Below are 47,698 nucleotides of genomic sequence, written 5' to 3' on the forward strand. Positions count from 1 at the left end.
CGTGACATCCGGGTGGTAGAGCACGTGCTGGTAGCGGTCGGTCACCATGGCGCCCCGCTTGTTCCAGCGCTTACGGCCGATGATATGTACCGTGTGGGCGCCGAACGCGTTGGCGCTGCGCACGATCGACCCGATGTTCATGTCGTGCTGCCAGTTCTCGATCGCCACTTGGAACGGATGCCGCGACTCGTCGAGATCCGCAACGATCGCCTCCATCCGCCAGTAGCGATAGCGGTCGACGACGTTGCGCGAGTCACCGTTCGCGAGAAGCTCGGGGTCGTAGCGCAGGTCGTCGGGATGGTCGCCCCGCCACGGGCCGACGCCGTTGGTCGTGAGCTCGACGCTGGGATTGGCGGTCTCGCCACGCTTGTCGGTGGGGTCTTCTGGCACGATCTCGAGGGTAGCCGCTCTGCTGGGCGGGTAGCCTGCCGGACGGGTGGGTCGCCGCGCGAGGGTATCGGGATTCGCCGTCCCTTGCCCGTTCTTCTCCTTCCCAGTTTCGCATAAGCATTCCTGCTCACGTGTTCTCTGGTTCCCGGCTGAATCGGCGCGGAATGTCGGTGGTGTGGTGTGGGATTCGGTTATGGAAACCACCGCGACGACCGCCTCCGGGCTGGATCGCGGGCCGGGTTCCCTGCTGCTGAACGCGTCCTCGGTGCTCCCAGCTTCTGTTGCACTCCCGGCGTCTGTTGCACTTCCAGCGTCTGTTGCACTCCCTGCTGCTCTAGCGGCCAGTTTTCTCGACACGATGGGCGAGTTGATCGACGATGTGGTCGAGGCCGACCGGGTGATCGCGCGGGCCGCGGCCACGCGGGCCGCGCTCATCGACCAGGCCCGCAGTTGGAGTGAGGCCACCGCCTCCCTGATGGCTGCGGACACGTCCCTGGTTCGCCGGTGGTCTGCCGCCCATGTGGCCCGGCGGTCTTTGGTGAGCGAGCTTGCTGCGGCTCTGCGCCTGCCGGAGCGCAGCACCGAGACTCTCATCGAAGAGAGCCGGTCGCTGCTGCGGGAGTTGCCCGCGACCATGGCCGCCCTCACCGGGGGACAGATCAGTTACCGCCACGCGCAAGTGATGATCGACCACGCCAACTCCCTTCCTGCCGAGTCCCGCCGGGCCTTCGAGGAGTCCGCGCTCCCGTTCGCTCTGAAACTCACCGTGAGCCGGTTCGAACACCGGGCTCGCATGGTGCGGGAGCGGGTCCATCCGGAGTCCATCGAGGTGCGGCACAGCAACTGCCGGGACAAGCGTGAGCTGAGGTTGGATCCGACCCGGGATGGCATGGCCTGGCTCACCGCCTACCTTCCCGCGGTCAACGCCCACGCCATCTACACCCGCATGACGGACATCGCAGCCGACCTCCAAGGCCCGGACGAGGGACGCACCCTCACCCAGTTGCGGGCCGATATCTTCTGCGACCTGCTCATCGACAGCCAAACCGATACCGCACCCGATGCTGCGCCGGATGCCGCGTCGGATGCTAACTCCGGTACTGCAGCCGGTGCCGCGCACTCCTCCCGGCGGGGTCTCGGGCGGGGCATCCGTGCTCGTGTGCTGATCACCGTGCCAGTGCTCACCCTCCTCGGCCGTGGCACGGAGCCGGCGGTCCTGGAGGGTTACGGTCCGATCGACCTTGATACCGCCCGGAACCTTGCCGCTGATGCCCCCGGTTTCGTGAGAATTCTCACCCACCCCGAGACCGGCGCGGTGCTCTCCCTCGGCCGTGACCGGTACACGATCCCACCGGACCTGCGGGCCTGGCTACGGATGCGGGACGAAACCTGCCGGGCGCCCGGATGTGGTGCCCCGGCCCGGCGTTGCGACCTGGACCATACGAAAGATTGGCAGTATCACGGGCCCTCGAACCACAACAATCTTGCCCACCTCTGCCCGAAACACCACGACCAGAAACACCACACCCGGTGGACGGTCGAACACCTCGGCGACGGCGACCTCGAATGGACCTCCCCCACCAGACACCGATACATCACCGAACCAGCAACCCGCATCGCCGCGGCACCCTGACCGAACCGCGCAGACCAAACCGCCAGATCGAACCCTGCAGACCGAACCCTGCCGACCGAACCGTCGCAGCTTGAGCCCGCGCAGCTCGAACCCTGCAGACCGAACCCTCGCAGCTCGAACCCTCGCAGCTCGAACCCTCGGTGAACGAGAAGACACGCAGCGATACAGCCGAGATCGTGCCCGCACTATCCCAGCAGCGCCGCCACCACCATCAGCACCGGAATCGACCCGATCGTCGTGATGAGCACCGTGTCGCGGGCGATGATCTCCCCACGACTGTAGCGCTGCGCATAGTTGAACACGTTCTGGGCCGCCGGCAAAGCGGCGAGCGCCACGACCACGAACAGCGGATGCCCCTGAAGCCCGAGCACAAAACGTCCGACTAGCCACGCGACCAATGGCATCCCGACCAGCTTGATCGCGGACGCGACGAGCACATCCCGCCGCCCGCTGCCCGCTTGCAGCAGTTTCTGGCCGTGGAGTGACATTCCGAATGCCAGCAAGACCACCGGCACCGCCGCCCCTCCCAGCAGTTCGAACGGTTTCAGGACCGCGGCCGGCGGATGCCACCCCGTCACCGCCAGGATCACGCCGAGCGCAGACCCGATGATGAGCGGATTAGTGAGTGGCTTCAGCAGTATCCGCCCGATCGACGCGCGTCCTGTGGTGGTCACATCAAGGATCGTGAGCGCGACCGGAGCGAAGACGAGCAACTGCAGAAGTACGACCGGGGCAGAGTAGGCGGCGCTCCCGAGCACATATACCGCCACCGGAATGCCGATGTTGTTCGCATTCACGTACCCGGCACCGAGCGCTCCCACCACGATCTCCGGCACCCCACGGTGCCAGACGAACCGGGCCACGGCCAGGTACACGGCAAAAGCGGTGAGAGCCGTGACAAGTGACACCGCCATGAGAGAAGAGAACAATACCGAGACCGTCGCCGATTCGAGCACGGTGAAGAGCAGGCAGGGCGACAGCACGAAGAACGCGACCCGGTTGAGCACGAATCCGGCGCTGGGTCCGAGGATGCCGAGGCGGCCGGCGAGATACCCCACGGCGATGATGAATCCGATGATCGCGAAGCCGACGAGCACCTCGGTCATGCGCCACCCCCGATATCCCCGCGCCCTTCGCGAACGGGACTATTCACTTTCAGGATAGGCGCGCTCGGTACTATGGGCGCATGATCGATCGCGGCGAAATCGAGTGCTGGCTCACCGACATGGACGGGGTGCTCGTTCATGAGAACCATCCTGTGCCGGGAGCATCCGCCCTGTTGCAGCAGTGGCGCGACCAGGGCAAGCCCTACCTCGTGCTCACCAATAACTCCATTTTCACGCCGCGTGATCTGAGCGCTCGACTCAAGGCATCCGGACTTGACGTGCCAGAGGACCGCATTTGGACCTCCGCTCTCGCCACCGCCGACTTTCTCGCCTCGCAAATGCCCGGTGGCTCGGCCTTCGTGATCGGCGAGGCTGGCATCACCACTGCCCTGCACGAGGCCGGTTTCATCATGACCGAGACGTCCCCCGACTACGTGGTGATCGGAGAGACCCGCAACTACTCCTTCGAAGCGATCACCAAGGCCATCCGACTCATCGTGGCCGGGTCGCGCTTCATCGTGACGAATCCGGATGCTACGGGGCCGAGCGCCGACGGACCGCTTCCCGCCACCGGGGCCGTCGCAGCCCTCATCACCAAGGCCACGGGCAGGGAGCCGTACGTGGTGGGCAAGCCGAACCCGATGATGTTCCGCTCGGCCATGAACAAGATCGGTGCGCACTCGGAAAACACGGGCATGATCGGTGACCGCATGGACACCGACATCATCGCCGGCATCGAGGCTGGTCTGCACACGATTCTCGTGCTCACCGGGATCAGCGACCAGGCCGAGATCGACAAGTATCCGTTCCGCCCCGATGAGATCCTGGACAGTGTCGCGGACCTGCTCGAGTCCGAGCCGATCGAGTCCGACGAAATCTGAGCATTCCACGCCCGCTGTAGCCACGCGAGCTGACGCCTCCGTTCGCTCCGTTCTCACCGTTCTCCCCGTTCGCTCCGTTCTCTCCGTTCGAAATGCAGGACGCAACGTGACAGGTGTTGCAGGTGAGGCGCACCCGCCTCTTGCGTCACCTGTCGTCCTGCATTTCGAACGAGGATGATCCCGGGGGAACGCGGGGTCCGTAGAGACCAGTCCGCTCTATTTCGCTGGGGTTCCCGCCACAGTGCCGGTGATCGGCTGGCCACCCGAGCGGTTCACGAAGCAGAAGTAGTCGTGCTGGCCTTTCGTCCATTCCTCGGTCGTCGCCGCAAAGGACGCCTGGAACTGGATGTCGCTGTAGGTACCCGCCGTGGCAAGGTCGATGACCCTGGGTGCGGTGCACAGCAGATTGATCTGCGACTGGAGCGCATCGAGCCCTGGATAGGCCGCCGCGGCTTCGCCGGGAAAGGTGCTGCGGAAGACCATCTGGGCTGAATGCGGCGCAGCACAATCCACGACGGTGTAGTTGAGCTGGAACGGGTTCGTGTAGGGGTCGATGCACTCGCCCCCGCGCAGCGCACTCCACAGGTGCACTCCCGCCGCGGCCTGCCCGGACGGAGCAGAAGACGGCGTCGGTGAAGGGGTAACTTTTGGCGTGGCACTCTTCGTGGCAGCGACCGGTGCCGGAGCCGCCGAAATCTTCGTCCCGAGAGCAAACATGACCGCACACACGAGCAGCGCAATCACACCGCCTGCCACCCAGAATGGGACTTTCTGATTCTTCGAGAATTGGGGCAGGGGAGCACGAGGTGGCGCAGCAGTCGGGGTTTCTAACGGATGCGCGGACGCCGGGTCGATCGCTCGCGCTGCCCCCGTACTCGCGGTCGCGAATGGGTTAAGCCCGGTGGGAACCGGTCCGACCAGCGGCTCACCCTCGTATTCCTTGAACTGGGTCTCGCCAAAAAGCGCGTCAATGGGAGAGGCCGGGTCGGCATCCGAGTCCGAGGTGAAATAGGGTTCGGGGCGGCGCTCGGCGATCGGCGACCCGAAGGACAGCGCGGATTCGGGCGGGACGGACGAAATCAACGCAGGAGGCACGGGTGGCAGGGGTGGCGCGGATGGCGCGGCAGGTGCAGGCGCGCTCGCGCTGCCGATCCCCCAGTTGAACGGTGAGGTGATCGGGTGAGGTCCGGCGTTCTTGCCGGTGCCCTCATCGGTATCGTCGCCAGAGGCCATGGTGAGATTCGCTACTTCGAGAGTCCGAGGTCGGCGAGACCGATGGCGGCAAAGTACGGGTAGCCCGCGGCTTCAATGACCTCGCGCGCACCGGTGTCACGATCGACCACCACGGCGACTCCGGCGATTTCCGCGCCAACCTTCTTGAGCGCTTCGATCGCGGCGAGCGGGGATCCTCCTGTGGTCGACGTGTCTTCCAGGACGATCACGCGCTTGCCGGCGAGATCCGGTCCCTCGACTTGGCGACCGCGACCGTGATCCTTCGGCTCTTTGCGTATGACGAAGGCGTCATAGGAGAGCCCGCGCGCGGCTCCCTGGTGAAGCACGGCAGCGGCGATCGGATCGGCTCCCATGGTCATCCCGCCGACGGCCGAGACATCCGCGACATCCGCGATCAGATCCAGCATCACCTGGCCGATGAGCGGAGCGACGCGGTGGTCGAGGCTCACCTTGCGCAGGTCCACGTAGTAGCTGGCTTTCTTGCCGCTCGTGAGGGTGAAGTCGCCGTGGAACACCGCTCCCTCGGAAATGTAGTCGATGAGCTGCTGTCTGGCGTCGGTCACGGGCCCGATTCTACTGGGGATGATGCTGACAGCCGATCTCTGCACGGAGAAGAGAGCCCAGGCGCCGTCGATTAAAGTGAGGGCATGCGTGTTGCCACCTGGAACGTAAACTCCATCCGAACGCGGGCTGCTCGCGTAGTTGACTGGCTCAGCCGGGAAGACATCGACGTGCTCGGTATGCAGGAAATCAAGTGCACAGAGAGCCAGTTTCCCTTCGAACCCTTCGAGGAGGCGGGCTATGAGGTGCAGTTACATGGCCTCAACCAGTGGAACGGCGTGGCTTTCGCCAGCCGGTTACCCATGGAAGACGTGCAGATCGGATTTCCGTCGGCCCCGGGATTCAGCAAGACCGCGGTCGAGGGCGGCCCGCCACTTGAGGCCAGGGCAATCGCAGTAACGGTCGAGGGGCTGCGGCTGTGGAGCCTCTACGTGCCGAACGGGCGCGGCCTCGACGACCCACACCTCGCCTACAAGATCGACTGGCTTGGCACGCTCGCCTCCGACACGAAGGCCTGGATGTCCGAGCATCCCGACACGCCGCTCGCGCTGATGGGCGATTGGAACATCGCTCCGCTCGATACCGATGTCTGGCCGACCTGGGACTTCGAGAACAACACCCACACCTCTGCTCCGGAGCGTGCGGCGTTCGCCGAGTTCGAGCTGATCGGCCTCACGGATGTCGTGCGCGATCGCGTGCCGGAGGGGTTCACGTTCTGGGACTACCAACAACTTCGCTTCCCCCGTAATGAGGGAATGCGCATCGACTTCATCATGGGCTCCCCCGCCTTCGCCGACCTCGTAACGGCCGCGAGCATCCACCGCAACGAACGCAAAGGAGACGGGCCGAGCGACCACGTGCCCGTCGTAGTGGATGTGGCCGTCGACGAACCCGAAGACGTCGATCGCCCGATGATCTTCTAGCAACCGGGCTTCTTCCTCGCCAGCTTGCCCACAACGGTCGGGTTGCGCCCTTTACGGTGCGAAGCCCCGGGTAGGGTCGAGAGGTGAGCGACGTCCGAGCGAATGGCACCGGTACTGCTGATAGTGCTGTGACGGAGTCCTTCGCCTCCAGTCCGGTTGTCAACTTGGTCTTCGACCGCGTGCTGTCCGCGGTGCACGAGGGTCGCCTGCTGCCTGGCCAGCGCATCAGCGATTCCGAGCTCGCCGAGCAACTCGGCGTCTCCCGAACGCCGGTGCGAGAGGCACTCCAACGCCTGCGGGAGATCGGCATCATCGAGGCATCCGCGAGCCGGTTCACCCGCGTCGCACTCGTCAATCCGAAGCAGACCGCGGATGCAATGGTCGTCTGGGTCGCTCTGTACAGCGCACTCGTCAACGAGGTCATTCCGCTGGTCACTCCGGAGCTCGTGGACGCGATGCGCGCCGACCACGCGCTATTCCTTGAGCACGTGAGCTGGGCCCTCGATGCGACCAGGATGGCAGAAATGCGCGCCAATCCCGAGCTCGTGCGGGAGCACGTCACCGCTCTCGTGCCGCAGAAGATCGCCATGGCCAATGCCAATTTCTTCAACCATCTGGTGAGGTTGTCACAGAACCCCTCTCTCGTGCGTGGCATCAACTCCGTGGTGCACCTCATCCAGCTCGGCAGCCTCTACCTGCCCGACTATCTGGACTTCCGCGCGTTAAGCGAGTCCCAGCTGCTTCTGATCGCCGCCGCCCGCGATCATGACCGCGCGGCGGCCCAGGGCGCCCTGCGGATGCTCGGTCTGATCAGCGTGCCGACGGCTGCCCTCGAAGCCGAGGCCGACGAGGCCGACGAGGCGCAGTGAGCCGGCCCCGAACGGGGGGTCATGTCCTCCTTTTGGAGGACCAATATACTGCTAGCGTGAATCTACGCATGAAAGTGCGGACACGGTTTCGCCGTCTGGAATACCCCTCGATGATTACCCGAATCGAGTCCGGACGACGTATCCCGAGCCACGTCGCCCCTTACCCGGGCGATCCAGCGGACTGGCCGCCCGAACGTCCAGTCCGCTGATCTGCCTCTGCGCGTCTTTCCGAGTGACGCACCGGGCAACGCGCAATTCTCGTGCGCATCCCCAGCCCTGTTGCGCAACTTTCCCGCGCCAGTGACAACCAAACGGCGCGATTGCGCAGATACCCTCGAGGGAGACGCATTTCGCGTTGTTCGTCGTTTCTTTTCGGGATCGGAGGTCGAACCATGTCACACGCAGTTTCAGCAGCACAGAGTGCAATCGTCGGGGAGCCTGAGGTGCTCGAAGACGATGTTATTTTTCCGCTCGTGAGTTTGGCTCATGCGGCCGAGTCCTCCGCGGCCTGGCTCGCACTCAAGGCCGCCGTCTCGGCGCTCCGTCCGTTACAGGTGCAGGACGGCAGTATCCCGAACACCGAGCACCATGCGGATGCCCGTGCCCTGGTCTCCGCCATCGCCGAGAACCTCCGCACCTTCGTGCCGGTCTTCCCGCACGATGAGGCATACCTGCGCGCCGCGGCAGTGGACTTCGAGCACTGGAGCACCCGCGCTTTTCCCGTGCCCGACTTCTTCGACTCCCTGGCCGCCTTCCAGCCCCAGCTCCATCGCATCGACGGTCTTCGCCACCTGGTCGTGTTTCCCATGTACACGCAGAACGGCAGCACCGATCGCCTGGTCGAAGCGGTGATCGTGGAAGTGATCTGGCCAGAGTTCGTCGCCGCCCTCGAGGCGGGAGATTACTCCAACAAATTGTTCGTGCCCATCCGCTTTGTCGATTTCACCGACGGGTACGACACCAACTCGGCAGTACTGTTCCCCGAGACGATCGCCATGCGCGCCGTACCGACCTTCACCTGGGGAGCGATCTTCGCCGACCGGGAGGCGGCCCGATTCCGGCGGGTTGTGCGGGAGGCATCCGCCATTACGAAGCTCGAACTGCCGGCGGATGCGGTGCGGCTGCTCGACGACCAGCACCTGGCCGAAGAGACCTTCGTGATGTGGGACCTCATCCACGACCGCACCCACATGCGCGGTGACCTGCCGTTCGATCCGTTCATGATCAAGCAGCGGATGCCGTACTTCCTGTATTCGCTCGAGGAACTGCGCTGTGACCTTACGGCGTATCGCGAGGCAGTTCGGCTCGAGCGCGCCGAGGACACCGATGAGGTGACACGCGACCATGCGAAACTCGTGCAGTACACGGTGCTTTTCGACCGGATATTCCGGTTTGCAATCACCGGCAACCGGGTGCGCAACTACGACGGCGTCGGCGGCCAACTGCTGTTCGCGTGGCTGCACCAGCACCACGTGCTGCACTGGACCGACACTCGCCTCACAATCGATTGGGCGGATGTGCCAGAGGTCGTGATCGCTCTCGGTCACGAGATCGAGGAGCTGTACTGGCGCTCGATCGACCGGCCGAAGACCGCACACTGGCTCGCGGCCTACGAGTTGGTGTCGGCGACACTCACGCCGCATCCGGCCTCGAACTGGGCTCGGGTTGTCGATAGTCGCCGCGACCTTCCGTTGGACGGCCCGCCCAAGGGATTCACGGATGCCGTGCTTCCGGACGAGTTCCCGCTCTCGATGTTCTACGAGGCCCTCGGCAAGAAAATGGCCGACGTGATCGAGTCGACGGCGGGTCTGACCGGGCGCGACTAGCGACCCCGGGTCTCACTCCCACCCGCGAAGTCTCCGCGCCTGCGAGTGACACGTGCGCCCAAACGTTCCGGCGCACGTGTCACTCGCGGGTGCGGAGGTGGCGCACCGAGGTCTAACGCGTCACCACCGCGAATTCGCCAGGCTGCAGCACGACCGTCGTGATTCCCGTGAACGTACGGGACTGCACCAGCCTGCCGGCCGCGTCGTAGTTGTGCACCGTCGCCGTCTCGCCGGCTGTGCGCACAGTGGTCCGCAGGTAACGCGCGGATGTCGAATGCACCAGTTCTGTGGACGCAGAAGCACCCTCCGCGAAAATGCCCTGCTCGCCAGTCTCCTGCCCTCGAAGTACGACCGCCGCCGCACGAACCGCGACCCGCCCGCCGCTCGGGCCTGGCGCTTCACGGCAAGACGTCCACGGCAAGAGGTCCACGGCACGAACGACCACGCGCGTCAGGTGCCACCTCACAAGCCGCTCGCCAGCTCCGCCCCTCGCCGGCTCCGCCCCTCGCCGGCTCCGCCGCTCGCCAGCTCCGTCGCTCGGGGGATTCTCTGCACGGCAACGCGGACTAACGTTAATGGGTGACCGAACCGTCGACCGCCCGCCGCGTGCGCGGAACCATCGGTGCGGTAACTGGCGGGGTAGCTCGTGAGGTCGATCGCGACTGGGTTCGACCCGAGCCTGACCGTCGGGAGTACTTCCGGGATGTCGCGCTGGCGGCGGTCCTGCTTGCTGCGACAGCCCTGAGCGTGCTGCTGTCGCAGAGCTCGGGACTCTACAAGAATCCGGCACCGATCTGGGTCAGTGTCCTTTATGTGCTCGTGTGCACGGCACCGCTGGCGCTGCGGCGACGCTGGCCAGAGGCGGTCGCGATCGTGGTCGCCATCACCTTCGCGCTCGCCCAGATCCTCTCCGTCCCAGAGGCGCTCTTCGCGAATATCTCCCTGTTCATCGCCCTGTACTCGGTCGGAGCCTGGGGCCGTCACCGGGTGCGTGCCACCGTCGTGCGCGTGGTGATCGTGATCGGAATGTTTGTCTGGCTCTTCTTCGCCCTCGTCGCCCACTCCGCCGCCCCCGGTTCTCTCGCGAACCTCCCTCGTACCAGCGCCATATCGCCGATCGTGGCGATCGGCCTGCTGCAGATTGTGACCAATCTGCTCTATTTCGGTGGCGCGTTCTACTTCGGCGACCGGGCCTGGGCCGCCGCCCGCGAGCGCTCAGCACTCGTCAACAGCACGGCCGAGCTCGCCGCGGAACGGGAGATCAACGCGCAGCGAGCGGTGTCGATCGAGCGCGTACGGATCGCCCGTGAACTGCACGACATCGTCGCCCACCACGTTTCCGTGATGGGGGTGCAGGCTGGTGCCGCCCGGCGGGTCGTGACTTCCGATCCTGCAGGGGCTGCGGCATCCCTTCGCTCCATCGAGTCGAGCGCCCGCACTGCGGTCGCCGAGCTACACCGCATGCTCACGACCCTGCGTGACGATGGGGGGCCAGCCGCCGACGGACCGAGCACGCGCGGCATCGACCAGATCTCAACCCTCGCCGCTGATACTCGTGACGCGGGCTTCACGGTGCACTCACGGACGGTTGGCAGAACGCGACCGGTACCGCCGACCGTCGGGGCTACGCTCTTCCGGATCGCACAGGAGGCCATCACGAACACGCTCAAGCACGCGGGACCCGGCGCTGAGATCGACCTTCGGCTGCGTTACTTGGACGACTCCGTCGAGCTAGAGGTCGGGGACTCCGGCACGGGCCCCGGTTCCGCAACGCCCGGCGCCGGACTCGGGCAGGTCGGAATGCGCGAGCGGGTCGATGCCGTTGGCGGCACCATCCAAATCGGCCCGCGCGCTCGCGGCGGGTACCTCGTTCGCGCGCGAATCCCCACCGGAGAATTGGCCTGATGGATGCGTTGCGCGTGCTCATCGTCGACGACCAGGATCTTGTGCGCGCGGGATTCTCGGTGATCCTGCAGAGCGAACCGGGCATCACTGTCGTCGGCGAGGCCAGGAACGGCGCAGAGGCAGTGGCCCGCGTTCTTGATCTGCGCCCTGACGTGGTCTGTATGGACGTGCAGATGCCCGTCATGGACGGTCTCGAAGCCGCCCGCCGTATTTGCGCGCAGGCCCCGGGCACCGGCGTTCTCATTCTCACGACCTTCGATCGGGACGACTACCTTTTCGACGCGTTGACGGCCGGGGCGAGTGGATTCCTGCTGAAGAACTCGACGCCGGAGAAGCTCATCGAGGCGGTTCAGATTATCGGCCGCGGTGATGCTCTCCTGTCCCCGGATGTCACGCGCCGGGTGATCGAGCGCTGCGCCGGACGGTCCACCACGGCGAAGGCGGTGACCACGGCCCTTGAAGACCTCACCATTCGCGAACGGGAGGTGCTCGGCCTGCTCGCGCGCGGTATGAGCAACGCGGAGATCGCGAGCACGCTCTACGTCGGCGAGGCGACGGTCAAGTCGCACGTCTCGAAGGTGTTGCAGAAGCTCGGCCTCCGCGACCGGGTTCATGCTGTGGTCTTCGCCTACGAGCACGGCATCGTGTCGCGGAGTTGAGCCGCCCCCGCCGGACGGAGTCGAAATCCCGCCGCGAGGGGGATGCAACACCCGCTCTGACCTCATACGGTTGAAATCACAACAGACGGGAGCATGATGCTGCAGGTCGACAGCGTGACCAAAACTTACGGTGGCCGCGTCGCGTTAAGCGAAGTGAGCTTCAACGTGGGGGACGGCCGCATCACCGGGTTCGTCGGAGCGAATGGTGCGGGCAAGACCACGACGATGCGCATCATCCTGGGAGTGTTGTCTGCCGACTCCGGCACTGTCCGGCTCGGGGGTGCGGCTCTCACCAGTGATGATCGGCGGATTTTCGGCTACATGCCCGAGGAGCGCGGCCTGTATCCCAAGATGAAGGTGGCCGAGCAGATCACCTACTTCGGTCGACTGCACGGCATGACCGTACGGGATGCCACAGCGAGCACATCGAGCCTGCTCGAGCGCCTCGACCTCGCCGCTCGCTCGAACGACACGGTCGACAGCCTCTCACTCGGCAACCAGCAACGGGCGCAGATCGCCGCCGCCCTTGTGCACAAGCCCGAGGTGCTTGTGCTCGACGAGCCCTTTTCGGGGCTTGATCCGCTCGGAGTGGATGCCGTGCTTACGGTATTGCGGGAGGCCGCCTCCGATGGCGCCCCTGTACTGTTCTCGAGCCACCAGCTCGATCTGGTTGAGCGCCTCTGCGACGACCTGGTGATCATTGCGAACGGCGAGATTCGGGCGAGCGGCTCACGCGAACAGCTGCGACGCCAACACGGTCACGACCGCTATGAACTCGACGTCGACGGGGATCTCGGCTGGCTTCGCCAGGTTCCTGGTGTGACCGTCGTCGACTTCGACGGTGGCCACGCCCTCTTCGAAACAGCGGATGCTGCGGTCGCCCAGTCCGTTCTGAAGCGCGCCGTCGCCGATGGCGCCGTGCAGCGATTCGCCCCGCAACATCCGTCCCTCGCCCAGATATTCCGGGAGGTCATCCAGTGAGCACCGTTGCCCCCACTTTCCTGCAGAGCACTCTTCTCGTGTCGAACCGCGAGATCACGATGCGGCTGCGCAGCAAGGCCTTTCTCATCTCTACCGGCATCCTGCTCCTGGCGGCGCTGGCCTCGATCGTGATCGGCAGCGTCGTGAGCGCCAACGCCGAGCCGACGAAGGTCGCCGTGCAGCGCTCGGTGATCAACGCCCTGCCGGAACTGCGACAGTTCGCGGTGACCGATGTGAATACTCGCGCCGAGGCGGAAAAGCTGGTGCGCTCGGGGGCCGTCGAGGCAGCAATCGTATCGAACTCGAAGGTCTCCAAACTCGGAATAACCGTGATCGGGCTCAGCTCGCCCCCCAGTGAGGTGATCGCTGCTGTGAGCGTCGCACCAGACCTGCAGCTGCTCGATACCTCCAAGAAAAATCCCTTGCTCACCTACCTTGTTGCCCTTGGTTTCGGACTGGTGTTCTTCATGTCTGCAGTAACTTTCGGCTCCACTATCGCGCAGAGCGTCGTGGAGGAGAAGTCCACCCGCGTGGTCGAGATCCTCATGTCGACGATCCCGGTGCGCACGCTCCTCGCCGGCAAGATTCTTGGCAACAGCATCCTCGCCTTCGCACAGATTGCCCTGATCGCCATCCTTGCCGGGGTCGGGTTACTCGTCACCGGCCAGGCCACTCTGCTCGGCACGCTCGGTCCTTCGATCATCTGGTTCATTGTGTTCTTCACCTTCGGGTTCATCCTGCTCGCTGCCCTGTTCGCCGCGGCAGCATCCCTCGTCTCCCGCCAGGAGGACATGCCATCGGTCACCACCCCGGTCACGATGCTCGTGATGGTGCCGTACGTGCTGGTGATCCTCTTCAACGACAACCCGATCGTGCTCGGCATCATGTCCTATGTGCCGTTCTCGGCGCCGGTGGGTATGCCGATGCGGATCTTCCTTGGGACGGCCCAGTGGTGGGAGCCGCTGCTCTCTCTTTCAATACTTCTCGTGTCGACGGCCTTTGTGATTGTTCTCGGATCCCGCATCTACGAGAACTCGCTCCTGCGCATGGGCGGCCGGGTGAAGCTGCGCGAGGCGCTGGCCCGCTGACCGTGGTGGTGGTCGCGTGGTGGTCGCATGGTGGTCGCGTGGTGGTCGCGTGGTGGTCGCGCGCGTGAATCCCGCATCCATGCTGGCGTTCGTCAGCCATGCGCCCCAACGTCGGGCCGCATCGCTGACGAATCGGCACGCGATCGGCTGCTCGCACGATTGCGAGCAGCGCGGGCGGGGTCGAGCAGCCCGGAAATGGCAGACTGGTCACATGACCCAGCTCCACGACACGAATTATCGCGGTTTCGCTTCCGACAACTATGCGGGGGCCCACCCCGAGGTGCTCGCCGCGATTGCCGACGCCAACGGCGGCCACCAAATTGCCTACGGCGAGGACGTCTACACTGCCCGCCTCCAGGAGGTCATGAAGGAGCACTTTGGCGAGCAGGCCGAGGCATTTCCCGTCTTCAACGGAACCGGCGCGAATGTCACAGCGCTGACATCCGTCCTCCCGCGCTGGGGTGCCGTCATCGCAACCTCCACCGCGCACATCCACACTGACGAGAACGGCGCCCCCGAGAGGATCAGCGGCCTCAAGCTGCTCACCGTGCCCACCCCCGACGGCAAGCTCACCCCCGAGCTGATCGACCGAGAAGCCTGGGGTTGGGGGGACGAGCACCGCGCCCAGCCGCTGGCCGTCAGCATCACTCAGACCACCGAACTCGGCACCCTCTACTCCGTCGATGAGGTGCGGGCGATCGCGGAGCACGTGCATTCGAAGGGCATGGTGCTGCACCTGGACGGCGCGCGCATCTCGAATGCGGCGGCGGCGCTGCAGGTGCCGCTTCGCGAGTTCACGACGGATGCTGGCGTCGACATCCTGAGCTTCGGAGGCACCAAGAACGGGCTGCTCTACGGCGAGGCGATCGTGGTGTTGAACCCGGATGTCTCGGACGGGCTCATCTTCCTCCGCAAGCTCAACATGCAGCTCGCGTCGAAGATGCGTTTCGTGTCGGCACAGCTCATTGCCCTGCTCAGCAACGACCTCTACCGCCGCTCGGCGAACCACGCCAACGCCATGGCAGGACACCTACGACGCTGTCTCGAGGATGCGATCGGTGACGGTCGCATCATGAACCTCACCTTCAGCCAGGAGACGACCGCGAACGCGGTGTTCGCCGTGCTCCCGAACGAGTCATCCGACCGGCTCAAGGAGAAGTTCCGCTTCTACGACTGGGACCGTGCGGCGAGCGAGGTGCGCTGGATGACCGCGTTTGACACGACGGAGGCCGACGTGGATGCGTTCGTCGCCGCAATCGTGGAGGAACTGGGCCGCTAGCCCTCGCACCGCCCGCCGGTCCACTCCTGCGCCGGTCCACTTCAGCCGGTCCACTTCAGCCGGTCCACTTCCGCCGGTCCACTTCCGCCGGTCCACTCCCGCCCATCCACCTCCCGTTTTTCTCATCACCCCGGTGTGCAAACAGGGAGGTGGTCGGAAAAACGGGAGATGGTCGGGAGGGCGCCGGGGGATGCACGAGAGCACGGGAGGGGATGCACGGGAGGGCAGGAGGGTGCGGGCGGGCGGGCCGCCGCGCGGGGAGGCCTACGGTCGCAGGAGCACCTTCACTGCACGACGGTCATCCATCGCGTCGTAGGCCTCTGCGACCTCCGAGAGCGGCAGCTCGAGGTCGAAGACGCGTCCGGGAGTGATGGCACCCGAGAGCACCTCCGGCAGCAGCTCCTCGATATAGTTGCGCACCGGCGCCACACCGCCGGCGACGCCGATATTGGTACCAAAAAGCGAGCGAATCGGCAACTCAGAGCCACCATTCGGCACGCCCACGTAACCGATCCTCCCGCCGGGACGAGCGGAGCGGATGGCCTGGTCCATCGATTCCTTCGTGCCAACACACTCGAGAACCCGGTCGGCCCCCACGCCGCCGAGTAGTTCCTTGACACGGGCCACTCCCTCGTCGCCACGATCCTCGACGATGTCGGTGGCACCGAATTCGGTGGCGAGCGCTTGCCGGTCGGCGTGCCGGGACATGGCAATGATGCGGGTGGCCCCGAGTCGCTTGGCCGCGATGATCGCGCAGAGTCCAACCGCGCCGTCCCCGACGACCACGACAGAGTCGCCGGTCGTAACTCCCGCCGAGAAGGCGGCGTGATGTCCGGTGCCCATCACGTCGGCGAGGGACAGAAGTCCGGGGATCTGCTCCGCAGTGGGCTGTTCCGGCGTGGCGACAAGCGTGCCGTCGGCATTCGGCACTCTCACGAACTCTCCCTGTGCACCATCGACAAAGCTGCCGCTGCGGTCATCCGCTCCCCACCAGCCGCCGGCCAGGCAGGAGGTGCTCACGCCGTTCAGACAGTTCACACAGGTCATGTCGCAGTGGTAGAAGGGGGCGATCACGAAGTCGCCGACGCGGATCTTCGACACCGCGTCGCCGGTCTCCGTCACAATGCCCACGAACTCGTGCCCAATGCGGTGTGGATGCTTAGTGGGGGTCACTCCCCGGTAGGGCCAGAGGTCCGATCCGCACACGCAGGTCGCCACGACCTTGACGATGGCATCGGTTCCGGTGGTGAGCTGGGGGTCGGCCACATCTTCGAGGCGGATGTCCCGCTCGCCGTGGATCAGTGTTGCGCGCATGATTCAAGCCTATTTGGATGTCGAGGGGCCGACGACCGACGAGGCGCTATTCGGCGGGTACCTCCCCTTTGCGGATGCTGAGCGTGTCATTGTCGGAGTCGAGGTCCACGATCACGATGTCACCATCGCGGATCTCCCCGCTGAGCAGCGCCGTAGCGAGCTTGTCGTCGATCTCGTGCTGCATCAGTCGGCGCAGCGGTCGCGCGCCATAGATCGGATCGTAGCCGCGCTCGGCGAGCCAGCTGCGGGCATCCGGGGTGACCGCGAGGTCGAGCCGGCGATCCTGGAGACGTCGGGTGAGCCGGTCGATGTAGAGCTCGACAATCTGGGCGAGGTCGTCCTTCGACAGGGCACTGAAGATCACGATGTCATCGAGACGGTTCAGAAATTCCGGTTTGAAGGCCTGCCGCACCATCGCGTTGACGGCATCCTCTTTCGCATCAGCGCTGAGCGTCTGGTCCACCAGGTACTGGCTACCGAGATTCGAGGTCAGGATGATGATGACGTTACGGAAGTCCACGGTGCGCCCCTGGCCATCGGTGAGCCGACCGTCGTCGAGCACCTGCAGCAGCACGTCGAAGACGCCGCTGTGTGCCTTCTCCACCTCGTCGAGGAGCACGACCGAATAGGGGCGGCGACGCACCGCCTCGGTGAGCTGGCCACCCTGTTCGTAGCCGATATACCCGGGGGGAGCACCGAGGAGGCGGGCGACCGAGTGGCGCTCGCTGTACTCGCTCATATCGATACGCACCATTGCCTTCTCATCGTCGAAGAGAAACTCGGCGAGCGCCTTCGCGAGCTCGGTCTTGCCGACCCCGGTGGGACCAAGAAAGAGGAACGAGCCGGTGGGCCGATCGGAGTCCGCGATTCCCGCGCGGGATCGGCGCACGGCATCCGCGACCGCCCGGACAGCGGGCTTCTGGCCGACCAGGCGCTTGCCGAGCTCATTTTCGAGGTTGAGCAGCTTGTCGGTCTCGCCCTGCATCAGGCGACCTACCGGGATGCCGGTCCAGGCGGCCACGACGGCCGCGATGTCCTCCTCGGTCACCTGCTCGTTCACCATGCGGGGACCGGTGGTCTCCACGGATTCCGCCGCGGCGATATCGCGCTCAATCTTCTTGATCACCTCGTAGTCGAGCCGGGAGGCGTCTTCGTACCGGCCCTCTCGCATCGCGCGATCAAGTTCGATACGCGCGTCATTGAGGCGCATCCGCAGGTCCCCGACGCCCTGGAGGGAGGCCTTCTCCGCGGTCCAGCGTGCGTTGAGACCGTCAAGCTTCTTCTGCATCTCGCTCATCTCGTTGCGCAGCTTCTCCAGCCGCGCCTTCGAGGCGGCGTCCTTCTCTTTCTTGAGGGCGAGCTCCTCGAGCTTCATCCGGTCGATCGCGCGCTTGAGCTGGTCGATCTCCACCGGAGACGAGTCGATCTCCATCTTCAGTCGGCTAGCCGCCTCATCCACGAGGTCGATTGCCTTGTCAGGTAGCTGACGTCCGCTGATGTAGCGGTTGCTGAGGGATGCGGCGGCCACGAGCGCGGTGTCGGCGATGGCCACTTTGTGGTGAGCCTCATACCGTTCCTTGAGCCCGCGCAGGATGGCGATGGTGTCTTCGACCGAAGGCTCGCCAACAAACACCTGCTGGAAGCGGCGCTCGAGCGCGGCATCCTTCTCGATGTATTCGCGGTATTCATCCAGCGTGGTGGCACCGATGAGTCGCAGTTCACCCCTGGCCAGCATTGGCTTCAGCATGTTGGATGCCGCGACAGATCCCTCCCCGCCGCCGGCCCCCATGAGCGTGTGCAACTCGTCGACGAAGGTGATGATCTCGCCATCGGCGTCGTTGATCTCCTTGAGCACGGCCTTGAGCCGCTCCTCGAACTCCCCGCGGTACTTAGCGCCCGCCACGAGTGCGGCGAGGTCGAGGGAGACGAGCCTTTTGCCCTTGAGGGAGTCCGCCACGTCGCCGGCAACGATGCGCTGGGCGAGCCCCTCGACGACGGCGGTCTTGCCAACGCCGGGCGCTCCGATGAGAACGGGGTTGTTCTTGGTGCGACGGGTGAGCACCTGGCTCACGCGACGGATCTCGGCGTCTCGACCGATCACCGGGTCGAGTTTGCCGGTGCGCGCGATCGCGGTGAGGTCGACGCCGTATTTCTCGAGTGCGGTCTGCTGGTCTTCGTCGGTGGCGGGGGCACCCTGCAGGTTGGCCATGTCGTGTTACCTTTCCACGCGCGAATCGGACCGATTCGCGTTATTCTGAGCGGCAATTGCGGTCACGCGTCGACGTGACGATGTGACCGTGAACTTGTTATTGCGCACCACTTCACGGGTGGAGCCAATCACCGACTCGAGAGTCGGCCGATAGGCGAGGTGCGAGTTGTAGACGGTCCAGAGTTCGCCTCCGGGGCGCAGCACGCGTGCCGCATCCCGGAACATGCGGTCGGCGAGGCCGGTGTGCACCGTCGCTCCGACATGGAACGGCGGGTTGAGCATGATGAGGTCGGCGCTCGCGTCGGGCTGGCTCTTCAGGCCGTCGTCCCGCACGACGGAAACGCGGTCGGCGAGGTCGTTGGCGTGCATGGTGGCACGGGAGGATGCCACGGCCGCGGCCGACTGGTCGGTGGCGATGACGGAGATTCCGGGCCGAGCCCGTGCGAGCGCGGCTGCGAGGATGCCGGTGCCGCTACCCAGATCAATGGCAGTTGCCGCGTCCGCGAGGGCGCCATCGAGCACGGAGATGAGCAGCCGGGTGCCGAGATCGAGTTTCGCGCCGGCGAAGACAGCGCCATGGGCGCACACCCAGAGCCCGAGCTCGTCGTTGAACTCGCGCACCGGGAAGTCGCGGGCCGCGGGGAGCGGCTCCCGAGCGATCAGCACGCGCGACTTCTGGCGCGCGAGCGAGACATCCAGTCTGCCGAAGTGTTTCGTGAGCACCCCGTTCATGGTGAGCGAGAGGTGTTTGATGCGTCCGCCGGCGAAGACGACAACACCGGGATCGGCCCACCGGGCGATCTCGCCCGCGATCTCGCCGAGCTCGGCGAGCGAGCGCGGCATCTGCAACAGCACGACCGTCGCTCCCGAAAGCAGCTCCCGGCCAAGTGGAAGGCTCTTCAGCTCGGCGGTGACTCCGCGGGCGTTGGCCGAGAGCGCGGCTTCGCTCACGAGCGCATCCTGGAACACCCGCACCCCGGTGGCTCCGAGGTTTGCAGCGGCACCGATCGCGAGCGCACCGTAGTGGTCGTTGATCACCACGACCGTGCCGGGGCCGGCGGACATGACGGCGTCGGATGCCTCATCGAGAATGAGCCGATCACTGGCATCGACCGCGAACAGGTTGGGAGCCTCGACGTCGGGCCAGCGACGAAGCCTGTCGAGATCGACGTCAGGCACGGGGCACGAGCGGAACGAAACCAGAAGAGGGATCAGTCACCGTGGCAGGGCGCATTGCGTGCGCCATCCACCACCAGGAGAGCCAGCCGAGCACGGCGTTACTCGCGAGCCCGACGACGGCTGAGACGATCAGTGCGACGACGAGCCCCGAACCCCAGGACGGGGAGTCCCACCGGAATCCACTCAGGGCGAGATTAAGGAAAGTGTCGAGGATGCCGTACACGATCCACGAGGCGACGACGGCGATGCCGGCGCCAGCCCAGGTCACCGCCCACGGTCGGCGCACCCGGTGCGCCGCAAGCACGCGGCCGCTCACTACGATCGCAACGACCATCAGCACGATACCCACGATCACGATCGCCACCAGTGGCGCAACCCACGCAGTGATGTCGAGGCCGGAGACGAACTGTTCAAAACCAGCATTCTCTCGAGTGCCTGATCCGCTGGCTGCCCGCACGATCAGAGCGAAGAATGCGACGATCAGCGCGAGGCCGACCGCAAGCGAGGCCATCGCATAGCCGAGCCCAAGCAACAGGAAGCCCACCGCTCCGGCGATCGCGGCGCCACGCTTTGCTCGGGCAGTGAGCGGGGGTCGCACCGCTCGAGGGGCGTACGGCTGTGCGATGTAACCGGGAGCCGGGGGTGGGAAGTCAGTCATGGTCAGTGTCTCAATCGTGGTCGAGTGGTCGCCAGACCACCAGTTGCGTGTTGCGCTGGGCGCGGGTTCCGGCCCGCAGCGAGACCACCTCGCCGGTTCCTCCGCCCGCGAAAACGCGGTTACCCGGACGGGAGAGCAGCTCGTCAGCGAGCGCGTGTTCCAGTTCGCGCACGCGCTGGGCGAGCGCCGCCACCTGGTTTTCGAGTTGCAGGATGCGCTTGATGCCCTCGAGGCTTACCCCCTCGGTTCCGAGCCGGGCGATCTCGCGCAGCTGCATGACATCCCGCATCGAATATCGCCGGGACTGCCCGGAGGTGCGCTGCGGAATCACCAGTTCGAGGCGGTCGTACTGGCGCAACGTCTGCGGATGCATCCCCGCGAGTTCGGCCGCGATCGCGATCGCGAATACCGGATCGGTCGCTTCCATTGCTGTGTCTCTCCGCTCAGGCCCGCGACTTGGCGATCAGGTCGGCGCGGGGGTTCTCGTCGGGCTGCAGGGAGGCGAACCTCTCGAGGGCCTCGCGAGCATCCGTTGTGAGGTGCGAGGGCACGGCCACCTGCACGGTCGCCAACAGGTCGCCGACGCCCTTGTCGGTACTGACACCGCGACCTTTCACGCGCAGCACGCGCCCGGATGGGGTGCCCGCCGCGACTCGCAACTTCACGGGCTCGCCGCCGAGGGTGGGAACCTCGATGGTCGCGCCGAGCGTCGCCTCGGTGAAGGTGACCGGCACATCCACGCGCAGGTTGAGTCCGTCGCGTTCGAACACCGGATGCCGACGCACAGTCACGGTGAGGGTCAGGTCACCGGCGGGCCCGCCGTCGAAACTCTGCTCGCCTTTGCCCTTGAGACGGATCTTCTGCCCGTCGCTCACGCCGGCCGGGATCTTCACACTGATCGGCTTGCCCTCCGCGGGCTGCAGCTTCACGGTATCGCCGTTGATGGCGGTGAGGAAGTCGAGAGTGGTGCCCGCGGTCTGGTCTCGGCCCTTCGTGGGGCCGCCGGCTCCGCGGAAGCCGCCGGAGGACTGGCCGAACCCGCCCTGGCCGAACATTCCACTGAAGATGTCGTCGAAACCACCCGAGCGCTGCCCCCCGCGCTGGCCACCCTGGCCGAACATTCCGCCGAACACATCCTCGAAGCCGGCACTCTGGCCGGGAGCTCCGGAAGTGAAGCGCGCACGGCCGGGGCCCATGGCCCGCATCTGGTCGTATTCTTTTCGCTGCTCAGCGTCCACGAGTACGGAGTTCGCCTCGCTGATCTCCTTGAACTTCGACTCGGCCGCAGCGTTACCGGGGTTGGAATCCGGATGGTACTTGCGCGCGAGCTTGCGATAGGCCTTCTTGAGGTCTGCCGCAGAAACATCCTTGGAGACGCCGAGGACGGCGTAGAAATCTTTGTCGAACCAATCCTGGCTGGCCACAGGCGCCTCCTTTCTTACTCAGTCGGTGATCGAGTGGCATGGTCGGTCACGATCATGCCACTCGATCGGTAACTGGTTCTATTCTGCGGGAACCGCGACCGCGACCTTTGCCGGACGTAGCAAGCGTTCACCGAGCTTGTAGCCCGGAGCGATTACATCGGCGACGGTATTGACCGTCACTCCCGGTGTCGGCAACTGCACGAGCGCCTCGTGCTGGTGAGGGTCGAATACATCGCCCTTCTCCCCCACGACGGTGAGCCCGAATTTCTCCAGACTCGCGCGCAGCTTGGCCACGATCACCACCATCGGTCCCTCGGCAAGGTCGCCATGCGCCTCCGCGAGCGAAAGGTCGTCGAACACGGGAAGCAGCGACTTCACCACCTCGGCGATATTCGCCTCCCGGTTCGCTTCCCGATCGCGCTCGACACGCTTTCGGTAGTTGGCAAACTCCGCCTGCACCCGCTTGAGATCTCCCAGGATCTCAGCGGCAGGGTCCTTGGGTGCCTGGCTGTTCGCCGCGGCAGCGGAATCTCCGGCCAGGAAGGCGAGATCGTCGTCGCTGAACGACGTCTCGACATCCGGTCCTTCGAATCCCTCCGACGAGGCGCCGTTATCCGGCTCCTCCGGATCGCCCTTGCCCTTGCCCGGCTTCGGATTCTTGTTGGCTGCCATCAGCGCTACTTCTTGCCCCGTGGCTTGTCAGAACCCGGCTTGTCAGAACCCGCCTTACCGGTGTCGGGCTTGTCGCTGGCTTCCGGCTCGTCTTCGACGACTTCGGCATCCACGATGTCCTCGTCGTCCGCCGCCGGTGCCTGCTCGCCTTCGGCAGCGCCCTCGGCCGATGCTGCGGCCTGCTCCTGGGAGTAAATCGCCTCGCCGAGCTTCTGCTGGCTCTCGGTCAGCTTGTCGAAGGCGGTCTTCACTGCCGCCTCGTCGTCTCCGGCGAGGGCGCTCTTGAGGGCGTCGACATCGCCCTGCACATCTGACTTCACATCATCCGGAAGCTTTTCGGCGTTGTCCTTGATGAGCTTGTCGGTGGAGTACGCGAGCTGCTCGGCGGTGTTACGAGTTTCGGCGGTCGCGCGGCGTGCCTTATCTTCCGCGGCGTGCTCCTCCGCCTCGCGCACCATGCGCTCGATGTCGTCCTTCGACAGCGACGAGCCGCCGGTGATCGTCATCGACTGCTCCTTGCCGGTGCCCTTGTCCTTGGCGGACACATGCACGATGCCGTTGGCGTCGATGTCGAAGGTCACCTCGACCTGCGGGATGCCACGGGGAGCCGGGGCGATGCCCTGAAGCTCGAAGGTTCCGAGGTTTTTATTGTCGCGGGTGAACTCGCGCTCGCCCTGGAACACTTGGATCGCGACAGACGGCTGGTTGTCATCTGCGGTGGTGAAGGTCTCGCTGCGCTTGGTTGGGATGGCCGTGTTGCGCTCGATGAGCTTGGTCATGATGCCACCCTTGGTCTCGATTCCGAGGCTAAGGGGGGTGACGTCGATGAGCAGAACGTCCTTGCGCTCACCCTTCAGCACGCCAGCCTGGAGAGCGGCGCCAACGGCGACGACCTCGTCCGGGTTGACGCCCTTGTTCGGGTCCTTGCCACCGGTGAGCTTCTTCACGAGTTCCACGACGGCGGGCATTCGGGTCGATCCACCGACCAGCACGACGTGCGCGACATCCGCGACCTTGATCCCGGCCTCTTTGATGACGTCGGTAAAGGGCTTGCGAGTGCGCTCGAGCAGGTCAGCGGTGAGCTCTTCAAACTTGGCGCGGGTGAGCGTTTCGTCGAGGTTGGCCGGGCCGTTCTCCGTGAGCGAGAGGTATGGCAGCTGGATCGACGTGCTCATGGAGCTCGAGAGCTCCTTCTTTGCCTGCTCCGAGGCCTCCTTGAGGCGCTGCTTCGCGATCTTGTCGCCGGAGACGTCGACACCGGTCGAGTCCTTGAAGCGCTTGATCAGGTAGTCGACGACACGCTGGTCCCAGTCGTCTCCACCGAGGCGGTTGTCGCCGGAGGTGGAGCGCACCTGAATGGTGGAGAAGTCGTCGTCCTTGCCCACTTCGAGCAGCGAGACATCGAAGGTTCCACCACCGAGGTCGAAGACCAGGATGAGCTCGTCTTCCTTTCCCTTGTCAAGACCGTAGGCGAGGGCGGCCGCGGTGGGCTCGTTGATGATGCGAAGTACGTTGAGTCCGGCGATTTCGCCAGCTTCCTTCGTGGCCTGGCGCTCGGCGTCGTTGAAGTAGGCGGGCACCGTGACCACGGCATCAGTCACTGTTTCGCCGAGGTACTGCTCCGCGTCGCGCTTGAGCTTGGCGAGGATGCGGGCCGAGATCTCCTGCGGGGTGTACTTCTTGCCGTCGATGTCGACGGTCCAGTCGGTGCCCATGTGGCGCTTGACCGACGAGATGGTGCGGTCAACGTTGGTGACGTTTTGGCGCTTCGCGGTCTCACCGACGAGCACCTCGCCATCCTTGGTGAAGGCGACGACGGACGGTGTCGTTCGGAATCCCTCGGCGTTGGTGATGACGGTGGGTTCTCCACCCTCGAGGACTGAGACGACGGAGTTCGTGGTTCCGAGGTCGATACCTACTGCTCGAGCCATATGCTCTTTCTCCTTGTTTATGCGGTTGTGCGTGAGGTCTGCGCTGAGACTTGAGTCTCGCTATGTCAATTTTGAGACCAGCGGATGCTGTTGTCAAGTCGAGAGTCGAAAACTTGAGTCGATCTGACTCAACTGTCAGTTTCACGCAATCTACGGCATGCTGGCATCCTGCGTTAGCACCGGAGATACGAAAGGAGGAGCTGCCATGACCACGTTCAGTGTTCCCTGCCATGTTCCCCTTTCCCTCGAGGTCACCGCCTAACCTCCCCCTCCGGTGGCCTCCTTCTCGCAGGAGTCTTCTCGTGTCATCTGACATACCGGCATTTCCCGTCCCCTCGTTCTCCGAACTCGAGCCGGGTGACGGCCAACGATGGTCCACCTGGTTCTCCACAGTTCCCAGCCAACGCGGCCCGCGGCCCTTTCCCGACTGGGTCGTCACCGATGCCGGCGCCTTCGACACCGAGCTCGGCGTCGTGAAGGGCGGCAAGGAGGCGGATGTCTTTCTGATCGAGCGAGCGGTTCCGGGCTCGGCGCGCTCCAGCATCCTCGCCGCCAAGCGGTATCGCGGCCCCGAGACCAGCGACTTTCACCGCTCGTCCCAGTACCAGGAGGGGCATGGAATGCGGCGTTCCCGCGACACCCGGGCGGTGGCTCGCGGATCGGCCTACGGGCGCTCGGTCGCGGCAGGGGCCTGGGCGAACGCGGAGTTTGAGGCACTCTGCACCATGTACGAGCGCGGAATCGCCGTGCCATACCCGGTGCAGGTGTCCGGCACGGAGCTGCTCATGGAATTCGTTGGCGACGGCATGACGGCGGCCCCGCGCCTGGCCCAGGTGCGGGCATCCGCTCCCCAGATCGCGGACTATTTCGCCCAGGTACGACACATCCTGCTCGGCTTCGCGCGCGCCGGCACCGCACACGGCGACCTCTCGCCCTATAACCTGCTGGTGCATGACGGGAGAGTGGTGGCCATCGATCTGCCGCAGCTCGTGGAGGTGGCGAGCAACCCCAACGGAATTAGCCTGCTCCAGCGGGACTGCGTCAACGTGTGCAATTGGTTCGTTCGCCAGGGATTCGACTGCGACGCCGAGGCACTGTTCGCGGAGGCGGTCGGGGAGCTGTACTGATCCGTGGCTTCCTGTCGCGCGGGAGCCGCTCGGCACTGCGCCCGACACGAGACAGAAAATTCGTCCGCGGCCACTAGCCTGTGCACATGACGGACAGCGCTCCTCCTCCCACGGTTCCGAAGCCTGCTCCCACCGGTACCGTGGCCGTGGCGGGCCTCGACCTGCAGGAGGGAAAGAAGATACCTCGCGGTTGGGTCGTAGCCTGGGCCTTCTGGGATTGGGGCGGAGCCGCCTTCAACGCCGTCATCACGACCTTCGTCTTTACGGTGTACCTCACCTCGAGCTACTTCGTGGATCCCGCGATCGTCGCTGCCCGCGACGCGGAATCCTCGCCAACCGGAGCCGCCCACCGGGCGTTCACCGCGGCCGGCGCATCCCTCACCGCCAGCCTCGGCTTCGGCCTCGCGATTGCCGGCATCATCGTGGCCCTGATCGCGCCGGTACTCGGGCAGCGGACGGATGCCTCGGGCCGCCGCAAACTCTGGCTGGCCATCAACACCGGGGTGGTCGTCGTGATGACTGCCCTCATGTTCTTCGTCGAGGGGAAGCCCACGTTTTTCCTACTCGGGGTCGGACTCGTCTCGGTTGGCACCATCTTCTACGAGATCGCCACCGTGAACTATAACGCGATGCTCATCCAGGTATCCACGCCGAGGACCATCGGCAAGGTGTCGGGGCTCGGCTGGGGCGCCGGCTACCTCGGCGGCATCGTGCTGTTGCTTTTCGTGCTGCTCGGCCTCGTGGGGTTGACCGCCGACTCTGGCGGGTTCCTCGGCGTTCCGCACGACGATGGCCTCAACATCCGAATCATCGCGGTGATCGCGGCGCTCTGGACGCTCGCCTTCTCTCTTCCCATCCTGTTCACCGTGCCGGAGATCAGCGTCGAGAACCGCCGGGTACGGGTCGGGTTCTTCCAGTCCTATGTTGTGCTGTTCCGCGACATCGCGAACCTCTGGCGCGAGAGCCGCAACACCGTACTCTTTCTCATCTCCAGCGCCCTCTTCCGCGACGGCCTGGTCGGGGTATTCACCTTCGGCGGCATTCTTGCCCAGGGCACCTTCGGATTCTCCAGCAGCCAGGTCATCATCTTCGCGGTCGCCGCCAACGTCGTCGCCGGTCTGAGCACCCTGATTTCCGGCCTGTTCGACGATCGGTTCGGCGCCAAGCCGGTGATCGTGGTGTCGCTCGTCGGATTGATCATCGCCGGGCTCGGCGTCTTCTTCGCGCATGACCTCGGGTCGAATGCATTCTGGGTTGGCGGCCTCATCCTCTGCCTCTTCGTTGGCCCGGCGCAGTCCGCGAGTCGCACCTTCCTCGCCCGGGTCACCCCGGCCGGACGCGAGGGTGAGGTGTTCGGCCTCTATGCCACCACGGGTCGCGCGGTGAGTTTCCTCGCGCCGCTTCTGTTCTCCACCTTCGTCGCCGTCGCCGGTGCCCAGTACTGGGGCATCCTCGGGATCGTGATCGTGCTGTTCGTTGGTCTCGTGTTGCTGATCCCGGTGAAGGCTCGGTCGAACTAGCGACCACAGCGCGCGCATGACAGGCTGATGCAATGATGTCCACTGCCGACAAAGCTGCCCTGCTCACCTCCCTCCACACCCCCGGTACTCCGCTCATCGTCGTAAACATCTGGGATGCCGTCACCGCCCGGATCGTCGCCGAGGCAAAGGGGGTTACGGCTCTCGCCACGGCCAGCCACGCCGTCAGCTTCGCCCACGGGGTGCCCGATAATGAGGGCCTCACGGTGCAACAGGCCCTCGAGGCCGCGCGCATCATCACCGGAGCCGTGAGGATCCCGGTCTCGGTCGATTTTGAAAAAGGCTATGCAGCGGATTCCGCGGGCGTTCGTGACAACGTGGCGCGGTTGATCGAGGCGGGGGCCGCTGGCCTCAACATCGAGGACTCGCTGCAGGCGGCATCCGGTCCCCTGCGCGATCTCGAGAGCTCGGTGGCTCGCATCGCCGCCGCCCGGGCCGCCGCCGACGCCGCCGGCGTGCCGCTCGCGATCAACGCCCGCGTCGATGCGCTGGTGAGCAACCCGGCCGACTGGGCCGGAGCCATGGAGCGCGCCAACCGCTACCTGGATGCCGGCGCCACGAGCATCTTCATGCTTCGGCTGCCCACCGAGGGGCTCGTCGAGCGGGCCATCCGCGATATCCACGGCCCGGTGTCGGTGATCTCCAACCCCACCTCGGTGTCGCTGAAGAAGCTCGCCGAGCTTGGCATCGCCCGGGTGAGTTTCGGACCGGGCGTGCTCGGTCTTACCCTCGCCCACCTGAAGAAGGCCGCGATCACCCTCACCGCGCTCGGTGACTACCCCGAGGAACTCGGCTTTGAGTACTGAGGCCCACTGATCGGAAGATGCGCGAGCCGGTGGTCGAGTTCGGTGCGCCGCGCGCGGATCGAGACCCGTGCCACGGCCAGGCGAGGCACATTGCTGCGCGCGCACGCTGCTCCGCCCTACACGACTCCCCGGCGAGCTCCGCTTCGCCCACTGGAGGGCCACTGCCCGCTACCCTGTGCTCATGACCGATCAGCGCCCTATCGGCTTCTGGCTCAAGCTCGTCGACCGCCTGATCGACGAACGGTTCGCCAACACCCTCGAGGAGCACGGTGTGACCCGCCGTCAGTGGCAGTTGCTTAACGTGCTCTCCCGTGGGAATGCGACCGGCGCGCAACTGGATGCGACACTCGCGCCTTTTCTCTCGACGATCGATGACGAGACCGTCAAGGAGCATCTCGCCGAGCTCGTGGGCAGCGGATGGGTCCTACTCTCGCCATCGGGTTACTCCCTCACCGACCCCGGTCGTGCCGCCCTCGCGGCCCTCGCCTCCACCGTCGACAAGACCAGGGTGATCACCGCTGACGGCATCTCCGAGCAGCAGTACGCCCAGACTCTTCAGACTCTTGAGCGGATGGCGCGCAACCTTGGGTGGACCGATCCGACCCCCGCACCCCCAGTACCGCCGCCGGTCGAATAGGTCACTCAGCGACCCGCGCCGGTCGAACAGGTCGCTCTGGCGACCGGAGCTGCCCTACCCACGGCGCTCGACGCCCGTCAAGGAGGGTCGACGCCCATTCTGTCAAGTAGGACTTTACGTACATACTCCGTATCCCATATGCTCGCCCCAGGACTCTCCACCAGGCGATCCTCGGCCTCCTCTCCGCAGCCCCGAGCACCGGCTACGACCTCAAGGCGCACTTCAACGGAAGTATCCGCCAGTTCTGGATGACTGACCAAGCCCAGATCTACCGCCTTCTCGCCAAGCTGGCGCAGGACGACCTGGTTACCATCGAGGTCATCTCCCAGTCCGACCTCCGCGATCGCAAGGTGCATCACCTCACCCAGGCGGCGCCGCCGAGCTCGATCGCTGGCTCGCGTCGCCGCTCGACGCGCACTCCGTGCGGGAGCCGTTCCTGCTGCGGCTGTTCTTCGCCAGACGCCTCGGCCCCGCGGATATCACCGAACTCCTAGATGCGCGCGCCACTGCGTCAGAACAGCAGTTCACAGCGCTCAGCCCCGGGACGACGAAAGACCCGCGAGACAGTCGCGATCGACGCTCCGGCATGGGCGGCAACGTCATAGACCGTGGCGGTCTTTCGCATTAGACCCCCTCAAGATGGTCGTACATCAAGAAACTCAACTTCATCCGACCGGCGAGTGTTGCTCAACCCCCAGTGTTTTTGCTGCGTAGTCAGCGCTGACGCGCGCGGTGTGCCAACAGTGCCGGTCGGATACCGGACCATGCGGCGATTCGTCAGCTATGCCGTCCTTCGTTCGGGCACATTGCTGACGATCGGGCGCGCGGTTCGCGTCGAAGGCTGCGCAGGGGGCGGCCCGAGTGTCGCGGCGGGGGAAACGCCAGCTCCCGGAGGGAGTAGAACCTCGCGGCGGGAGTTACGACTCCCGCCGCGAGGAGTTTTCCCCGCCGCGAGCACTCGCGGACCCCGGTGCGACCGCGGAACCCGCGCGCACTCGCGCCCCCAGGTTCCCCGCCACAAGCACTCGCGGTCGCCCGGTGCGACCGCGCCCGGGAGTGCCCCGCCGCGCGCACGCGCCCGCCCGGTGCGACCGCGGACCCCGCGCCCCCGTGCCCCGCACCCCCACGCGCGCCTGCGTCACCACGCCTGCTGGCAACGCGCTCCGAACCCACCTAGTGACAGCCGACGAAGTCCCGCGACTGCCCTATCCCGGCCTCCACAATCGGCAGGGGAATGCTCGATCCCGAATCGGCGGCGGTGCCGCCGACACAGCCCACGGTGAGGATCCCGTACCAGCTCAGGAGCATCGTGACGAGAAATCCGACCGCGAAATTGATGGCGAGGAACCGCCTCCAGCCCCGGTTCGCGGTCTGGGCGTCGGCATCCGTGATGTTCCAGAACGGCATCACAGTCACCGCATACGGCAGCACCAGTATCGCCGCGAACGGTCCGGGGAAATGCGTGAAGAGGAGCAGGATACCCCCCAGCAAATAGGCAGAAAAGGCCAGGCGCACCGTAGCGCGGCCGCCGATCACGGTAGCGATGGACGAGATTCCGCCGTCGCGGTCGGCCACGATGTCTTGCACGGCCCCGAACGCGTGGGAGGCGATACCCCAGAGAAAGAACGCCGCGAGCAAAGCCCACAGCGCGGGCGTGAACATCACCGCCGCGAGTACGAAACCATAGATGGCCGGCGACACGAAATGGGTGCTCGACGTGAGCGAGTCGATGAAGGGCCGCTCTTTGAACCGCAGGCCGGGGGCGGAGTAGGCAATCACCGCGAAGACACTGATGGCGAGGACCACCCACGACAGCGGATTTCCCACCGCGATGAGGAAAACGAGGAATGGCACATTGAGAATCAACGCCGCACGCAGAGTGAGTCGATGCACACTCGGATCGAGAAGTGCGCCCTCGACCCCGCCCTTGCGCGGATTGCGCAGATCGGACTCGTAGTCGAACACGTCGTTGATGCCATACATTGCGAGGTTGTACGGGATGAGGAAGTAGATGGTGCCGACGATGAGGACCACATCGATCTGCCGGGTTGACATGAAGTAGGCCGCCGCGAAGGGGAAGGCGGTGTTCACCCAGCTCAGTGGCCGGGATGACACGAACAGGCTCCTAAGATTCCTCACGAGACCTCCCGGGCAGCAGCAGCCACACGGACGGAAGCAGTACTGCGGCGGCCACCGCGTATGCGAAATCCTCCAGCGGCGCGATTCCGATGAACACCCCACTGATCTTCGCCGCGTGATAGCCGACCAGGCCGACCCCGATCATCACGTTGTCGAACACCGCCGTCACGAGCAGCAGGATGCCGAGGGCACCGACGATCGGCAGCCAGGGCATCGCACGGCGGGATTTGGCAAGCGCGAAGCATCCGGTCACCGCCACCGCGGCGAGGAAGATCACGTTGAGTTGCCAATAGTTCACCGGGCCGCTCCTCCGGTACCGCGCCTCGATACGGCGGCGGACGACCCGGTCGACCCGGACGACCACCGGGAGAGAAAGCCGAACAGGTTCATCGTGAGGTAGCAGAGCAGCGTGAGGAAGAAGAGCTCTTCCAACGGAAATTCGGGGGCCAGGACGAGGCCGGTCATGAACGAGGTCTCCCCGCGGAAGAAGATCCCGAGGCCGATTCCCGAGAGATCCCAGGCCACGAAGAAGACCAGCCCGGCGAGGAGCACGATCGCCGCCCGGCGGGCGTCGCGCCAGAAGAACAGACGGAATCGCCGGTCGAGCATCACCATGCCAGTGAGGGCCACGGCCAGCGATACCAGGTACAGCACCGCCATCAGGGGAGCGTGCGCTGAAGGGGCTCGGCGAGTGGTTCGGTCGAGCGGTCCCCGCGGATGCGCTTGAGAACAACCTCGGCGCTGATGAGGCACATCGGCAGTCCGATTCCGGGGATCGTGGAGCCGCCAGAGTAGAACAACCCCTCAACCTTTCTGCTCTTATTTCCCGACCGGAACATGGCGCTCTGCGCGAGCGTGTGTGCCGGACCGAGGGCGGTGCCCCGCCACGAGTTGAGGTCGCTCGCGAAGTCGCCGGGGCCGAGGGTGCGACGCAGCGTGATGCGCGATGCGAGGTCCGGAATGCCCGCCCAGACCGAGATCTGCGAGATCACCCGGTCGGCGAGGGTCTCAATGCGAGTGTCGCCATCGCCGTCCACATCACCCTTGCCGATCGTGGGGTCGGCGGGAATGGGTACCAGCACGAAGAGGTTCTCGTACCCGTCCGGGGCGGTGGAGCGATCGATACCGCTCGGCTTGCAGACGTAGATGGATGCCGGATCGGGAATAGACGGATTGTCACCGAAAATTTTATCGAACCCATCCTTCCAATCGCGGGCGAAGAAGAGGGTGTGGTGCTCGAGCTGGGGCAGCTCGCCCTTCACTCCCAGGTAGATGAGCAAAGCACTCGGTCCGGCTAATTTTCGATCCCAATACTCTTCCGGGAAGGTCTGCAACGCAGGCGGAAGCAGTGCCGTTTCAGTGTGGTGCAGGTCGGCGGCCGAGACCACGATGTCGGCCACGAGCGTGCGCGTCGTGCCAGCGGCATCCGTGTAGTCGACTCCGGTGACGACTCCGTCCCGCGAATTGATCGCCGTGACGGGTGAGTCGGTGATGATGGTCACGCCCTGAGCTTCGGCGAGCGCTTCGATCCGGGCGATGAGTTCGGTGAATCCACCCATCGGATACAGCACTCCCCCTTCAAGATCGAGGTGACTCATCAGGTGGTACATGCTCGGAGCGATATATGGCGATGAACCGAGGAAGACGGCCGGGTAGCCGAGGATCTGCTGCAGCCGCGCATCCTTCACCGTGCGTCGAACCAGTGTGGCGAGCGGGGTGAGCAACAGCGAGACCAGCCTGCCGGTGCGTGAGAGCACGTCCTTTCGCAAGAGCGGACGGATGTCGGCGAAGCTCGTGTAGAGGAATCGCTTCTTGGCGATCTCGTACACGTCGCGCGCGGAGTCGAGGTACTTCTCCATGCGGCGACGGGATCCCGGCTCGATCCGGTCGAACAGCTCGAGATTCTCCTCGCGGCTCGCGGTGATGTCGATCGGCTCAGCCACGCCCTCGAACAGCACCCGGTAACCGGGATCGAGAGTTACCAGCCGCAGTTGTTCCTCCGCGGTCGTCCCGAGGAGGCGGAAAAAGTGATCGAATACCTCCGGCATCAAGTACCAGCTGGGTCCGGTGTCGAATCGGAAGCCGTCGCGCTCCCAGGAGCCGACGCGACCGCCGACACTCGGACGGCCCTCGAGCACCGTCACCTCGTGTCCGTCTTTCGCGAGTAGTGCCGCGGACGCCAGTCCGGCGATTCCTCCGCCGATGACGACGATGTTGCTCATGATGCTGCTTTCGGTCTTGTCCTGCTGGTGATGGAGAGGGTGGATCGGGGGGTGCGACCGGCCAGAGCGCCAGCCGCGATGCGAAGCTTCACCGGGTTCGGCACGCGAACGCGGGTGTGCACGAGACGATCCGCCGGAGTCGCTCGCAGGCGCACGGCGAGTTCGGTGAAGAGTCCCTGGGCGAGGGCGACGGCCCGTCGCGAGGTGACCGGAAGCAGTGGCACCACCGACGCCGAGTCGCGCAGATCAGCGTCGATGTCGTCGAGTAGTCGGGTCTTGTCCGCTTCGCTGAATGTGTCGACACTCACGCCGGGAAAGTAGCTGCGACCGAGCGTCTCGAAGTCGGCTGACAGGTCCCGCAAAAAGTTGATCTTCTGGAACGCCGCGCCGAGCTTGCGAGCGCCGTGCTCGAACCGGGCGAGTTCCGGCGGCGAAACGGGCATCCCCTGCAGAAAGGTCCCGAGGCACATGAGGCCGACGACTTCCGCGGATCCGTAGACATAGGTTTCGAAACTTTGGTCGTCATGCTCGGTCTGCACCAGGTCCATGCGCATCGACTCGAAGAAGGGCTGGGTGAGCTCGCGGCCGAAGCCCGTTGCGCGAGCGCTTCGCGCAAAGGCGTGGATGACGAAGTTGGTGCTGTACCCCGAGTCGAGCGCCGCCTCGGTGTCGCGCTCGAAGTCGTTGAGCACCCGAGCCGCTTCGAGCGGATCGAGCTTGGCATCCGCTGCTCCCCCGTCCACAACCTCATCGGCCACCCGTACGAGCGCGTAGATGTTCTCGACGTGGCGGCGGATCGACGGCGCCAGGAGGCGGGAGGCCAGCCCGAAGGAGGTGGAATAGCGGCGGATGACGACGCTCGCCGTCTCCTCCGCGACCCGGTCGTACAGGGTGGAGTCGGTGGCAGGACGGTTGCTGTGGTTGGTCATTGTGCGGTCCTGCCCGGTGCAGCGGAGGTTAGGCTGGAGCGACGCTTCAGCACGGCCGCTTCCCGAGATTCGCTCCCTTTCACAGGAGTCCTCAGGTTCTGGCCGGTCACCTCTTCAGGGTAACGGACACACATGAAAAGCAGCACAGGGCCTGTGCACAGTCGTGCAGAGCTCGTCGTACTTCTGGATGACGCGGGCCAGCCCATCGGCGAGGCCGAGAAATTCTCCGTGCACGGTCTCTCCACCCCGCTCCATCTCGCATTCTCCTGCCACGTTTACGACTCAGAGGGGCGCGTGCTCGTCACCCGTCGCGCGCTGTCGAAGCTCACCTGGCCGGGTGTTTGGACAAACTCCTTCTGCGGGCATCCTTTTCCCGGCGAGTCGCTGACGGATGCCATCATCCGCCGAGCCGGGTTGGAACTCGGTATCACGGTGACCGACCTCGAGGTCGTACTGCCCGACTTCCGTTACCGCGCGGTCGACGCCTCAGGCATCGTAGAGAACGAGATCTGCCCGGTCTACCGCGCCGTGACGACGGATGTCGTGCAGCAGAACCCGGAAGAAGTCTCGGAGTTCGCCTGGCTCGACCCGCATGCGCTGCGACGGGCTGTTACCGCGGCCCCGTTCGCGTTCAGCCCGTGGCTTGGCTGGCAGCTGGAGCAGCTCGGCGCGTAGCCAGGACCCTGCTCGAGTAGCGCGCCCTTCTTCACAGCCGCGCCGGTCCAGTTCAAACTCAATCCAGCAGGCTCTCATCCCGCGAGATGTCGGTGCGGTGGAAGTTCTGGAAAGACCGCGAGGCCGTCGGTCCCCGCTGTCCCTGGTAGCGCGAAGCGTACTCGGCTGAGCCGTAGGGCTTCTCGGCCGGCGAAGACAATCGGATGAAGCAGAGCTGGCCGATCTTCATCCCAGGCCAGAGCTTGATCGGCAGGGTCGCGACGTTCGACAGCTCGAGCGTGACGTGCCCGCTGAATCCCGGGTCGACGAAACCGGCGGTGGAGTGCGTGAGAAGTCCGAGCCGACCGAGCGAGCTCTTACCTTCGAGCCGGGCCGCGACGTCATCCGGTAGCGTCACGAGCTCGTAAGTCGAGCCGAGCACGAACTCCCCCGGGTGCAGGATGAACGGCTGGTCGGGTGCCGCTTCGACGAGCCGGGTGAGGTCGGGCTGGTCGACGGCCGGGTCGATAAACGGATACTTGTGGTTGTCGAACAGCCGGAAGAAACGGTCAAGCCTCACGTCGATGCTCGACGGCTGGATCATCGCCGGTTCGTAGGGCTCAAGCCCGATGCGTCCGGAGTCGAGTTCAGCCTTGATATCGCGATCCGAGAGAAGCATGCACAGAGCATATCGAAACCGTCGTTGCTAGTATTCACAGGTGCCGTTCTGCGGCCACGCGAGCGTAGTTCAATGGCAGAACTCCTGCTTCCCAAGCAGGTAGTGCGGGTTCGATTCCCGTCGCTCGCTCTGAAATAGCCCCGAATTTCCGGTATTTTTGGCCCCAAATCGGGGCGTTTTTCACGCGTGCCTACATTTGCGCCTACATCGGCCCGTAGAGTGACGATCACCGACGTTCGGCTCTGTCGTTCGCGGTCCCATCATTGGACTTCCATGGCCTCCGTCACCTCCCGCAAGTTGCCCTCCGGAACGGTCCTGTGGAGGGTGCAATTCCGGATCGATGGTCAAATGAGCGAGGAGACATTCCGCACCTCGGAAGCTGCCGCGAGCTTCGGTGAGGCGGTAGACCGCAAGGGCGGGCAAGCCGCTCGCGAAGAGCGCGATCTGCGATCTCGTGCTGGCGCGGGCGGCGAAATGAAGCTTCGCGAATGGACCGAACGTTACTTGAATCCGGCGAACGGAATGCTCGGCGCAATTGGTTCCGGAACCATCGCGGACTATCAGGCAATTTCCAAGCGCAGCTTTCTGCCGTTCCTCGGCGACCTCCCTTTGAGCGCGATAGACCGAATTGAGGTCTCGAAGTGGGTCGCGTGGCAGGAACAGCAAACGATCGCCAGCGGGAAACGCCTGCTCGCCGCGAAGACCGTGTCGAACTACCACGGGCTGCTGTCGTCGATACTGGCGGCCGCGGTTGATCACGGTTTCGCCATGAAGAACAATGCGCATGGCGTGAAGCTCACCCGGGGCGTTCCGCGCGAAGCGGTTTTCCTTTCGGAACGCGAGGTGTCTGTTCTTGTGCAGTGCACCCCCGAGTTCTATCGACCGGTCGTGGTTTTCCTTGTTGCGACAGGCGCCCGTTGGGCAGAGGCAAGTTCGGCCGAGTGGGGCGATTTCAACTTCGAGGCGAAGCCGGTGACATGGAACGTGCGACGCGCCTGGAAACTGACCGCAGAGAAGAAGTGGGTCCTCGGGCCCCCTAAGACTGCAAAGGGACGCCGCACAATTGCGATCGATGAAGAGACGGTGGCAGCATTAGGTCCCCGTGGCCGTTCGAACGAGCGGATCTTCATTGGGCGGCGCGGCGCGGACAAATTATGGCATGGGCGCTTCTTGACGAGCACGTGGAACCCGAGTATCGCGCGAGCCCAGGACCCCGTCTATTGCGCTCGCCTTGGCCTGCAACCGATATTCCAGAACCCAACGCCACACGACCTTCGACACACCCATGCCTCACTCGCGATCGAGAACGGTGTCTCCATGGTCGAACTTCAACGTCGACTCGGTCATTCGACCATCACTGTGACGCTGGACCGATACACGCACCTTTCACCAGGGCATGGTGAAAAGACTGCGGCCACCTTCGGTCGCATCATGAAGGGGATCCTGGGTACGGACACTGGCGGGGCGACGGAGTAGTCCCAGAAGGGCGACTGCTCCCCCGTTGCAAGTTGCTTATGATCTTGTGGTCTGACTTCGTCTCGCTGCTCTTCCGCGGGCGGCGATCCGCTTCATCTCGCGGTCGGCCATCGAATCGCCGAAGAAACTTGCTGCCGAGGCTGCGGAGCCTTTGGAAGCTACGTCAGCGATCTCGGCCCATGTCGCGCCCGCATGCCTCGCGGCGTGAACGGCATGCACTTGGTGCCGCTCAGCCTTTTCCCGCTTGACGGTCGCCTTCGCGACCGCGTCCAAGTGTCTGGTCGCCGAAGGATCTCCGGCATCAAATGATTTCTGCATTTCAGAAATCAGACTACATTCTGAGTGCTTGTGATCCCCGCATTTCCGGGCTCTCCAGCCGATTTACGGCTGTCGGCATAGAGAGAGTATGACCACAAATACCGCACTCTCCGTACGCCAAGCCGCCGCGCTGCTCAGCGTCTCGGCATCCACCATTTACGCCCAGGTGCGTGCCGGGGCGCTCCCCGCTCACCGAATCGGAAGTATGTGGCGCTTTTTCGAGTCAGAACTGCTGGTGTCGACGCGCCACGACCCGTGGACCAGGAGCAGCCGGTCGCTCGCGGCAGTTGCCCGGAGACGCCGGCCCACCGCGGCGGCCGGCGAAGGGCGGGAAGGAGAATGAGCGAGGGACACGCGGTTTCCGGGACAAGTTCGGGAGGTCGGCCTCGCAGTCGTTCAATGAAAGATGCCATCGAGACGGCCGGGCCGCGTGAAATCGACACACATTCAGATGTTCTCGCGGACATTCGAAGCTTTCAGGCTTCGGCATTCGCCTCGTCTACACTTAGTCAATACGAAACAGACTGGGCTGCATTCGCTGCTTGGTGTCGCGAAACTGGAAATACAGCGCTGCCGGCAGAACCGCTCGTTGTGGCGGCGTACTTCGCCCGAGCCGCCAAGCTGGTCCGAGAAGATGGTGCCCCACGTTACGCGACAGGCACCCTTCGCACGTGGATGAGTTCAATTAATACAGTTCACTTTCTCGCTGGGCACCACAAGCCCGGCGAAAGCCCGGAGGTCCAACTTCTTATGAGCGGCATTGCGCGCATGTCGCTTCGCAAGCAAGAGCAGAAGGCACCACTCCTAATCAAGGGCCTGCGTCGCACTTTCAACGAGATTGACCTGCATTCCTACCCGGCTGGAGTAATAGGGCGACGCGACTGGAGCCTCCTGCTCTTTGGTTTCGTTGGGGCGTACCGCCGGTCGGAGTTGGCGTCATTCAACATCGGCGATGTCGCGCGACATGAAGAGGACGGCCTCCACATCATGCTCCGAAGCGGGAAGACCGACCAGGAGGGGAAAGGTCTCCTCAAGGCTCTGCCTTACGGCGGGAATCCACTAACTTGCGCGCCTTGCGCATTTTTTCACTGGATTCGGGTCCTTAGCGTTCCACATGGCGACGCGCGCGACATGACAGCCTTGCTCGCCAGACCGGTCGAGTCCAAGCACGTTTGCCGTGAACGGCTTCCAGAATTGAGTTCGCTACGCCCGGATGCGCCGCTTTTTCGCCCCATCATGAAAGGGGGCAACATAACTGAACGACACATCTCGGGGAATGTAGTCAACGATGTTCTCAAGAGACGGATGTTTGCGGCCGGATTCAATCCGCAGAAATACGGCGCACACTCCCTCAGGGCAGGCTTCGTTACTCAAGCGTTCCGAGACGGGGCGACGCATCATGAAATTATGCGACAAACGGGCCACAAAACTGCCTCGTCAGTTGAGACATACGCGCGCGAGTACAACCCGCTCATTGCCAATGCCGTGACGAGAATCGAGCTGTGACGTCCAGCACATAGGCGTGATGGAGGCCAAATCCCTCTCCCCTCGGGTCGAAGTCCACCAGAATTTCTACAGGCCTTTAGATTTGCCCCAGACCCTGCGAGGTGACCACAGCGACGACCGCCGACCGTTCCTCGGCGTTCAAGCTCTGGAGCAGCGGCTGCAGAAGGTCATTGTCAATGACCCCGCGGTGCACCTGGGCGGCCTTGAATGCACCGATCGTTGCGCTGAAGCCGCTGACCCGCCCTCCGGCGATCTTCGCGATCAAACGCAACTTGTGCAACCGCTCCTGCTCGACTCGTGCTGTCTTCCAGTCGCCCGTCGATGCCGCGTTGTACATTTTCATAAACCCATGCGGATCGATATTCGTGACGCCGACGATCAATCCATGCGCACCCTGGAAAATGGCAGCGTCGCCCGTGATGTCTGATCCAGTGGTAACAGAGAACCTGGCATTGACATACTCCGCACCGTTTGGTGCACCGAAAGTGAGTTTGGACCCAAACTGCCGAGAGTTGCGCGCTCGGCCGGCAAGCCGAGGTCGTATATCGCTACTGGGGAGGGGAGGCGGGTACAGCCGCACAGATCTTCGCCACGCAGAGTACGCGAAACGGTCGACGCGCCGTCGGCATTTCCGAAACGGGGATCGGACTTGCAAGTGCGCTCCTTCCACTCCGGAAAGAGGATGCGATAAACCTGATGGCGCCGCTGCGCCAGTTCCATGAGGTTGAACTTGTCGTCATCCGCACCTCCGAGAGCGGAACTCCCCGTCGTGCTCATCAGCGAGGCGCTTGGACAAGCGCTCGCGGACCACGTCGATGTCGTGATCCCGACGCATCAGTCGACCTTGGGGGCATCGAGCGAGATCCTTGTTTCCTTGGTGATCGTCGACGCGCTCGCCCTCGAGTTCGCGGCACGGCATCGCGACGACAGGGCCGCGAAATACAAGATGAACAGAATGCGCGAAGCCGTCGTTGGTTCTCCGATCGATCTGAATGCTCGTCCTCAGGCAGAGGCAATTGAAGCACGATTGCGCCGGCCGGGCCGATCAGCGGCCACAGCAGTGAGATCAAGGCAACGAAGCCGGAACGCTTGGACCATCAGGACCGATCCACGCGCACTCGCCCAGCGAAACAGCAAGCTCTGACGAGACGTTCGCCCGCCCCATCTTCACCACGGGGGTCCTGATGCCGTGGCTATGATCCGAGGTAAAGGCAACATCTTTCAGCGCTTGGAACGGCTTCTCCTCGAGGCGGCCGGGCAGCACGGTCTGGGCTGGGCAGGCGCAGATGGCGGAGCTATTCGGCACACCACGACATCTCGGCGAAACGTCGGTCTCCACTTGGATGTAGCTTCCGACGACGAGTTTATCGATGCAACTAGGAAGGATTTCTTGCATGATCGACCAGAACAAGATCCCTGGTAAACCTGCTCAGCGCTCTCATTCTCATCGCCGCAGCTTGGGTGTGTCTCCTATATGCGGGTCCAGGTGATGCAGGCGTGGAGTACTGCGGCGGCGCGGTAGGTGATGGCGAGTTTGTTGTATCGGGTGGCGATGCCACGCCATTGCTTGTTGAGTGCGAATGAGCGTTCGACGACGTTGCGATCCTTGTAGACGTCGGTATCCAGCAAGGGTGGTCTGCCGCCGCGGCAGCCTCGTCGTTTGCGGGCGGCGATCTGGTCGCTTTTCTCCGGGATCACAGCGCTGATCCCGCGGGCGCGGAGCGCGCGGCGAATCACACCGCTGGAGTAGGCCTTGTCGGCTAGGACCGCGTCTGGTCGGGTACGGGGCCTGCCGCCACCGTGGCGGGGAACACGGATGTCGGCCAGGACCTGCTCAAGCATTGCTCCGTCGTTGCGTTGCCCGCCGGTGACCACGACCGCCAGAGGCCTGCCGGATCCGTCAACAGCGTGGTGGATCTTCGTCGTCCACCCGCCCCGGGATCGCCCGATCCCATGACCGGCAGGCTCAACCTGCGCGAGCGGCAGATTCTTGTAATTCGACAGAGCCCCCTGTGTCCTGGTCGGGGCGGGTCGTGTTCGTCGCATGCTGATGTGCGCGGGCGATTGTCGCGTCGACGCTGACAGCCCAATCGATGGCGCCCACCGCGTCCGCTTCTGACAACAGCAACTGCAGGGCACGATCCCAGGTCCCGTCCCCGGCATAGCGGCGATGACGTTTCCACACCGTCTGCCACGGCCCGAACTCCGAACGTGGCAGATCACGCCACGCAATCCCGGTCCGATACCGGTAGATGATCCCTTCCACCACCCGCCTGCTATCACCGAACGGGTGACCTCGACGCCCCACGTTCGACGGCAGCAATAACTCCAGACGAGCCCACTGCTGATCAGTCAACACGCAGAAACGAGACAGCGACTTCGAACTCATTACCCCAGAATGCCCTCAAAACCCCCACCCATATAGGAGACACGCCCTAGCAACGCAGCAGCGAACGACGAGACGCTGACCGCCATCCGGAGCCTCCTCTCGTCCGGCTAGCAAGCATCATCCCGCTGGCGCCAGCGCCAGCGGGAATCCAATCACTGGCCACCTCCGCCGACGCCGAGCGGCACGGACTGTTCTCAAGACGTCATAGTGATAATTGAGATTATCGACGGTAATAAACCCGGGGTAGAAGTGAGAACGCACTGTTTGCGGGGATACAGCCGAGCTAAAGAAAATCACCGTTGCTTATTCGTTACCTCGCCTGAACCGAAATGGGACGCGAGAATGCCCGCGCTAGAGGCATTGGTTCGTGCTGTTGGCATCACTCTTCTGCTGCTCTGAGCGCGAGGTTGAGCCTGGGTTTCCAGTCGTCGTAGACGGAACGACTAACTCCCGCTCGTTTCAATGCTTCTGGTCTCTTCATACCTCGGGCCATGAGCGCGTCCACCTCGACGATCTCAGCGAAACGCCTTTGCGCATGCGCCTGAAGCCTGCCTTGGTATTCGAAATTCCTCCGGAGCCGGTTTACCCGTATCCGACTGGACTCATGAACAATGCTTCGGGTTGGAACTTCTGCTGATGAATCCAACCGCAATTGCCGATCGAGGATGGGATGCGCCGGATCGATCGCTTCCAATGCTCGGCGAAGGAGAGAAATCTCCTGAAGCAATGCGTTGCGCGCAGACCGTTCGAGGATGTTAGCAAGAGCGGTTACGGGCATGAGGTGCCGGGGATTGAGGCACAAGGGGACGCCACACGTGTGGTGAATGTGGGGCATCATTTCGATCGGTCCCACACAACCCAACGACGCCCAGGCAATGACCCGATGGGCGAGGCGGTTCGTCGCCGCCCTCCCTGTGAAGCCGTATCGGCCTCTTCGAGCCCCTTGCCACACCCAGCAGGAATCATCCTTCGATTCGTCGATCAGGCATCGCGCTTTCAGAGTGCCAATTATCAGCTTCGGATCCTTTGTTTGAATGCCGCGTTCGAGCGGTCCAAGGCGCTTTCCTCCACTGAACATTCGAAATTCTCCTTTCGTTGGATCGAACCGGGAATCGCCGATCACTCACACACAACGGTATGAAGGCGCATGATCTCAGCGCCGCTGATCTCCATTTCAAAACGCCGATTCATCGACAAGCCCTCCGCCGCACGCCTCTGGCAGCGCGTTTATCGTCCTTGCCGCGCATGTTCTCTCCGAACCCGCTCACTCGAGTGGCTCGGGAAGGCACGACATGGACAACGACAAGAAGGACGCCCAGGAGCTGCACGAAAAGGCGGCAATGCTGTGGCGGGCAACGAAGGCGCTCGATCGGCAGTCAGAGCGGGATGAAGCGGCCGGACGGTCGGTCGCGTACGGTGTGCCGGTCGCATGGGATGGAGCAGCAAAGTGGGCCCTGAAGTGGGCCCGATCGCTGGCGACGTATGAGGCATTCTGGAGCACCAGCAACCCGAACCGTGCCCCGCGTGAAAACACCAGGAATCGCGAGTCGTTGTCGCAAGAGGAGCGAAACCATGGCGAGTGGGCGCGCCGGCGGCGCCGCTACCGCATCCGATTGTCCGCCTTTCAGATTGAGCGGTTGAACGTGTCACCGGCGTTCCGCTGGGACCCGGTGCAGTCCACCTGGGCGGTCCAGCTTCAGGAGTGCCAGATCTTCTTCGAGAAGAAGGGGCAGCAACCGCGCCTGAACAGCGCGGATCCGCACGAATACCAGATGGCGAGATGGCTGAACCGCCAGCTTCACAAACTCCGGGAGGGAAGCCTGTCGCCTGCGAGAGCCGCTGGGCTGGATGCATTCCTTCGACATGATCGTCACGCAGGCCGGTGACGGAGTCCTGAGGCCGAGTCCCCCAAAAGACCGACTCATCGACAACGAGGCCGCACTCCATTGGCAGGCAGACCGATGCTGGATACCGTGAAGTGTGACCAGCAACCGAACCGCCAGAACCGTGCGACTTGATTGAGCCCGTCGATTGTGGTCTGGATTCAGCTGGCGAGGTGGCCCGTCTTGTCCTTCGTCGCCCGTTTCGCTGGGATACCTCAGTCCTTTTCTATTTTGGTCGCCGTTACGCCGGGTGGATGCTGACGCTGACCTCCAGCGCCCTCGTAGCGCTCGCAAACGGGCGTCAGATCCTCGTCGCGCCGGGCGCGGAGTACCTGCGACTCCTCCGCACTGTGACGTACCCCAGCTAAGAATCACCGCGCCCGCTCGATGCACTCAACGGAATGGAACAGCATGACCCACTTTGACAAACTCACGCGCCAACAAGGGATCTACCGGGTCGAGACGTCTTCGGGCAGCGTGCACATTCTCGATGTGGCCGGCCGGACCACGTGGGAACGACGTCCAGGACCTGAGGCCGGAATCGAACGCTACGATCACTCGCCGCGGGTTCTGAGTCAACTCGGTAGAGGGTGGGAAGTCGGCCACCAGGGGTACCTCGTCGTCGCCGACGAAGGGTACCTAACTGGAGCCACCACCCATCTGACAGCGACCATCATCTCCATCACGGATGAGCCCGAAACGTGAGAAACGACGCCAGAGGTGTTCGCCTCGAGTCACTCGAAGCGCTCGTCGATCGTCGATCGTCGATCGTCTCCCGAACCTTGCCTGGGAGCGAATTCCGGAATCCGATCAGGGCATCGAGCCGGTCGCCAAGATGATGGTCTCAAGCCTGCCGACGGAGGTCATCGACGGCCCACCGGTGGGCGCCTGCTTCACCGCCCGCGGTTTGGCGGCTTGGCGGGGTGTGACCCGGCAGGCCCTATACCAGCAGCGCCAGGCCGGCAGCATTCTGGATTTCGCACACGATCGAGTTGTCGCCTACCCAGCGTTCCAGTTCAGCGATTCCGGCCGAACTCTTCCGGTCGTGCGGGATCTGTTCACGCAGTTACTCGCCCCGTTGACCGACGCAGCGGCAGTTGCGGTGTGGCCCCCCCAACACGGAGCTCGAATCGCGATGACCACCTTCGAAACGCTTCCCATAGAGCCGGGCCGCTACCGGATAGACACCACCTCCGGAACCGTCCACATCATCGACAACACCGGTCGCATTTGCTGGGAACGGCGTCCTTCCCTCGGCTCTATGAGGTCCGCCTACGACAACCAGTCAGTCGTCTTGAGCATTCTCGGTCCGGGCTGGCACGTCGGCGGCCAGGGCTACCTCGAAGTGTCCGACGAGACCTACTTGACCGGAAAGACGTGGCATCTGACCTCGACGATCACCTCGATCGCGGACGAGCGGCGGCCGTGACGGGCACCCCGGATGACGTTCGAGTCGACTTGGTGGGGGCTCTGATCGATCGCCTCCGGACCGTCGATTGGGATCAGGTTTCCTGGTCGGATGAGGGCCCCGAGGCGATGGCCGATCGGATGTTTGCGAGCCTGCCGACGGTCTTCATCACCGAGCCTGCGGTTGGGGCGTGCTACACGACGCGGGGTCTGGTTGTGTGGCGGGGAGCGACTCGGCAGGCCATCTACCAAGAGCGCCGCTCCAGTCGGCTCCTCGGATTCCTGCACGGAAAGGGTGTCGTGTATCCGGCGCTCCAGTTCAGCGGCACCGGGCGGCCATTTCCAGAGATGAGGGCGCTTCTTGCAACGCTCAGCACGCCGCTCCAGAACGCCGAACAGGTAGCCGCCTGGCTCAACACCACCGATCAGGCATCGGCACAAAGCCCCCGTGGGTTGCTCAGTGCAGCGGCAGGGCGTCAACCAGATTCGAATGGAATCCCCGAGTTCTCGCAAGTGAGAATTGTCAACCTCAACCCGTTGAAGCCCAAACGACCCACGACGGGATCGCGGTGAGCGATACCGGACCCGTCATGGTGCGGTCCGGGCGTGCCGCGATCGCCGGCGATTGGCCCGGAAGGATCTCCTGGGAGCAGTCGGTGATCTCGCGGGAGCGGATCACACGGGTATGGAAGACGGTCCACCCTGAGGCCCTCGCTCACGGACACCCCCACATCAAGGGCGGGATCACCATGCTCACTGGACAGCGGGTCCACTCCCTCGCCGGCAAGGGCCGGCCTGAAACCGTTGGTTGCTCGACCGCGGAATGTTTGGAGTAGTAATGCCTAAAGGACGTACAGCGAGGGTCATCGTAGATGCCGGCATGATCCGCGAGGCGCGCAATATGCTCGGTGCCCGCAGCAATAGCCAAGCAGTGGAACTGGCAATGGTTTTGGCCCTCGCGATCGGGACGCCTGGCGGTACCGAGGCTGCCAAATATCTGGAGATCCTGCGCTCAGACCGATTCAAAGTTTGAACCGCGAGGGTAGGCGGTACCCGACGCCGCTTGGAAGAGGAACACGCAATGACCGATCGGCAGCCGCGACGAACAACCGCAAAGTCCACCGATGGATCGTTCACTCAGAAGGAGCACTCTGTGCCGGAGGCGCAGCATGGATCCCCCGCGGCGGATGCCGAGGTGGAGCTCTACTCTTCGCCGGACGGCGCGATCAGTCTCCTGGTGCGTTTCGCCGATGACACTGTGTGGGCAACGCAGGCGCAAATAGCAGAACTGTTCGGAGTCGACGTTCGCACTGTCAATGAGCACGTCCACAACGCTCTCGACGAAGGCGAGCTCGACGGTGAGGCAACTAGCCGTAATTTTCGGATAGTTCGCCTCGAGGGTGCCCGGTAGGTTGCGTGGAGCATCATGCACCACGATCTGGACGCGATCATCTCCGTCGAATGCCGTGTTCACTCGCCGCAAGGTATTCATTTTCGAACGTCGTCGACACCAGCATGGAATTCGAGATTCGAGCTTGATTGTCGAGCGGCACCACGAATTACCAACTACCTTTTGGATTTATCATCTGGCTTGATAAAGCACACAGTTATCAGATCTCAGACAGTTCGACAGCAGGCGTTCAAACCGAGACCACGCGGAATCTGAAAACATGACCGTGAACGCTTGAATCTCATCTCAAGTGGTTCGAGACTTCTAGATCTAATTCCGCTCGCGTAAGTCCAACCCGAGCTGGCTTTCTGTTCGCAAATCAGGTCAATACCAGCACAGGGCTGCTGTTTTAAAAAGCAAAGACTTCCACAACACACAGGGCCTCGAAAGTTACGCCAGGGCGCCCGTAGCAGGCAGCTAACTGAGACTGAGCTCCGGGCCACCTAAACGGGCAGGCAACGAGATTCCCACGCGAGACCACCAATAACAGCGGGGGATTGCCCGCAGAGCGTCCGGGTTGCGGGCGCGCCTCGCCTCGCCTCGCACATGTGACTGAGCAAAGTGGCATCCCTGATGAATTGCGGCGCCCATTCGATGCGCGCCTGTGTCGAGTTCCTGCCGGTGGTGCGTCTGACCATTTCACCGACCTGATGGAGTGCGGCCGAATGATTTCTGCAAGCGCCAAAGAAGAAATGCTCCGACGAGTGAGAGCGTCACCGCTGGTCCGAACGCGATGTAACCGGGCTCTAGGGACCGCCCAGTTGACACAATCCAAGCCATCTCAACGGCAGCCCCGACGAGCGATCCGATTGCGATCGCTACCAATTCGGTGGCCCCACCGATTTGATTGCCGTGGCGACCAGTTGCGTACCGGCCGGCCGCTAATGAGAGGGCAGCCCCAAGAGCGCAGACGATTCCCGCGATTGCTCCGACGCCGGCAAGAACTATCACGGTGACAGTATCCAGTTGAGGATTCCCTGATGCGAAGGTAAACCCGAGCCCGATCCCGTAAAGCATCCCCGCTGTTGGGATCACGCGCCAAATTAGTCGGGTCGCAGTGAGGTCGGGTGCGGAGTGGCGGAATCGGGACGCGATCACCGAACTGGCGAGCAGCAGCACAACGCACACCAGCACAGCGGGCAGAAGGTTGACGACCAGAATGCTCAGCAAGAGTGCAAGAGATCCGCCCCCGATGCCCAGTAGGAGCAATACCCCGACTGCACGATGCCATGCCTTGGCTACCGAGGCGCTGGGCTCTCGCCGCACCGTCTGGGGCTCGCGTCGGCCGAGCGGCGATCCGAACGGGTCGTCGGTCGAATCCGAGAAGTCATCCAGTCGTCGGAAATCGTCCATTGGGTGACACTAACTGAAGTATGTCTCAGCTCACGGTCCGACACTCAGCGTGGTTCCTCGTGCGTGTTATCCGCTCGAAGAACGCCAAAATTCTCTCCGCATAGGGCCAACACCCAGTTACACCGTCGAGGGCATAACTGAGGTACGCCGATTGAGTCGTCCCGGTAGCCGTTCCGCTTGCGGGCCCTCCTGCCGGTCGGAATCAGGCCTTGATCGCGATCTCGCGATGGCGGGAAATACCGTCCGGTGGCCGTCACGCTTTCGGGCTTGGGCTGACTCGCGTGCTTATCTGTCCGTGCGCTACGCACCTTGTACGATCGAGCGGTGGAGCTACCCGAACTTATTCAGCGGATCGAGACGCGACGTCACGAAGCCGCGCGACCGATTGTGGTTGGAGTATCCGGATACGGCGGTTCCGGGAAATCCACTCTCACTCGTCAACTCGTTGCGCGACTACCGGGTGC

51 protein-coding genes and 1 tRNA gene (1 of these 52 cut by a window edge) are annotated in these 47,698 nt (G+C 64.0%); 27 read left to right on the forward strand and 25 right to left on the reverse strand.

What is annotated here, in order from left to right; genetic code table 11:
• Positions 1 to 390, reverse strand: the 5' portion of a protein-coding gene (locus tag RCH11_RS14820) for a TrmH family RNA methyltransferase (protein WP_327057790.1). It extends 267 nt beyond the left edge of the window; 390 of the gene's 657 nt are visible here — the first part of the coding sequence; the start codon lies at positions 388 to 390; its stop codon lies off the left edge, out of view.
• A gap of 193 nt (positions 391 to 583) precedes the next feature.
• Here RCH11_RS14820 and RCH11_RS14825 point away from each other — a divergent pair, with 193 nt between their 5' ends.
• Entirely contained in the window at positions 584 to 2,023 is a 1,440-nt protein-coding gene (locus RCH11_RS14825) for an HNH endonuclease signature motif containing protein (protein WP_327057791.1), read from the forward strand.
• 185 nt (positions 2,024 to 2,208) lie between these two features.
• On the opposite strand, the gene RCH11_RS14830 is transcribed toward RCH11_RS14825, so the two are convergent.
• Complete coding sequence (locus tag RCH11_RS14830; RefSeq protein WP_327057792.1) at positions 2,209 to 3,129, reverse strand: AEC family transporter; 921 nt, start codon at positions 3,127 to 3,129, stop codon at positions 2,209 to 2,211.
• Between the two features lie 80 nt (positions 3,130 to 3,209).
• Here RCH11_RS14830 and RCH11_RS14835 point away from each other — a divergent pair, with 80 nt between their 5' ends.
• On the forward strand, positions 3,210 to 4,010 hold the full coding sequence (locus tag RCH11_RS14835; RefSeq protein WP_327057793.1) for an HAD-IIA family hydrolase: 801 nt from the start codon (positions 3,210 to 3,212) through the stop codon (positions 4,008 to 4,010).
• Between the two features lie 216 nt (positions 4,011 to 4,226).
• Here the strand turns inward: RCH11_RS14835 and RCH11_RS14840 are convergent, their stop codons facing one another.
• Complete coding sequence (locus RCH11_RS14840; protein ID WP_327057794.1) at positions 4,227 to 5,243, reverse strand: hypothetical protein; 1,017 nt, start codon at positions 5,241 to 5,243, stop codon at positions 4,227 to 4,229.
• An 11-nt stretch (positions 5,244 to 5,254) separates the two neighbouring features.
• Positions 5,255 to 5,806 (reverse strand): orotate phosphoribosyltransferase, encoded by a 552-nt coding sequence (pyrE, locus tag RCH11_RS14845; RefSeq protein ID WP_327057795.1) that lies wholly within the window; start codon positions 5,804 to 5,806, stop codon positions 5,255 to 5,257.
• Positions 5,807 to 5,890: 84 nt separating this feature from the next.
• Between pyrE and RCH11_RS14850 the strand changes: the two genes are divergently transcribed.
• The 3 genes from RCH11_RS14850 to RCH11_RS14860 all read left to right on the forward strand — a co-directional run bounded on the left by RCH11_RS14850 (position 5,891) and on the right by RCH11_RS14860 (position 9,422).
• Positions 5,891 to 6,727 carry an exodeoxyribonuclease III gene (locus tag RCH11_RS14850; RefSeq protein ID WP_327057796.1) on the forward strand — a complete coding sequence of 279 codons (837 nt, stop codon included), beginning with the start codon at positions 5,891 to 5,893 and terminating at the stop codon, positions 6,725 to 6,727.
• 83 nt (positions 6,728 to 6,810) lie between these two features.
• Positions 6,811 to 7,596, forward strand: coding sequence for a GntR family transcriptional regulator (locus RCH11_RS14855; RefSeq protein WP_327057797.1), 786 nt, complete (start codon positions 6,811 to 6,813; stop codon positions 7,594 to 7,596).
• A 392-nt stretch (positions 7,597 to 7,988) separates the two neighbouring features.
• Positions 7,989 to 9,422 (forward strand): DUF6421 family protein, encoded by a 1,434-nt coding sequence (locus tag RCH11_RS14860; RefSeq protein WP_327057798.1) that lies wholly within the window; start codon positions 7,989 to 7,991, stop codon positions 9,420 to 9,422.
• Between the two features lie 112 nt (positions 9,423 to 9,534).
• Here the strand turns inward: RCH11_RS14860 and RCH11_RS14865 are convergent, their stop codons facing one another.
• Positions 9,535 to 9,867 (reverse strand): hypothetical protein, encoded by a 333-nt coding sequence (locus tag RCH11_RS14865; protein ID WP_327057799.1) that lies wholly within the window; start codon positions 9,865 to 9,867, stop codon positions 9,535 to 9,537.
• Between the two features lie 134 nt (positions 9,868 to 10,001).
• On the opposite strand from RCH11_RS14865, the gene RCH11_RS14870 reads away from it, so the two are divergent.
• The 5 genes from RCH11_RS14870 (at position 10,002) to RCH11_RS14890 (ending at position 15,334) form a co-directional block, all read left to right on the forward strand.
• Entirely contained in the window at positions 10,002 to 11,327 is a 1,326-nt protein-coding gene (locus tag RCH11_RS14870) for a sensor histidine kinase (RefSeq protein ID WP_327057800.1), read from the forward strand.
• Positions 11,327 to 11,986 carry a response regulator transcription factor gene (locus RCH11_RS14875; RefSeq protein ID WP_327057801.1) on the forward strand — a complete coding sequence of 220 codons (660 nt, stop codon included), beginning with the start codon at positions 11,327 to 11,329 and terminating at the stop codon, positions 11,984 to 11,986. The genes RCH11_RS14870 and RCH11_RS14875 overlap by 1 nt, the downstream gene beginning before the upstream one ends.
• 96 nt (positions 11,987 to 12,082) lie before the next feature.
• Positions 12,083 to 12,967, forward strand: a complete 885-nt coding sequence (locus RCH11_RS14880) for an ABC transporter ATP-binding protein (protein WP_327057840.1) — start codon at positions 12,083 to 12,085, stop codon at positions 12,965 to 12,967.
• Positions 12,964 to 14,055, forward strand: coding sequence for an ABC transporter permease (locus RCH11_RS14885; RefSeq protein WP_327057802.1), 1,092 nt, complete (start codon positions 12,964 to 12,966; stop codon positions 14,053 to 14,055). The genes RCH11_RS14880 and RCH11_RS14885 overlap by 4 nt, the downstream gene beginning before the upstream one ends.
• Before the next feature lie 211 nt (positions 14,056 to 14,266).
• On the forward strand, positions 14,267 to 15,334 hold the full coding sequence (locus tag RCH11_RS14890) for a threonine aldolase family protein (RefSeq protein ID WP_327057803.1): 1,068 nt from the start codon (positions 14,267 to 14,269) through the stop codon (positions 15,332 to 15,334).
• Positions 15,335 to 15,598: 264 nt separating this feature from the next.
• On the opposite strand, the gene RCH11_RS14895 is transcribed toward RCH11_RS14890, so the two are convergent.
• From RCH11_RS14895 to dnaK, 8 genes are all read right to left on the reverse strand, one after another.
• On the reverse strand, positions 15,599 to 16,648 hold the full coding sequence (locus RCH11_RS14895) for a zinc-dependent alcohol dehydrogenase family protein (protein ID WP_327057804.1): 1,050 nt from the start codon (positions 16,646 to 16,648) through the stop codon (positions 15,599 to 15,601).
• A gap of 46 nt (positions 16,649 to 16,694) precedes the next feature.
• Positions 16,695 to 18,857, reverse strand: coding sequence for an ATP-dependent Clp protease ATP-binding subunit (locus tag RCH11_RS14900; protein ID WP_327057805.1), 2,163 nt, complete (start codon positions 18,855 to 18,857; stop codon positions 16,695 to 16,697).
• A gap of 6 nt (positions 18,858 to 18,863) precedes the next feature.
• Positions 18,864 to 20,036, reverse strand: coding sequence for a class I SAM-dependent methyltransferase (locus RCH11_RS14905; protein ID WP_327057806.1), 1,173 nt, complete (start codon positions 20,034 to 20,036; stop codon positions 18,864 to 18,866).
• A complete protein-coding gene (locus RCH11_RS14910) occupies positions 20,029 to 20,694 on the reverse strand; it encodes a hypothetical protein (protein ID WP_327057807.1) in 666 nt (221 codons plus the stop codon). Before RCH11_RS14910 ends, RCH11_RS14905 begins: the two co-directional genes overlap by 8 nt.
• A gap of 10 nt (positions 20,695 to 20,704) precedes the next feature.
• Positions 20,705 to 21,121 carry a heat shock protein transcriptional repressor HspR gene (locus RCH11_RS14915; RefSeq protein WP_327057808.1) on the reverse strand — a complete coding sequence of 139 codons (417 nt, stop codon included), beginning with the start codon at positions 21,119 to 21,121 and terminating at the stop codon, positions 20,705 to 20,707.
• A 16-nt stretch (positions 21,122 to 21,137) separates the two neighbouring features.
• Entirely contained in the window at positions 21,138 to 22,118 is a 981-nt protein-coding gene (locus RCH11_RS14920) for a DnaJ C-terminal domain-containing protein (protein WP_327057809.1), read from the reverse strand.
• 78 nt (positions 22,119 to 22,196) lie between these two features.
• Positions 22,197 to 22,790 carry a nucleotide exchange factor GrpE gene (locus RCH11_RS14925; RefSeq protein WP_327057810.1) on the reverse strand — a complete coding sequence of 198 codons (594 nt, stop codon included), beginning with the start codon at positions 22,788 to 22,790 and terminating at the stop codon, positions 22,197 to 22,199.
• A gap of 5 nt (positions 22,791 to 22,795) precedes the next feature.
• Positions 22,796 to 24,721 (reverse strand): molecular chaperone DnaK, encoded by a 1,926-nt coding sequence (dnaK, locus tag RCH11_RS14930; protein WP_327057811.1) that lies wholly within the window; start codon positions 24,719 to 24,721, stop codon positions 22,796 to 22,798.
• A gap of 302 nt (positions 24,722 to 25,023) precedes the next feature.
• Here dnaK and RCH11_RS14935 point away from each other — a divergent pair, with 302 nt between their 5' ends.
• The 5 genes from RCH11_RS14935 to RCH11_RS18230 all read left to right on the forward strand — a co-directional run bounded on the left by RCH11_RS14935 (position 25,024) and on the right by RCH11_RS18230 (position 29,323).
• A complete protein-coding gene (locus RCH11_RS14935; RefSeq protein WP_327057812.1) occupies positions 25,024 to 25,848 on the forward strand; it encodes a serine protein kinase RIO in 825 nt (274 codons plus the stop codon).
• 86 nt (positions 25,849 to 25,934) lie between these two features.
• On the forward strand, positions 25,935 to 27,368 hold the full coding sequence (locus tag RCH11_RS14940) for an MFS transporter (RefSeq protein ID WP_327057813.1): 1,434 nt from the start codon (positions 25,935 to 25,937) through the stop codon (positions 27,366 to 27,368).
• A 32-nt stretch (positions 27,369 to 27,400) separates the two neighbouring features.
• Positions 27,401 to 28,192, forward strand: coding sequence for an isocitrate lyase/PEP mutase family protein (locus RCH11_RS14945; RefSeq protein ID WP_327057814.1), 792 nt, complete (start codon positions 27,401 to 27,403; stop codon positions 28,190 to 28,192).
• Positions 28,193 to 28,373: 181 nt separating this feature from the next.
• The gene (locus tag RCH11_RS14950; RefSeq protein ID WP_327057815.1) at positions 28,374 to 28,829 is read left to right on the forward strand and encodes a MarR family winged helix-turn-helix transcriptional regulator; all 456 of its coding nucleotides are present in this window, start codon (positions 28,374 to 28,376) and stop codon (positions 28,827 to 28,829) included.
• A gap of 167 nt (positions 28,830 to 28,996) precedes the next feature.
• Entirely contained in the window at positions 28,997 to 29,323 is a 327-nt protein-coding gene (locus tag RCH11_RS18230) for a PadR family transcriptional regulator (protein WP_442789056.1), read from the forward strand.
• Between the two features lie 17 nt (positions 29,324 to 29,340).
• On the opposite strand, the gene RCH11_RS18235 is transcribed toward RCH11_RS18230, so the two are convergent.
• The 6 genes from RCH11_RS18235 to RCH11_RS14975 form a co-directional block, all read right to left on the reverse strand.
• The gene (locus tag RCH11_RS18235) at positions 29,341 to 29,454 is read right to left on the reverse strand and encodes a LacI family DNA-binding transcriptional regulator (protein ID WP_442789057.1); all 114 of its coding nucleotides are present in this window, start codon (positions 29,452 to 29,454) and stop codon (positions 29,341 to 29,343) included.
• Between the two features lie 548 nt (positions 29,455 to 30,002).
• A complete protein-coding gene (locus tag RCH11_RS14955) occupies positions 30,003 to 30,944 on the reverse strand; it encodes a prenyltransferase (RefSeq protein WP_327057816.1) in 942 nt (313 codons plus the stop codon).
• 10 nt (positions 30,945 to 30,954) lie between these two features.
• The gene (locus RCH11_RS14960) at positions 30,955 to 31,266 is read right to left on the reverse strand and encodes a lycopene cyclase domain-containing protein (RefSeq protein WP_327057817.1); all 312 of its coding nucleotides are present in this window, start codon (positions 31,264 to 31,266) and stop codon (positions 30,955 to 30,957) included.
• On the reverse strand, positions 31,263 to 31,628 hold the full coding sequence (locus tag RCH11_RS14965) for a lycopene cyclase domain-containing protein (protein WP_327057818.1): 366 nt from the start codon (positions 31,626 to 31,628) through the stop codon (positions 31,263 to 31,265). Before RCH11_RS14965 ends, RCH11_RS14960 begins: the two co-directional genes overlap by 4 nt.
• The gene (gene crtI / locus RCH11_RS14970) at positions 31,628 to 33,190 is read right to left on the reverse strand and encodes a phytoene desaturase family protein (protein ID WP_327057819.1); all 1,563 of its coding nucleotides are present in this window, start codon (positions 33,188 to 33,190) and stop codon (positions 31,628 to 31,630) included. Before crtI ends, RCH11_RS14965 begins: the two co-directional genes overlap by 1 nt.
• Positions 33,187 to 34,119, reverse strand: coding sequence for a phytoene/squalene synthase family protein (locus RCH11_RS14975; protein ID WP_327057820.1), 933 nt, complete (start codon positions 34,117 to 34,119; stop codon positions 33,187 to 33,189). Before RCH11_RS14975 ends, crtI begins: the two co-directional genes overlap by 4 nt.
• A gap of 132 nt (positions 34,120 to 34,251) precedes the next feature.
• Between RCH11_RS14975 and idi the strand changes: the two genes are divergently transcribed.
• Positions 34,252 to 34,794 carry an isopentenyl-diphosphate Delta-isomerase gene (idi, locus tag RCH11_RS14980; protein ID WP_327057821.1) on the forward strand — a complete coding sequence of 181 codons (543 nt, stop codon included), beginning with the start codon at positions 34,252 to 34,254 and terminating at the stop codon, positions 34,792 to 34,794.
• Positions 34,795 to 34,852: 58 nt separating this feature from the next.
• Here idi and dcd read toward each other — a convergent pair whose 3' ends face one another.
• Complete coding sequence (dcd, locus tag RCH11_RS14985; RefSeq protein ID WP_327057822.1) at positions 34,853 to 35,452, reverse strand: dCTP deaminase; 600 nt, start codon at positions 35,450 to 35,452, stop codon at positions 34,853 to 34,855.
• Positions 35,453 to 35,510: 58 nt separating this feature from the next.
• Between dcd and RCH11_RS14990 the strand changes: the two genes are divergently transcribed.
• From RCH11_RS14990 to RCH11_RS15005, 4 genes are all read left to right on the forward strand, one after another.
• Positions 35,511 to 35,581: transfer RNA gene (locus RCH11_RS14990), tRNA-Gly, on the forward strand.
• Between the two features lie 219 nt (positions 35,582 to 35,800).
• On the forward strand, positions 35,801 to 36,928 hold the full coding sequence (locus tag RCH11_RS14995; RefSeq protein ID WP_327057823.1) for a tyrosine-type recombinase/integrase: 1,128 nt from the start codon (positions 35,801 to 35,803) through the stop codon (positions 36,926 to 36,928).
• Positions 36,929 to 37,334: 406 nt separating this feature from the next.
• Entirely contained in the window at positions 37,335 to 37,589 is a 255-nt protein-coding gene (locus RCH11_RS15000) for a helix-turn-helix domain-containing protein (protein ID WP_327057824.1), read from the forward strand.
• Positions 37,590 to 37,645: 56 nt separating this feature from the next.
• Entirely contained in the window at positions 37,646 to 38,752 is a 1,107-nt protein-coding gene (locus RCH11_RS15005; RefSeq protein ID WP_327057825.1) for a site-specific integrase, read from the forward strand.
• A gap of 76 nt (positions 38,753 to 38,828) precedes the next feature.
• On the opposite strand, the gene RCH11_RS15010 is transcribed toward RCH11_RS15005, so the two are convergent.
• From RCH11_RS15010 to RCH11_RS15025, 4 genes are all read right to left on the reverse strand, one after another.
• Entirely contained in the window at positions 38,829 to 39,422 is a 594-nt protein-coding gene (locus RCH11_RS15010) for a dihydrodipicolinate synthase family protein (protein ID WP_327057826.1), read from the reverse strand.
• Between the two features lie 396 nt (positions 39,423 to 39,818).
• On the reverse strand, positions 39,819 to 40,163 hold the full coding sequence (locus RCH11_RS15015) for a hypothetical protein (RefSeq protein WP_327057827.1): 345 nt from the start codon (positions 40,161 to 40,163) through the stop codon (positions 39,819 to 39,821).
• Positions 40,164 to 40,222: 59 nt separating this feature from the next.
• Positions 40,223 to 41,141 (reverse strand): IS5 family transposase gene (locus RCH11_RS15020; RefSeq protein WP_327057828.1). Its coding sequence is split into 2 segments (ribosomal slippage): positions 40,223 to 40,762 and positions 40,764 to 41,141, totalling 918 coding nucleotides; the frame shifts between segments, so codons are not numbered across the junction.
• Positions 41,142 to 41,520: 379 nt separating this feature from the next.
• Positions 41,521 to 42,264, reverse strand: coding sequence for an HNH endonuclease (locus RCH11_RS15025; protein WP_327057829.1), 744 nt, complete (start codon positions 42,262 to 42,264; stop codon positions 41,521 to 41,523).
• Positions 42,265 to 42,433: 169 nt separating this feature from the next.
• Between RCH11_RS15025 and RCH11_RS15030 the strand changes: the two genes are divergently transcribed.
• The 7 genes from RCH11_RS15030 (at position 42,434) to RCH11_RS15060 (ending at position 45,842) form a co-directional block, all read left to right on the forward strand.
• The gene (locus RCH11_RS15030) at positions 42,434 to 43,027 is read left to right on the forward strand and encodes a hypothetical protein (RefSeq protein WP_327057830.1); all 594 of its coding nucleotides are present in this window, start codon (positions 42,434 to 42,436) and stop codon (positions 43,025 to 43,027) included.
• A gap of 170 nt (positions 43,028 to 43,197) precedes the next feature.
• Positions 43,198 to 43,392 carry a hypothetical protein gene (locus tag RCH11_RS15035; protein WP_327057831.1) on the forward strand — a complete coding sequence of 65 codons (195 nt, stop codon included), beginning with the start codon at positions 43,198 to 43,200 and terminating at the stop codon, positions 43,390 to 43,392.
• Positions 43,393 to 43,435: 43 nt separating this feature from the next.
• A complete protein-coding gene (locus RCH11_RS15040) occupies positions 43,436 to 43,729 on the forward strand; it encodes a hypothetical protein (RefSeq protein ID WP_327057832.1) in 294 nt (97 codons plus the stop codon).
• On the forward strand, positions 43,713 to 44,453 hold the full coding sequence (locus RCH11_RS15045; RefSeq protein WP_327057833.1) for a hypothetical protein: 741 nt from the start codon (positions 43,713 to 43,715) through the stop codon (positions 44,451 to 44,453). Before RCH11_RS15040 ends, RCH11_RS15045 begins: the two co-directional genes overlap by 17 nt.
• Positions 44,450 to 45,004, forward strand: a complete 555-nt coding sequence (locus RCH11_RS15050; protein WP_327057834.1) for a hypothetical protein — start codon at positions 44,450 to 44,452, stop codon at positions 45,002 to 45,004. Before RCH11_RS15045 ends, RCH11_RS15050 begins: the two co-directional genes overlap by 4 nt.
• 265 nt (positions 45,005 to 45,269) lie before the next feature.
• Positions 45,270 to 45,464, forward strand: coding sequence for a hypothetical protein (locus RCH11_RS15055; protein ID WP_327057835.1), 195 nt, complete (start codon positions 45,270 to 45,272; stop codon positions 45,462 to 45,464).
• A gap of 48 nt (positions 45,465 to 45,512) precedes the next feature.
• On the forward strand, positions 45,513 to 45,842 hold the full coding sequence (locus RCH11_RS15060; protein ID WP_327057836.1) for a hypothetical protein: 330 nt from the start codon (positions 45,513 to 45,515) through the stop codon (positions 45,840 to 45,842).
• A gap of 678 nt (positions 45,843 to 46,520) precedes the next feature.
• On the opposite strand, the gene RCH11_RS15065 is transcribed toward RCH11_RS15060, so the two are convergent.
• Entirely contained in the window at positions 46,521 to 47,234 is a 714-nt protein-coding gene (locus RCH11_RS15065; RefSeq protein WP_327057837.1) for a hypothetical protein, read from the reverse strand.
• Positions 47,235 to 47,698: the final 464 nt, after the last annotated feature.

Origin of the sequence: Glaciihabitans sp. GrIS 2.15 (assembly GCF_035984695.1) — a bacterium.
Taxonomy (GTDB): domain Bacteria; phylum Actinomycetota; class Actinomycetes; order Actinomycetales; family Microbacteriaceae; genus Lacisediminihabitans.

What these genes read in the sequence shown, in the direction of transcription:
- RCH11_RS14945 (WP_327057814.1), top strand. Translation starts at nt 27,401, where the DNA reads ATGATGTCCACTGCCGACAAAGCTGCCCTGCTCACCTCCCTCCACACC.
- RCH11_RS14830 (WP_327057792.1), bottom strand. Translation starts at nt 3,129, where the DNA reads ATGACCGAGGTGCTCGTCGGCTTCGCGATCATCGGATTCATCATCGCC.
- RCH11_RS15030 (WP_327057830.1), top strand. Translation starts at nt 42,434, where the DNA reads ATGGACAACGACAAGAAGGACGCCCAGGAGCTGCACGAAAAGGCGGCA.
- RCH11_RS15040 (WP_327057832.1), top strand. Translation starts at nt 43,436, where the DNA reads ATGACCCACTTTGACAAACTCACGCGCCAACAAGGGATCTACCGGGTC.
- RCH11_RS14940 (WP_327057813.1), top strand. Translation starts at nt 25,935, where the DNA reads ATGACGGACAGCGCTCCTCCTCCCACGGTTCCGAAGCCTGCTCCCACC.
- RCH11_RS14975 (WP_327057820.1), bottom strand. Translation starts at nt 34,119, where the DNA reads ATGACCAACCACAGCAACCGTCCTGCCACCGACTCCACCCTGTACGAC.
- RCH11_RS14915 (WP_327057808.1), bottom strand. Translation starts at nt 21,121, where the DNA reads ATGGAAGCGACCGATCCGGTATTCGCGATCGCGATCGCGGCCGAACTC.
- RCH11_RS15045 (WP_327057833.1), top strand. Translation starts at nt 43,713, where the DNA reads ATGAGCCCGAAACGTGAGAAACGACGCCAGAGGTGTTCGCCTCGAGTC.
- RCH11_RS15055 (WP_327057835.1), top strand. Translation starts at nt 45,270, where the DNA reads ATGCCTAAAGGACGTACAGCGAGGGTCATCGTAGATGCCGGCATGATC.
- RCH11_RS14910 (WP_327057807.1), bottom strand. Translation starts at nt 20,694, where the DNA reads ATGACTGACTTCCCACCCCCGGCTCCCGGTTACATCGCACAGCCGTAC.
- RCH11_RS14860 (WP_327057798.1), top strand. Translation starts at nt 7,989, where the DNA reads ATGTCACACGCAGTTTCAGCAGCACAGAGTGCAATCGTCGGGGAGCCT.
- dnaK (WP_327057811.1), bottom strand. Translation starts at nt 24,721, where the DNA reads ATGGCTCGAGCAGTAGGTATCGACCTCGGAACCACGAACTCCGTCGTC.
- RCH11_RS14995 (WP_327057823.1), top strand. Translation starts at nt 35,801, where the DNA reads ATGAGCGAGGAGACATTCCGCACCTCGGAAGCTGCCGCGAGCTTCGGT.
- RCH11_RS18235 (WP_442789057.1), bottom strand. Translation starts at nt 29,454, where the DNA reads ATGCGAAAGACCGCCACGGTCTATGACGTTGCCGCCCATGCCGGAGCG.
- RCH11_RS15065 (WP_327057837.1), bottom strand. Translation starts at nt 47,234, where the DNA reads ATGGACGATTTCCGACGACTGGATGACTTCTCGGATTCGACCGACGAC.
- RCH11_RS14890 (WP_327057803.1), top strand. Translation starts at nt 14,267, where the DNA reads ATGACCCAGCTCCACGACACGAATTATCGCGGTTTCGCTTCCGACAAC.
- RCH11_RS14875 (WP_327057801.1), top strand. Translation starts at nt 11,327, where the DNA reads ATGGATGCGTTGCGCGTGCTCATCGTCGACGACCAGGATCTTGTGCGC.
- crtI (WP_327057819.1), bottom strand. Translation starts at nt 33,190, where the DNA reads ATGAGCAACATCGTCGTCATCGGCGGAGGAATCGCCGGACTGGCGTCC.
- RCH11_RS15000 (WP_327057824.1), top strand. Translation starts at nt 37,335, where the DNA reads ATGACCACAAATACCGCACTCTCCGTACGCCAAGCCGCCGCGCTGCTC.
- RCH11_RS14825 (WP_327057791.1), top strand. Translation starts at nt 584, where the DNA reads ATGGAAACCACCGCGACGACCGCCTCCGGGCTGGATCGCGGGCCGGGT.
- dcd (WP_327057822.1), bottom strand. Translation starts at nt 35,452, where the DNA reads ATGCTTCTCTCGGATCGCGATATCAAGGCTGAACTCGACTCCGGACGC.
- RCH11_RS14900 (WP_327057805.1), bottom strand. Translation starts at nt 18,857, where the DNA reads ATGGCCAACCTGCAGGGTGCCCCCGCCACCGACGAAGACCAGCAGACC.
- idi (WP_327057821.1), top strand. Translation starts at nt 34,252, where the DNA reads ATGAAAAGCAGCACAGGGCCTGTGCACAGTCGTGCAGAGCTCGTCGTA.
- RCH11_RS14950 (WP_327057815.1), top strand. Translation starts at nt 28,374, where the DNA reads ATGACCGATCAGCGCCCTATCGGCTTCTGGCTCAAGCTCGTCGACCGC.
- RCH11_RS14925 (WP_327057810.1), bottom strand. Translation starts at nt 22,790, where the DNA reads ATGGCAGCCAACAAGAATCCGAAGCCGGGCAAGGGCAAGGGCGATCCG.
- RCH11_RS14965 (WP_327057818.1), bottom strand. Translation starts at nt 31,628, where the DNA reads ATGGCGGTGCTGTACCTGGTATCGCTGGCCGTGGCCCTCACTGGCATG.
- RCH11_RS14835 (WP_327057793.1), top strand. Translation starts at nt 3,210, where the DNA reads ATGATCGATCGCGGCGAAATCGAGTGCTGGCTCACCGACATGGACGGG.
- RCH11_RS15005 (WP_327057825.1), top strand. Translation starts at nt 37,646, where the DNA reads ATGAAAGATGCCATCGAGACGGCCGGGCCGCGTGAAATCGACACACAT.
- RCH11_RS14895 (WP_327057804.1), bottom strand. Translation starts at nt 16,648, where the DNA reads ATGCGCGCAACACTGATCCACGGCGAGCGGGACATCCGCCTCGAAGAT.
- RCH11_RS14880 (WP_327057840.1), top strand. Translation starts at nt 12,083, where the DNA reads ATGCTGCAGGTCGACAGCGTGACCAAAACTTACGGTGGCCGCGTCGCG.
- RCH11_RS14850 (WP_327057796.1), top strand. Translation starts at nt 5,891, where the DNA reads ATGCGTGTTGCCACCTGGAACGTAAACTCCATCCGAACGCGGGCTGCT.
- RCH11_RS15060 (WP_327057836.1), top strand. Translation starts at nt 45,513, where the DNA reads ATGACCGATCGGCAGCCGCGACGAACAACCGCAAAGTCCACCGATGGA.
- RCH11_RS14840 (WP_327057794.1), bottom strand. Translation starts at nt 5,243, where the DNA reads ATGGCCTCTGGCGACGATACCGATGAGGGCACCGGCAAGAACGCCGGA.